At 39.7% G+C, this 41,646-nt stretch carries 39 protein-coding genes; 23 read left to right on the top strand and 16 right to left on the bottom strand.

Annotated features, from left to right (window positions below; translation table 11 throughout):
• Positions 1–232 precede the first annotated feature (232 nt).
• The 5 genes from I6F53_RS16020 (at position 233) to I6F53_RS16000 (ending at position 4,465) form a co-directional block, all read left to right on the top strand.
• The gene (locus I6F53_RS16020) at positions 233–856 is read left to right on the top strand and encodes a fused MFS/spermidine synthase (protein WP_197240261.1); all 624 of its coding nucleotides are present in this window, start codon (positions 233–235) and stop codon (positions 854–856) included.
• Positions 849–1,733, top strand: a complete 885-nt coding sequence (locus tag I6F53_RS16015) for a spermidine synthase (RefSeq protein ID WP_197240260.1) — start codon at positions 849–851, stop codon at positions 1,731–1,733. The genes I6F53_RS16020 and I6F53_RS16015 overlap by 8 nt, the downstream gene beginning before the upstream one ends.
• Before the next feature lie 132 nt (positions 1,734–1,865).
• The gene (locus I6F53_RS16010; RefSeq protein WP_197240258.1) at positions 1,866–2,333 is read left to right on the top strand and encodes a MarR family transcriptional regulator; all 468 of its coding nucleotides are present in this window, start codon (positions 1,866–1,868) and stop codon (positions 2,331–2,333) included.
• Positions 2,334–2,341: 8 nt separating this feature from the next.
• A complete protein-coding gene (locus I6F53_RS16005; protein WP_197240256.1) occupies positions 2,342–3,406 on the top strand; it encodes an HlyD family secretion protein in 1,065 nt (354 codons plus the stop codon).
• A 9-nt stretch (positions 3,407–3,415) separates the two neighbouring features.
• Positions 3,416–4,465 (top strand): DUF2955 domain-containing protein, encoded by a 1,050-nt coding sequence (locus tag I6F53_RS16000; protein WP_197240255.1) that lies wholly within the window; start codon positions 3,416–3,418, stop codon positions 4,463–4,465.
• A gap of 85 nt (positions 4,466–4,550) precedes the next feature.
• Here I6F53_RS16000 and I6F53_RS15995 read toward each other — a convergent pair whose 3' ends face one another.
• The gene (locus I6F53_RS15995; RefSeq protein WP_197240253.1) at positions 4,551–5,708 is read right to left on the bottom strand and encodes a benzoate/H(+) symporter BenE family transporter; all 1,158 of its coding nucleotides are present in this window, start codon (positions 5,706–5,708) and stop codon (positions 4,551–4,553) included.
• 379 nt (positions 5,709–6,087) lie between these two features.
• On the opposite strand from I6F53_RS15995, the gene I6F53_RS15990 reads away from it, so the two are divergent.
• Together I6F53_RS15990 and I6F53_RS15985 are read left to right on the top strand one after the other, a co-directional pair.
• Positions 6,088–6,792 carry a hypothetical protein gene (locus I6F53_RS15990; protein ID WP_197240248.1) on the top strand — a complete coding sequence of 235 codons (705 nt, stop codon included), beginning with the start codon at positions 6,088–6,090 and terminating at the stop codon, positions 6,790–6,792.
• A gap of 124 nt (positions 6,793–6,916) precedes the next feature.
• Positions 6,917–7,660 (top strand): zinc-dependent metalloprotease family protein, encoded by a 744-nt coding sequence (locus I6F53_RS15985; protein WP_197240247.1) that lies wholly within the window; start codon positions 6,917–6,919, stop codon positions 7,658–7,660.
• 91 nt (positions 7,661–7,751) lie between these two features.
• Here I6F53_RS15985 and I6F53_RS15980 read toward each other — a convergent pair whose 3' ends face one another.
• The gene (locus tag I6F53_RS15980; RefSeq protein ID WP_197240246.1) at positions 7,752–8,972 is read right to left on the bottom strand and encodes an alkaline phosphatase family protein; all 1,221 of its coding nucleotides are present in this window, start codon (positions 8,970–8,972) and stop codon (positions 7,752–7,754) included.
• A gap of 185 nt (positions 8,973–9,157) precedes the next feature.
• Between I6F53_RS15980 and dgt the strand changes: the two genes are divergently transcribed.
• Both dgt and I6F53_RS15970 read left to right on the top strand, forming a co-directional pair.
• Positions 9,158–10,624 (top strand): dGTPase, encoded by a 1,467-nt coding sequence (gene dgt, locus I6F53_RS15975; RefSeq protein WP_197240244.1) that lies wholly within the window; start codon positions 9,158–9,160, stop codon positions 10,622–10,624.
• A gap of 83 nt (positions 10,625–10,707) precedes the next feature.
• On the top strand, positions 10,708–12,417 hold the full coding sequence (locus tag I6F53_RS15970) for a cell surface protein (protein ID WP_197240242.1): 1,710 nt from the start codon (positions 10,708–10,710) through the stop codon (positions 12,415–12,417).
• A 303-nt stretch (positions 12,418–12,720) separates the two neighbouring features.
• Here I6F53_RS15970 and I6F53_RS15965 read toward each other — a convergent pair whose 3' ends face one another.
• From I6F53_RS15965 to I6F53_RS15955, 3 genes are all read right to left on the bottom strand, one after another.
• Positions 12,721–13,599 carry a bile acid:sodium symporter family protein gene (locus I6F53_RS15965; protein WP_197240241.1) on the bottom strand — a complete coding sequence of 293 codons (879 nt, stop codon included), beginning with the start codon at positions 13,597–13,599 and terminating at the stop codon, positions 12,721–12,723.
• 1 nt (position 13,600) lies between these two features.
• The gene (locus I6F53_RS15960) at positions 13,601–15,592 is read right to left on the bottom strand and encodes an AMP-binding protein (RefSeq protein ID WP_197240240.1); all 1,992 of its coding nucleotides are present in this window, start codon (positions 15,590–15,592) and stop codon (positions 13,601–13,603) included.
• 130 nt (positions 15,593–15,722) lie between these two features.
• Positions 15,723–16,529, bottom strand: a complete 807-nt coding sequence (locus I6F53_RS15955) for a class II aldolase/adducin family protein (protein WP_197240239.1) — start codon at positions 16,527–16,529, stop codon at positions 15,723–15,725.
• Between the two features lie 90 nt (positions 16,530–16,619).
• Here I6F53_RS15955 and I6F53_RS15950 point away from each other — a divergent pair, with 90 nt between their 5' ends.
• Positions 16,620–17,549, top strand: a complete 930-nt coding sequence (locus I6F53_RS15950) for a LysR family transcriptional regulator (RefSeq protein WP_197180708.1) — start codon at positions 16,620–16,622, stop codon at positions 17,547–17,549.
• On the opposite strand, the gene I6F53_RS15945 is transcribed toward I6F53_RS15950, so the two are convergent.
• From I6F53_RS15945 to I6F53_RS15930, 4 genes are all read right to left on the bottom strand, one after another.
• Positions 17,533–19,932: a TonB-dependent receptor gene (locus I6F53_RS15945; protein ID WP_197240237.1), complete on the bottom strand. Its 2,400-nt coding sequence runs from the start codon at positions 19,930–19,932 to the stop codon at positions 17,533–17,535. The genes I6F53_RS15950 and I6F53_RS15945 overlap by 17 nt on opposite strands.
• 153 nt (positions 19,933–20,085) lie before the next feature.
• On the bottom strand, positions 20,086–20,823 hold the full coding sequence (locus tag I6F53_RS15940) for a phytanoyl-CoA dioxygenase family protein (protein WP_197240231.1): 738 nt from the start codon (positions 20,821–20,823) through the stop codon (positions 20,086–20,088).
• Complete coding sequence (locus I6F53_RS15935; protein WP_197240228.1) at positions 20,820–21,410, bottom strand: uracil-DNA glycosylase family protein; 591 nt, start codon at positions 21,408–21,410, stop codon at positions 20,820–20,822. Before I6F53_RS15935 ends, I6F53_RS15940 begins: the two co-directional genes overlap by 4 nt.
• A 150-nt stretch (positions 21,411–21,560) precedes the next feature.
• The gene (locus I6F53_RS15930) at positions 21,561–21,917 is read right to left on the bottom strand and encodes a VOC family protein (RefSeq protein WP_197240227.1); all 357 of its coding nucleotides are present in this window, start codon (positions 21,915–21,917) and stop codon (positions 21,561–21,563) included.
• A gap of 343 nt (positions 21,918–22,260) precedes the next feature.
• Between I6F53_RS15930 and I6F53_RS15925 the strand changes: the two genes are divergently transcribed.
• From I6F53_RS15925 to I6F53_RS15915, 3 genes are read left to right on the top strand one after another with little or no spacing between them, the layout of a single operon-like run.
• On the top strand, positions 22,261–22,602 hold the full coding sequence (locus I6F53_RS15925; RefSeq protein WP_138490135.1) for a hypothetical protein: 342 nt from the start codon (positions 22,261–22,263) through the stop codon (positions 22,600–22,602).
• Complete coding sequence (locus I6F53_RS15920) at positions 22,599–24,200, top strand: PepSY-associated TM helix domain-containing protein (RefSeq protein WP_197240226.1); 1,602 nt, start codon at positions 22,599–22,601, stop codon at positions 24,198–24,200. The genes I6F53_RS15925 and I6F53_RS15920 overlap by 4 nt, the downstream gene beginning before the upstream one ends.
• On the top strand, positions 24,197–24,532 hold the full coding sequence (locus I6F53_RS15915; protein ID WP_197240225.1) for a DUF3325 domain-containing protein: 336 nt from the start codon (positions 24,197–24,199) through the stop codon (positions 24,530–24,532). The genes I6F53_RS15920 and I6F53_RS15915 overlap by 4 nt, the downstream gene beginning before the upstream one ends.
• Before the next feature lie 523 nt (positions 24,533–25,055).
• Here the strand turns inward: I6F53_RS15915 and I6F53_RS15910 are convergent.
• The gene (locus tag I6F53_RS15910; RefSeq protein ID WP_197240224.1) at positions 25,056–25,577 is read right to left on the bottom strand and encodes a lipocalin family protein; all 522 of its coding nucleotides are present in this window, start codon (positions 25,575–25,577) and stop codon (positions 25,056–25,058) included.
• Between the two features lie 97 nt (positions 25,578–25,674).
• On the opposite strand from I6F53_RS15910, the gene I6F53_RS15905 reads away from it, so the two are divergent.
• From I6F53_RS15905 to I6F53_RS15890, 4 genes are all read left to right on the top strand, one after another.
• Positions 25,675–26,130, top strand: coding sequence for a YaiI/YqxD family protein (locus I6F53_RS15905; RefSeq protein WP_165727905.1), 456 nt, complete (start codon positions 25,675–25,677; stop codon positions 26,128–26,130).
• Between the two features lies 1 nt (position 26,131).
• On the top strand, positions 26,132–26,692 hold the full coding sequence (locus tag I6F53_RS15900; protein WP_165727906.1) for a DUF6942 family protein: 561 nt from the start codon (positions 26,132–26,134) through the stop codon (positions 26,690–26,692).
• Between the two features lie 98 nt (positions 26,693–26,790).
• Positions 26,791–27,348 (top strand): sugar O-acetyltransferase, encoded by a 558-nt coding sequence (locus I6F53_RS15895; protein ID WP_231615183.1) that lies wholly within the window; start codon positions 26,791–26,793, stop codon positions 27,346–27,348.
• A 399-nt stretch (positions 27,349–27,747) separates the two neighbouring features.
• Positions 27,748–28,140 (top strand): ACT domain-containing protein, encoded by a 393-nt coding sequence (locus I6F53_RS15890; RefSeq protein ID WP_197119027.1) that lies wholly within the window; start codon positions 27,748–27,750, stop codon positions 28,138–28,140.
• A gap of 147 nt (positions 28,141–28,287) precedes the next feature.
• Here I6F53_RS15890 and I6F53_RS15885 read toward each other — a convergent pair whose 3' ends face one another.
• Entirely contained in the window at positions 28,288–29,169 is an 882-nt protein-coding gene (locus tag I6F53_RS15885) for a LysR family transcriptional regulator (protein WP_165741055.1), read from the bottom strand.
• A 151-nt stretch (positions 29,170–29,320) separates the two neighbouring features.
• Here I6F53_RS15885 and I6F53_RS15880 point away from each other — a divergent pair, with 151 nt between their 5' ends.
• A complete protein-coding gene (locus tag I6F53_RS15880) occupies positions 29,321–29,926 on the top strand; it encodes a short chain dehydrogenase (RefSeq protein ID WP_165727910.1) in 606 nt (201 codons plus the stop codon).
• Between the two features lie 99 nt (positions 29,927–30,025).
• Positions 30,026–30,196 carry a hypothetical protein gene (locus I6F53_RS15875; RefSeq protein WP_165727911.1) on the top strand — a complete coding sequence of 57 codons (171 nt, stop codon included), beginning with the start codon at positions 30,026–30,028 and terminating at the stop codon, positions 30,194–30,196.
• 9 nt (positions 30,197–30,205) lie between these two features.
• Here the strand turns inward: I6F53_RS15875 and I6F53_RS15870 are convergent, their stop codons facing one another.
• The 5 genes from I6F53_RS15870 to I6F53_RS15850 form a co-directional block, all read right to left on the bottom strand.
• Positions 30,206–30,862, bottom strand: coding sequence for a class I SAM-dependent methyltransferase (locus I6F53_RS15870; RefSeq protein WP_197240223.1), 657 nt, complete (start codon positions 30,860–30,862; stop codon positions 30,206–30,208).
• Between the two features lie 18 nt (positions 30,863–30,880).
• Positions 30,881–34,531, bottom strand: coding sequence for an AAA family ATPase (locus I6F53_RS15865; protein WP_197240222.1), 3,651 nt, complete (start codon positions 34,529–34,531; stop codon positions 30,881–30,883).
• The gene (locus tag I6F53_RS15860) at positions 34,528–35,775 is read right to left on the bottom strand and encodes an exonuclease SbcCD subunit D C-terminal domain-containing protein (RefSeq protein ID WP_197240221.1); all 1,248 of its coding nucleotides are present in this window, start codon (positions 35,773–35,775) and stop codon (positions 34,528–34,530) included. Before I6F53_RS15860 ends, I6F53_RS15865 begins: the two co-directional genes overlap by 4 nt.
• A 78-nt stretch (positions 35,776–35,853) precedes the next feature.
• Positions 35,854–36,090, bottom strand: coding sequence for a hypothetical protein (locus tag I6F53_RS15855; protein ID WP_002959190.1), 237 nt, complete (start codon positions 36,088–36,090; stop codon positions 35,854–35,856).
• A 134-nt stretch (positions 36,091–36,224) separates the two neighbouring features.
• Entirely contained in the window at positions 36,225–36,461 is a 237-nt protein-coding gene (locus I6F53_RS15850; RefSeq protein WP_166421454.1) for a hypothetical protein, read from the bottom strand.
• 294 nt (positions 36,462–36,755) lie between these two features.
• Between I6F53_RS15850 and I6F53_RS15845 the strand changes: the two genes are divergently transcribed.
• The 4 genes from I6F53_RS15845 (at position 36,756) to I6F53_RS15830 (ending at position 41,493) form a co-directional block, all read left to right on the top strand.
• Complete coding sequence (locus I6F53_RS15845; RefSeq protein ID WP_197240220.1) at positions 36,756–39,203, top strand: M1 family metallopeptidase; 2,448 nt, start codon at positions 36,756–36,758, stop codon at positions 39,201–39,203.
• Entirely contained in the window at positions 39,203–39,697 is a 495-nt protein-coding gene (locus I6F53_RS15840) for a DUF6702 family protein (protein WP_197240219.1), read from the top strand. The genes I6F53_RS15845 and I6F53_RS15840 overlap by 1 nt, the downstream gene beginning before the upstream one ends.
• Before the next feature lie 319 nt (positions 39,698–40,016).
• Positions 40,017–40,634 (top strand): HAD family hydrolase, encoded by a 618-nt coding sequence (locus tag I6F53_RS15835; protein ID WP_197240218.1) that lies wholly within the window; start codon positions 40,017–40,019, stop codon positions 40,632–40,634.
• Between the two features lie 133 nt (positions 40,635–40,767).
• Positions 40,768–41,493 (top strand): YebC/PmpR family DNA-binding transcriptional regulator, encoded by a 726-nt coding sequence (locus I6F53_RS15830; RefSeq protein WP_002959197.1) that lies wholly within the window; start codon positions 40,768–40,770, stop codon positions 41,491–41,493.
• The last annotated feature ends 153 nt before the right edge of the window (positions 41,494–41,646 follow it).

The raw sequence follows: 41,646 nt of genomic DNA, 5'->3' as shown, positions 1-41,646 counted from the left end.
CAACTCAATTTCTTAAGATCTTACCTATGACATGGATGTAGGTAAGGGGCGTGAGCAGGACGCGGAAGCTTTGCTCGGTTTTTACTTAGCCCACTAGGTTACAAACCTCGCGCCGCGATTTAATCGCCCCTAGATTGAACAAATTTTAATCCTGAAAGGTCAACAGGCCCTAGCAGCTTTGTATGCATCACGTTAGTATAGTGTTCTACTTAAGTTACATAACGATAATTACATGACTTTAAAAACAAACGCGTTGATTTACTTTTTAGCTTTTTGCAGCGGTTTTTGCATTATGGGTATTGAGCTTTTAGGAGGCCGAATTCTCGCTCCTTTTTTTGGCAGTAGCGTACATATTTGGGGCAGTATAATCACTGTGTTTATGCTTAGTTTATCTTTTGGGTATTTGCTTGGCGGTAAACTCAGCACAAAAAATGCTTCCCTTACCAAATATGGTTTAATATTTTTAATTGCCAGCATTATGGTTGTGCCTATTACATTATTTTCGCAACCAATAATGGAATTTATATTTACCCATATTGAAGATAGCCGTTACGGCTCGCTCTTAGCGTCAACCGCTTTATTTTTTATACCCACCGTTATTTTAGGCATGATTTCGCCTTACTCTGTACGATTACTGGTAACCGATAGCGACAAAAGCGGGCAAGTGGCTGGGCGTTTATACTTTGTAAGTACGCTAGGTAGCGCTTTAGGCACCATTATTACCTCTTTTTACTTTGTACTCGCGTTTGACGTAAACACAATTATTAGCGCCTTTGCTTTAACGCTTGGCTCACTCGGCTTAGTCGCTATATTTATTAATACCTTAGTTAATAATAAGGAGCTTGCCCATGCTTAAATATTTATTGTTAGCTGCAAGCGTCTTTTCGGGTGCAGCAATGAGCGAGGTTATTCATGAAGAACGCTCGCTTTATCGCAATATTATTGTTGAAGAAACGAGCGACTTACGTTGCCTTAAATTTAATACTAAAAGTAGCCAAACAAGCCAAAGCTGTATGTATAAAAACGATCCCGACAAGCTCGTTTTTAATTACACAAAATTGACGTTTGCTAGTCTTTTAGTAGCCGACAACCCTAAAAATGTACTTATTATAGGGTTAGGTGGCGGCACGCTTTCTAACGTTATTCATGAGTTATACCCCACTGCAAAAATTCATAATGTTGAAATAGATCCCGCAGTAACTAAAGTTGCACGCGATTACTTTAACTTTATAGAAAACGACTTAGTGACATCAAGCGTGCAAGATGGCCGCATTTTTATAAAGCGCGCCGCTATTAAAAAGCAAAAGTACGATTGGATTATTTTAGATGCATTTAACGGCGACTATATTCCAGAGCACTTACTTACCAAAGAGTTTTTTGAAGAAGTACAAAGCGTATTAGCCGAAGGCGGCGTTATAGCTGCAAATACCTTTTCGAGCAGTAAACTTTATGAGCATGAGTCGGCAACTTACCATGCTGTATTTGGCGACTTTATAAATGTAAGCCGCGAAAATCGTAGTAACCGTATTATTTTAGCGGGACTTAAAACTATGCCAACGCAGGCGCAAATTAACGAGCGCATTAGCGCCCTTGCACCACGTTTAAAAAAATACGATGTAGATATAAAAGCAATAAGTACCTATATGCAAAGCACCAAAAACAATCAAGATTGGCCTGCAGATACAAAAGTACTTACCGATCAATACTCCCCCGCTAATTTACTTAACTTTTAAAACCTCGCTAAACCTCACCACTTTTACAGGTGTGGTTTAGCAGAAAATCAGTTAACCCCCATCAGCATACATTTACTTAGCGAGCTAAGTAATGATAAAATAGTTAGCTTGCTAACTATGTTGAGATGGCTAATGCCTACACAAAAACCTTTTCACGAGATGCTCGATTTAACAGTTATCGGTAATATGGGCCGAGTTCATCGCTTATGTCGCGAGGCGGTAACCATTGCCGTTGAGCCTTTAGGGCTTACTCAATCGCGCTGGACTGCACTAGTGCATATAAATATGCGTGGTGAAGGGCTAACACAACTTGAACTTGCTAATAGCTTAGGGATAGAAATGCCTTCACTTACTCGTACGCTTAAGCAATTAGAGGAGCAATCGTTAATCGTTCGCCGTGTAGACAAACATGATAAGCGTAGTAAAAGACTCTATTTTACTGAGCAAAGTGATGCCATTTTACATTCATTGCAAGAAACCATTTCCGATATAAAAAATCAGTTATACAGCGGTTTATCTGTTGAACAGCTAGATGCCATTGCATTTGGTTTGATCAAAATAGAGCAAAACGCCCTTAAATGTATTCAAGTTAATAAGTAAGGCTAAAAATGACACCGGATCAAAAGTTTGCACGCTATGTAAGGTTTTCTCTCATAGGGTTTATCTTAGTATTTATTTACTATTTAGTGGCCGATATGGTTTTGCCTGTGACACCACAGGCACGCGTATACCACCCTGTTGTGCAAATATCTCCGCAAATTAGTGGCCGAGTCACTAGTGTGCAAGTTAATAATAACCAATCAGTTAAAGCGGGAGATATATTATTTAGTATTGACGAAGGCCCTTATAATTTAGCCAAAGAGCAAGCTCAACTAGCGCTTGATGATGCTAAATTGCAAAATAAGCGTCTTGATACCAATGTTAAAGCGCTTGAGGCACAAATAAGTGCTGCAAACGCTAAACAATACGAGCAAAAACTATTAAAAAGCAGAGGCGAAAAACTCTATAAACAAAAGTCTATATCGGAACAAGAACTTGAAAGCATTCGTGCAAACTTTGAGGCCAGTAAAGCAAATGTTGCATCGCTTGAGGCGCAATTAGCTGAGGCTATTCTTGCTCGCGGTGAAAGCGGTTCTCAAAACCTTGCTATGCGTCATGCTGCTAACCAGTTAGCGCAGGCTGAGTTAAATTTATCCTACACCCAAGTGCGTGCACTAAGTGACGGCGTAGTTGCTAACTTACAATTATTAGACGGCGCGTACGCTGTTGCAGGCAGCCCATTATTAGCTATTGTTGCTAAAAAAGCCGATTTAGTTGCCGACTTTAGAGAAAAGTCACTCTCAAATATGAAGCAAGGCACTCAAGCTCGCGTAGTCTTTGATAGCCGCCCAGGTGAAGTTTACGACGCAATACTTGAAACATTCGAAGCAGGTGTTAGCAACGGTCAACTTAGTGCAAATGGTTTACTAAGTACCACTGAGACCAGCAATCGTTGGGTACGCGATGCACAGCGCCAACGTATTCATTTAAAACTCGTAAATCATCAAGACTTAATAGCAAACATGCCAAGTGGTTCTCGTGCAACAGTACAATTATTGCCAGAATCGACTATTGGGCAATGGTTTGGCTCTGCACAAATTAGGTTTATTAGCTGGTTGCACTACATTTATTAGGGAAGCTTTATGACTCAAATTGTTAGCCAAGGCCCACAATTAGACTCTAATGGCCTTCGCCAAGCATTGCGCATTGCAGGTGGGTGCACCCTTGGCTTTACTATTAGTAAATTAATGAACTGGCCAAATGGTATATTTTTTACCGTTTATCCTATGCTGCTATTAGGTATGGTACCTACGTTAAGCCGAGGGGTTATAAATCAATTTATAGCATCAGCGGCGTTTAGTGCTTTTGTAGTTTTAATAATACAGGGGTTATTCTCCCATTTGCCAGTCGTTATGACACTGTTAGTGTTTGGTGTTTTTTGTATTTTATTTTATCAAATGAGTAGCGGTAGTGCCTTTTTATTTGGTGCTTTAGGTGTAGTTAGTCTTTCTATTCAACTGCACTTTTCGAGCTATATTAGCCAAGGAAGTAGTATTTATCCGCTAATTATAACTAATGGTTTGGCTATATTTTTAACCGTTATTATTGCAGCATTAATGCATGGCCTATTTCCTGATGTAACCGCAAGGCCCGGGCGAGTAATGCCAGCTAAAGCAAAAGAAAGTATTCGCCATGAGGTATTGTTATGCTCAACCGTGGCTACGCTCTCCTTTGTGGTTTTTCAGATACTTAATTTACAAGACTCAATATCGGCGCAAGCAGCCTCTGTACTTATTTTATTTTCACTGTGTTGGAAAGCCGCAGGTATGGCTGCTTGGCAACGAGCAATAGGCACGCTTATTGGCTGTAATGCAGCACTACTATCGCAATTATTTTTGTATAACCACTCAGACTTTTTACTTTTTCCGATGGCTATTTTATGGATACTTTCGTTTCTTTTTGCGCGTTTTCATATTTTAGGTGGAGGCATACCGGGCATTGGTTTTGGTGTGTTGACTACGTTTGGTATTTTATTTGGGAACTCACTAGCGCCAGGCCAAGACTTAACTTATAGTGCAATGTATCGGTTTAGTTCGGTATCTGTTGCTATAATATTAAGCCTGTGCGCCGTGTATGTTATGCACCATATACTTAATCGTTTTAGCGTTACTCGCCACCATACTTTTGATTAAATGAATCTTGCTTTATAAAACTAAAGGCTGCAATTGCAGCCTTTAATTTTATTTTTTAAACCTTATTTTTAAAGCAATAGTCACCTTAGTCTTTTCGGGTGATCATTACCGTAAATACACCTGCTATAATCCCCCAAAAAGCAGACCCTACTGAGAGCATGGTTAAGTCAGACGCAGTTACTAAAAACGTGACTATGGCAGCCTCGGTATATTCATTACTACCAAGGGCTTGCTGTAAACTATTAGCAATAGTGCCAAATAGCGCAATGCCCGCCAAAGCTAAAATAAGTGCCTGCGGTAAACTTGCTACCAACCCGACTAATGTAGCCGCGCACAGCGCCATTAAAATATAAAACACACCACCGGCAATGCTTGCCCAATAACGTTTGTCAGGATTTTTATCAGCCTCATCACTCATACATATTGCAGCGGTAATGGCTGCTAAATTAATAGAGTAGGCTCCAAATGGCGCTGTGAATATATTCACAAGACCAGTCACGTTTAAGGTAGCCGATATAGGCGCTTTATATTTATGTGCTTTTAAAACAGCAATGCCCGGTAAATTTTGCGAAGTCATGGTAACTATATAAAGAGGTAAACCTATGCTAATACATGCTTGCAAGTGAAATACAGGTTCAATATAAGCAAATTCGCTCATTTTCCAGTGCAGTTCGTTGGTATCAATATGGCCCATTTGCCAAGCAAGTAGTACACCTATAATAAGTACACTTAACATTGCAAAACGAGCAAAAAAACGTTTACCAATAAAGTACATAACAACCATTAAGCCAATCACTAACGGCATGTCGTTCATAAAATTAAACACGTCTATGCCAAAGGTAACAAGTACACCTGCCAACATGGCACACGCCAGTTCACTTGGGATACGGTTCATTATTTTTTCAAACCAGCCCGTAACCCCCGATAAAAACACCAGCAATGCACTAAGCATAAATGCGCCAATGGCCTCATTTAAGTTATAGCCCTGCGCACTTGAAATAAGTAATGCGGCTCCGGTGGTAGACCACGCAATTAAAACAGGTACTTTGTAATAGTACGATAAGCCAATTGACGTTATACCCATCACTAAACCGAGCATTAAAATCCAGCTAGCAACTAAATCTGGCGTACCGCCAAGAGTTATCACTACTTGATAAATCAGTGCAATAGAACTCGAAAAACCAATAATGACAGCCACAAGTCCTGCTGTAATTCGGTTGAGCAACTGATCAGACACTTTCATATATCCCTCTTAATTCCATTTATGCAGTACACAACATACGTGCCCGATAATGGCTTTGCAATTAGCGATTAGTTTACAAAGAGTGAAAAAAAGTCACCTTTTATTTTTCATTGTAATTAGGACCAAAAAGACACTTTTAATCATTGTATTTAACGAAACAAACAAGTACCCATAAAGAAGCCATAGCCCGCGTAGTCTCTACAAATAACCAATACCAAAAAGAGCAAAAAACACACCAATAATAAATATCCTCATATTTTATAGGGGATTATAAAATAGAGAATTAATTCTTTTCGGTTACATTTATTATCTTGATCTAATCTAATTAATAATATAAAAAGTAACAAATAGTTAACCAAAAACACTAAAAGAGAAACAAATGAAGAGATCTGTCATCTTATTAATTGCTATTCCATTATCGGCATTTGCCGTTTATGGGCTATTTTTTGATACAGATAAAGCGGTAGAGCCTATCGCGCCTGTTGCTATTGATTTTGTTCCTATTGATTTACAAAAAACACGCAATACACACGCCCCAGCACCTATTGATATGAGTAAAGATCCTATTACCGTTAAGCCGGTTGTAACACCTGACAACAGCGTTCCATTTGAAGAGTTTGATGCCATAAATCGCCTATCCGACAAAGCAAAGCAAGTGCTTATAAACGCAAAAGTTTTACCTACCGACTTACATAACGAAGCCTATGTTGAGTTTGATTTAAATTCTTTACAGGCGTTAGAAACTGGCGAAAACTTTGATTTAGCTATTCCGCAAACAGCCGAAACATTCACCGCAGAGGTGACTAATGTGGTTGAGTCTGAAAATGGCGATAAGAGCATATTTGGCAAAATAGTCGGTGTTGATGGACGTATGCACAATACTGTTTTAACGGTAGGTAAAGATGCCGTATATGGCCAATTTACTGCGCCCTCTGGCAACTATGTATTCGAAAGTAAAGGTAAGTACGGATGGATTGCAGCAAAACGCGATTTATATAAAAGCCATATAGAGCATGAAGTAACCGCACCAAAACCCAAATCAGATAAAAGCATCGATATATTTGCACCAAAAATTGATGGCTAACCAATAATCGAAATATAAAAACAACTAAAGCCGCACTATAAGGCAGCGTTAGTGTGTCTGCTTTTCAGACAATCAACCAAATTAAAACAAGTTCCAACCACAACAAGAGTAAGGAAATACAACAATGAAAAAAGTAATTACTACAACCGCACTGGCTGCGGCATTATGTGCAGCAAGTATTGCTCAAGCAGAAACCATCGATATCGGTATTTTATATACCGATCAATCAGCGGCTGCAACTAGCAATATTGATACTAAAATCAATCAACTAATTGCCTTTAGTAACCAGGTATACAGCCAAAATGGCGTTGATATAACACTACGCTTAGCTGGTAAGCAAAACCTAGGTGACTACGCAGTAACGCCGTCTGAAGATTGGTTAGATTCAATTACAAATAGTAGCTATGTAGATGGTTTGCGCAGCGATTGGAAAGCCGACATGGTAGCCGTATTAGGTACTGGTCAAAGTGCTGGTAATGGGCTTATTTCATGTGGTTTAGCATGGGTTGGTCAAGGTACTAATGGCAACCTATACAGCTCAATGAGCAGTCGTATGTACTCAATTACTGCTATTGATTGTGGTGCAACTACCTTCGTACACGAACTTGGCCATAATCAAGGTTTGGCGCATTCACGCAAACAAGGTGATACGTCTGGCGGTGTATATGTAGATGGCATGGGTCATGGCGTACAGAATGAGTTTGCAAGTATAATGGCTTACCCGCACGTTTACGGTAGCGCAACTCAGTACGATTACTTCTCTAACCCTGGCTGGAGCGTAAACGGTATTGCATTTGGTATTACAAACCAAGCGCATGCAATTCGCACAGTTACTGCTACAAAAACAAGTATTGCTAACTTTAAATAAGCTGCCCAATAAAAAAGTGGGCTAAATAGCCCACTTTAAAGTTTTAACATGTTCTTCCCTGCAGAGCGCTTACGCGCTCTTTTAGATTAAGCTAATGCACAACCATTTTTTGCTTAATTGCTGGCATTAATGTTTTACCATCGCCATCTACTTTGTTTAATAATTTTAATCCCATCACCTTTGCAAGTACTGGGTAAATATCAAGGTTATTTACTTCTTTAAGGCTTACACCTTGTTTAAACGCAGGGCCTACAGCAATAAATGATGCTGCCATATCCTCGGTATATGCATAACCGTGAGTCCCTAAATAGGTTGGTTTTTTACCATTGGTAAATACCGCTGGCGCTGTAGTTTGCACCACAATATCGCCTACGCGAGTGCCTTTATTGTAATGATACGCTGCTAATTGCTCGTCAGTTAATACTGTATAACGACCGTTTGACGCATCTCGTAAACGTGCTTTGTAACCTTCAATATCAGCGTTTTTAGCATCAGGCTGAGTATAAATAAGTAAACGTGGGCCAGTATTTTTAACTAAAAAGTTTTCATCTTGAGGCAGTGTGGTTGTATCAATACTTTTATCTGGATCTATACTCGTCATACCGTGATCCGACACAATAACTAAGTTTACCTCTTGCTCTAATTTACTTAAGCGAGCTTGTAATTGCCCCATTAATTCATCAAGCTGTTTAACAGCATCACGCGTTTGCGGTGCGTCTGGTCCAAACTCATGGCCCATGCTATCAACTAACGAAAAGTAACTCGCAATAAAACGTGGACGCTGTGCTTTTGGTAAACTTAACCACTGAATAATTTGATCAACACGGCTTTGGTAATCGCTGTATTTAGAATAGTGATAAAAATAATCTGGTGTCATGCCGTTAAATAATGCATCTGACTCAGGCCAAAAATAAGTAGCTGATTTAAGCCCCTGCATTTTTGCTAAATTCCAAAGCGGAATACCCTTTACCCATGTGCTATCGCCCAATGCTTTGCCCATGCTGTAACAGTCGTTTTTACGCGCTTTATCACAAAAGTTATTATCTACAATGCCATGATTTACCGGCAATAAGCCTGTAATAATAGAAATATGATTTGGAAACGTTTTAGTAGGATAAACGGGTATTAGCTTTTGCGCGCGAACACCGCGCTCCGCCATTGCTTTTAAATTTGGCGCGCCGTGTTTTTCAATATAATCCCAACGTAGGCCATCAATCGATACAAGCACCACAGTTTGCTCTTTTGCGGCAAACGCACTGTTCATCCCTAATAATAGGCAAATTGATACTGCCTTTAAAATCCACTGCTTCATTATAAACACCTATAAATACACAACAATTACTCAAAAAATTATTTTAAAGCAAGTTGTTACTTTATGATACAAACTGATAGATTAAACCCTGTATATTAAAGACGAATGACAACCGGTTACAAAAACGAATGACGATGTGCTAAAAATTATGCCCGTCATCAATGTAAACAAGGATAAAAACAAAGATGACCATAGATTTTAGTAAAAAAATAACGCCAGCACGTATGTATCGCACCACAGCAAACTTACAAATGGCGCTAGAAAGTGACCGTGGCCGTATTATTAACAGTGCCGCTATTCGCAGGCTGCAGCAAAAAACTCAAGTGTTTCCACTTGAACGTAATGCAGCCGTGCGCTCGCGCCTTACTCATTCGCTTGAAGTACAACAAGTTGGCCGATTTATAGTGCAACGTATTTTTGCCAACTTAAATTATCAGCAACAAAAAGATTACGGCTTAACCGACCTAGAACGCCCGCTAGAAAGCCTGGTAGAAATGGCCTGCCTAATGCACGACATAGGCAACCCACCGTTTGGACATTTTGGCGAAGCAGCAATAAACCACTGGTTTAATAGCAACCTAGCAAGCGTTACACCCGAGCGCTGTAAAGAGAAAAATACCGGCATAGGCGTTATTTTTAAACACCTTGCGCTTGATATTTGTAACTTTGAAGGCAACGCCCAAGGCATACGTATAATTCATTCTTTGCAAACGCTTAATTTAACGTATAGCCAAAGTGCCGGTATTTTAAAATACACGCGCCCAGCAGGGCTTGATACAAAAGATATTCCGCAAAATAAAAATTACTTAATGAAAAAAGTAGGTTATTACTACAGCGAAAAAGCCTTTGTTGAAGCACTCCAAAATGAGCTAACTATAGAGCCTTACTGCCGCCACCCGGCGAGTTATATAATGGAAGCCGCCGACGACATATCTTACTGCTTAGCAGATATAGAAGACGCTGTTGAAAAAGACATAATAAGCACCGAACAACTATGCCAAGCTCTTAAAAGCCATTATAAGAAAGCATTAACAAACTTGCTGATTGACGATCCACAACATCTAAACTTTGTAAACAAAGCAGTAGACTACGCTCTTGAGCGTGCACAAGCACAGCCATATAATTTTAATAGCGAGTTTTTTATATATTTGCGTGTTGCGTTGCTACACCCACTGGTTAATCATGCTGCAAAACGCTTTATCGAAAATATAGAGCCTATTTATCATGGCGATTTTAACCACGCACTTTTAGAAGACAGAAGCCACTTACACGCTGTAACCAAAACGCTAAAACAGGTGGCGCTTGAGCATGTTTTTTCAAATAAAGAAGTCGAAAAACTAGAGCTACAAGGCTATCGAATAATTAACGGCTTACTCGATTGCTACAAACCGCTACTGCAATTAAACAGCGATGACTTTAGGCGTGCTCTAAAAGGCGATTCACGTTTATTAATAGAGTCGCGACTCGTTAAAAAGCTCTCTAAAAAGCACTTAAATAGTTACCAACACGCAATAGATGCGATGCAAGAAGAGCCCGACCACTTTGCAGCATACGAGTTTTATTATCGCTGTAGATTAATTCAAGATTATATAAGCGGTATGACCGACCAATTTGCTTACGACGAATATCGAAGCTTAATGGTCATCGATTAGCGGAACTTAAGTTAACTTGCTCTAGATAATTTTCAATTTTGCGCTTAAAATCAAAATATTAATATTTAAGCGCACATAACTTTATGATATCAAAATTAATACGATTTACTCTTTGCTTTACCTTATTTTACAGTGCGCAAAGCGCCGCCTACAACGAAGCTATGTGCATTTTAATCAAACAAGAAATGCAGCAAAATAGTAATAATAAAGCGAGTCAAAAATATCGTAAAGCAGCGCGTGATTACAAAAATAACTGTAATAAACCAAAAGAAATTCAAGTCCAACCTAAACCACAAGTAATAGAGCCTGAGCCCACTATTGTTATTCAGCCACAACCTAAAATTGTTGAACCTGCCCCCGTTATTGAACCTACTGAAGAAGCTGTTAAAGAAAGCATCAACGAGCAAACGCTTAATTTAACTAATGATCAAAAACAACAAATAAACGATCAGCTAAATACCAACAGCAACGAAATAGTAATTGATGCTGAGCCAACAAAAGTAGCAACCGAGCAAGTAATAACAGAGCAAAAAAATGAAGATGTAATAGAACAAATAAAACCGGCGACACCAGAGCAAAGTGCTACACCTGCGCCTATAAAGGCTACGTCTGAAAAGCCTATGCCTGTAAAACCAGCACCTGTGGTAACTAAACCAGCACCCGTTACTGCACCGCAGCCTCTATCGCAAAGCCCTAGTTCGTTACTTTTACCTACTTTAATACTTGTTATAGTGGTACTTATTGGCGCTATGATAGTCGTGCGCCTGCGCCGTGCAAAACAAAGTAAAGCAATGGCAGCACCCGTTATCGTGGCTCAACCTGAAGTTAAATCAGAAAAAATTACTACGCCAGCTAAAGCGGAAATTAAAACAACTGCATCTGTAAAAACAACAGAAGAGATTGATGCTGAGCCTGCTGAAATTAATAAAGTAACCCAAGTAGATAAGATAGTTGAGAGCAACATAGCAGCAAACAAAGAGTCAGAGCCTACGGATATGGCGCAAAATGTTGATGTTGATGTTGATGTTGAAAGTACAGCTACACCAAGTACAAATGAGCCTCACACCGTAACAACTCAAGCGCAAGTAAGCGAAAGTGAGCCTACACCGCTTGACTCAACACCTCTTAACCCAACTGATATCTCAGAGCAGGCAAGCTCCGCTACATTTAACAAAGTAAAACAAAAACCTGAGCCTAACACTGCCGAGTTTGAAGCCGCCGCTAAAACAACCTTAGAGCGTATTAAAAATGCCAGCAGCTTTAATGAGCCAGAGGTACGCGACTTTGATCCCGATGCAAAGCCAGTAAAAAAACAACGTAAACACCATGCAGCTCAAATAACGGAGCATGAGCCAATAGAGGCCGAACATAACACTGTGGAGCCAGTTATTAGCACTCCTGAGCCAGTAACAGCGAGTGAACCGGTTGTAGTTCTACATACGCCAGAGCAAATATCTGACGCTCAATCGACTTTGTATACAACTGAGCAAGACTTTAAAGAACCAGAAGTGCGTACATTTAATCCAAACGCACCATTAGCTGGTGAAAAGCCAATGCCTAAAAAAGAAAATGCGGAGCCTGAGCAAACACAAACAGCACAGCAAATTGATGAGCCACAAAATGAGCCTAAAAAAGCAGACAGTAGCAACCCATTTGCTAACTTATCGCTAGATTCAAGTTGGGATCCTGACTCGACTGAAAAGCCAAAAATAGAAGAGAAAAAACGCGCCCCTAAATCGCAAGCATTGATAGATGCAGAAGAGCGCGCTAAAAATATGCAAACCAAAGAGTAAATTTACTGTAGCGCCTTACAAAGTGAGGCGCTGTTTTAGTAACTAAATAATTAACTGCTTTTTCATCCCGTACTACTTACACTCTTGTGCCATCCTTAAATACGCTTTAGCAATTAGAAGCTTCGCTTCTCGCGCGAGCAAGCTGGGCGCCTAGTGCAATATTCAAGCTTGCGAGTCTTTTGTAAGCGTATAACTTGTTGACGCGGGGGCGCAGTGCATACATTTAACTGGTGGTATTTTTAGGCTGGAGTTTACGGCTACGTTATCCGTAGCCTTGAATTAAAATAACTTGGTCAAGAGGTCTTAGTTAACAGCATGTGCGGTACGTTTATTTTTAAGCTTTAACCCGCCAATTAATAGCAGTGGCCCTATAAACATAGCAAGGCCATACACGCCGCCGGTAACTGCATATTCGGGTTTATTCAAAAAGCTAATAGCAATTAATATGGCAAGCGATGCATTTTGAATCCCGACCTCAATAGAAAGCGTCAGCGAGTCGGTTATATCAAACCTAGAAAGCTTAGCGATAAACCACCCTACCACCATAGAACCTATATTTAACGCTAGGCATGCCCAAAATACATCATCGAATGAGCTAATTAATAAAGCTCGCTCTTTTATTACCAATGCGGCAATCATCATGAGCATAAAAAACAACGAAAAGCGCCTAAAAAACGGCTCTGTTTTAATGGCAAAATCACTCTTAAAATGACGTAGCCAAATCCCAATAGCCACTGGCACTAAAGTAATAAAAAACAGCCCGAGTGAAGTGGTTAAAATTGAAAAACTAGCATCGTCTGCTGGTGCAAACTGGTTTATAGCAAAGCCAATAATAAACGGCGTGGTTATTATGCTAATAGCTGTAGAAGCCGCGGTAAGGCTTACCGAAAGGGCTAAATTAGCTTTAGCGAGCTGACTCACTACATTTGACATAGTGCCGCCAGGGCACGCTGCTAATATCATTAATCCTATTGCTATTGGCGTGGGTAAATTAAGTAAATAGCATAAGCCTAAAGCAAGCAGCGGCATGGCAATAATTTGGCCAACCAAACCCATTACAATCGCAAGAGGCTTTTTAAAAAGCCGAGTAAAGTCATTTACAGTAAGCCCAAGCCCCATGCCAAACATAATAAGTGCTAGGGCGAGTGGAAGTACAACCTCTGTTAAAATTGATGCATTCAAATTAGGCAACCTCGTTTATTTTTGTTTTTATAACGAGTACTTCGTAATTAAATGAATAAGGCGTTAGTAGCGTTTTTATTTGCTCTTGTAGTGCACTTAACTCATCTTCATTTACTAAAATATTCGCTTTGATGCCTAACTTTTTATCAGCAAATACGTTTACCTGCACGGTTTTATTTTTTAAATTTGTGCTAATTATCTCTGTTATCGTTTGTTTAATTTCAAGACAAACTAGCTCCGGTTTATAAATTTTACCTACAGCCGTCAACGGTATTTCATCAATAATATAAATAGCTTTTGGTACTGCTGCACGTTCAGGTACGTTAGCACTAACGTACTTGGTAAGTTCTTCCAGAGTGAGTACACTTTGTGGTCTTAATGTCACGTAAAGTACCGGCACTTCGCCTGCGTAGCTGTCAGGGCGAGGAACTGCTGCTGCAAGTGTTACATCACTATGGCTTGTTGCGGCGTCTTCAATCATTTTAGGGTCAATATTATGCCCGCCACGAATAATCAGCTCTTTTTGCCTGCCACATAATGATACATAGCCGTTGTCATCAATTTTTCCTAAATCACCGGTTCTAAAATAATTTTGGCCATTTTCGTCAACAACCCATGCATCTTGATTATGTACGTCTTCAACGTATCCCGGAAATACGTTATTTCCGGTAATAATTATTTCGCCAACATCGAGCGTGTCGCATACTTTTATAAGTTTGCCTTGCTCGTTTATTTCGGCAATTTTAAGCGTAATGCCAGGTATTGGTAGCCCTACTGATGCCTCGGTATTTATTGGATTTACTGGCATTAAGGTACTTACCGAGCTGCCCTCGGTTGAGCCATAACCTTCAACGAGTGGTGTATTAGTGAGTTTAGTAAATAACGCTTGTAGGTCTGATGAAAGCGGCGCTGCACCACAAATAGCAAACTTCATTTTAAGAGGCGGTACAGTAATTTTTTGCGAAGTAATTTGCTCAACCATGGCTGCGTATACCGTAGGTACTGCCGTCATTACGGCTACATCGTAATTATTAATTATAGTGAGCAAGTTTTGTATTATGTTTTTACCCCTAAAGCCTGAAGGGCTTGCTAGTAAAATTTTACAGCCTTTCATTACCGAGGCTATGCCCGTTGCCACTGCCGCATTTACATGAAAAATAGGCAAGCCAACCAGCATAGTATCACCCGCGTTTACCGGCGAAAGTAAATTAACTTGGCCTGCGTTTGTGAGCTGGTTTAAGTGTAAGTGCTTGGCAAGTTTTGGTAAGCCAGTTGTACCACCTGTATGAAAATACGCACACACGTCGCTTTGCTCAGGCAAAATAAAACTAGCCGTTTGAGTATTTTGCGCCGCTAATAACTTTTTAAAACCATACACCGGTACTTTATTATTTTGCGAGCAAGCAATGTCCTCACCAAATAAACTAATAACCGCTTTTAAACCGGGTATATGCTCTTTAATCGCCATTACTTTTTGCCAAATATCGCTACCTGGCACAGGCCCTAGAGCAATAATTACTTTGGTATTAGCAGAGATCATAATTTCTTTCATTATGCTTTCATCTAATAATGGATTGATTGGATTAGCAATACCAGCAGCTTCGGCTGCCCACAACGATACATACGTTTCAGGAAAGTTAGGTAGCACAAGTGAGGTAACATCTTTTTTAGTAATACCTAACGAATACAGACCATTGGCAAGCCCCGTTACGTTATTAGCAAGCTCTTTGTAGCTCATTTTACGATGCGGGTTTGCAAAACTCTTACCTTTAAAGGTCATTAAAATACGATGAATAAGCTTTTTAGAAAATGGAATTTGCGCTTCGCTGATACAATCGCCATCTAAAATATATTCAATTGCAGTGGCTTCACCAAAGCTTTTTGATGATTGTAAAATGGCATGATAAGTGGAGCGAGGAAGTTGCTCTGGGGATATTTCAGCAAGATTTAAATTGCCAACATCGGCGTGGTTTTTAATTGTTGTTATATTCATAAAACCCTCAACGTATTTTTATAATGTGTGTGTTTGTATGTGAGTGCATAGTTGTATAAACGCGACTGTGCTGTGTGGGCAACAACCGCGTGAAATTTAGTCTATCAAAAAATAGCTTACTGCCTATGGATTAATCTAAAAAGCTGTTGTCTTTTGCAGCAACCACCTGATACATAGGCTGAAAATTCCCCCACGTTACAAGTTCTGAACCATTGGCTTGTTTTGTATGTAGCGCTACGTCGTGTGAAATTAGTTTTGGCTCGCCTGCAGCTTGCGCTAATAACTGGCTTTGGCAACAGCTATCTAGCAATACAAAATTGGCGACTGCGGCATCAACCGACGAACCCGCAGTTAGCAAACCATGGTTTTGTAAAATAACAGCGCAGTTATCAGCAAGTGATTTTGCAATCATATCGCCCTCTTCGCTGTCGGCTACTACGCCGCTAAATACATCAAACACACTATGGTTTTCGTAAAATACGCAGGCATCTTGCGAAATAGGTTTAAGTAGCTCACCTAATGCTGAAAATGCACGGCCATAGCGAGTATGTGCATGGGCAACTGCATTTACACTTGGATGCGCCATGTGAATACGCGAATGAATTGCAAACGCAGCATTATTAATGGGCGTACTGCCTTCAATAATATTACCTTTATGATCGACCCTAATTAGGTCAGACGCTTTAATATGCGCAAAGTGCATACCAACAGGGTTTACCCAAAAAGTGTCAGGCTCGATGCAATCACGAAGTGTAATATGCCCGGCAAGGCCTTCATCAAAGCCATACATAGCAAAAACCCTAAACCCAGCAGCTAGTCGCTGTTTCTCGTAAGTGCGTTGTTGCTCAAGGTCCTCGAATTTAGGCGGCATAATAAGTTTAAATTTATCGCTGCCTATGGTCATTTTTGCGGCTTGTTGCTCAAGTGTACTGCTCATAATAATCCTAAATTAAACTCTGTTGACTTTAGTTTAGTCTCGCTTATGATAAATAGAAGTGATGTTAATTAATGGTTAAACATAAATACTATGCATGGAAAGATAGATTTAAACCTGTTTGTAATTTTAAAAACAGTATACCAAGAAGGCAATATTACCAGTGCGGCCGACAAACTACATTTAACACAACCTGCTGTTAGTCATGCACTTTCTCGCCTTAGGGATAAGTTTGACGATCCTTTATTCATTCGCCACGGCAGGCGTATGGTGCCCTCTCCTTTTTGCCAAAAAATAATACTGCAAGTTATTGAGTCGGTACAGGTGTTGGAGGCCACCATGAATAGCGAAAGGCTATTTGATATTGCCGCTTTTAAGCGTGAAATTAAATTTGGCTTTAGAGATATTTTAGAGTCGATATTTTTTCCACCACTCATGAATGACTTACTTACTAATACCCCTAATATCACTATTAATAGCCGTCAGGTTTCTCACGTTGATATGGAAAAGTCACTCGAAAACCAAGATCTCGATATAGTCATAGATGTACTTACGCCAACCAGCAACCACATAAAAAACACTTTTATTTGTAACGAACACTTTTCACTTATTTGCAGACGCGATCACCCAATATTAAATGATTTAACCATAGAGAATTACGCAAAAGCGTCGCATGCGGTTGTATCGTTAAAGGGTGCACAGGTAGATTTAATTGATATGGCGCTTGCTAAACATGCATTAGCGCGCAACGTAGTACTGAGGTGTGAGCATTATTTTGCGGCAACTAAAGTAATAAGCCAAAGCGACATGATAATGACCATGCCAAACTCGTACGCGCAGGTATTAAAACAACAATTGCCGGTGCATGTAACCAGCTTACCGTTTGATGTGCCGCTAATGCCCGTACACATGTACTGGCACGAACAAGCACAAAACGACTTAGTAAACAGTTGGATGCGAGATAAACTACTCGCTTTGGCGCAGCAGCTTATCCCAAAAGAAAAACTTAAAAACGGTAATTAAATTGAGCGTGATAGCTACGCCCGCGTTCAGACAAAAAACGATGTGCGTAGCTAATTACAGGCACGTCGTTCGCTTGCGAAAACGTTTGTTTATCGGTTAGGTTTTTAGCTAATAACGATACCGACCAATTCCCTTCACTGCTACCAAGCTCTACGCGTAAATTAAGTTTTTCGTAGGCGCTTTGCTGCGCTATTGGGTCAAGATCTTGTTCTAAAAAGTAATCATCACTAAAGTTAAGCGCCAAATTACTGCTTAGAGTAAGGTTTGAAAATACCTCTGTATTGTAATCAATCGCTATATTGCCTGAATAATCGGGAGCAAATGCGCCGGTTTTTCCTGTTAAATCTTGAAATTCCTGTCCAAGTAACTCACCTTGCATAACCGTTGGTGAAGCACTGGCGTATTGCTCGTATTCAAAATCAAGTAACGCAAGATTTGCCGATACCTGCCAGCTTTCATTTATTGCCCAGCGCGAGTCTACTTCAATCCCTTTTACTTTAGTTTCGGCAGCATTTTTAACCACAAACGCATTACCATTAAATTCAGATACTTGTAGATCGTCGTACAGGGTGTAAAACACTGTCGCGTTTACTTCTAATACATTTTTAATTGGCTCGGCTTTTATGCCAAATTCAAAGTTTGTGGCTTTTTCATCATCAAACTCAAAACCTGAATTTTCATCAACCGTATTACCTTGTGAGGCATTTAGTCCTGAGCCATCAAAGCCACCGGCTTTGTAACCTATGCCTGCGCTTGCAAATAGCATGGTGTCGTCAAACCCTAAATACTGCACACTAATATTAGGTGATAAGTGCGACTCATCACGCTTAGCAGCAAGGTTATGTACACCCGCTCCCGAAAGCTGCCCTGCAATAGTGGGCGCGGCCACATTAGCAAATTGCTGTACGGCTTGCGGTGTATTGGGCTCAAATACGCTATATACACTTTGCACACTACTCACTTCTTTTTCTTCTTTTTGATAACGCAGGCCAAAATTAGCGCGCCATTGCTCGCTTACATTCCACGTAAGGGCTGTAAATGCTGAGTAGCTTTTTTGGTCTTGATCAAATAGTGCATTTACGCCCAGTGATGTGCCAGGCAACTGTGGAATAAGTAACGATGCGCCAAATAAAATATCGTTTGGGTGCTCAAGCTCGCTGCTCATATAAAAAATACCCGCAACGTATTCAAGCGTGCGTCCTGTTGGCGAACTGACTCTAAACTCTTGAGTAAACTGGTTATAGTTTTCTAAGTAGTCTTGTTTTATAAGCGGGACTTCTGAAAAGTCGGCATCAAAAGTTGAGTCCCAATCATACTCGCTATAAGTGGTAACTGAGGTAAATTCGTATTCGCCATGATTATAGGTTAACTGTAATGAGGCATTATCAAGCGTGGTTTTACTTTGTTCATTAAGACCACCTGGGTGGCCATCTCCCGATACCGAACTTGTGTAATCAAGGCCCGTATCGTCACTAAGTAAAAATGAGCGGTACCCCACATTCCCTGGATTTGTAGGATCGCTTGCTATTTGTAAATCGCGGTTGGGTGTATCAATAATATATTGATAGCGCGAGCCATGCGATTCAAACTCACCGTGTTCCCACTTAAACAATGCGTTTATATCATCGTTTATTTGCCAATCTACAGACAAACGCGCCCCCGATGAATCGTTAGATTGCTCATCACTTTGGCGCGCTTGGTTATATAAAAAGCCATCTACCGAGTGATCAAATGCGGCAATGCGTATGGCTAAATCATCATTTATAGGAATATTTATAACGCCGGTAAAACGCTTTTCGTTATCTGATCCAAACTCTGCCGACACATTGCCCTCAAACACATCGGTTGGCGAATTTGAAATCATACTAAATGCGCCTGCAGTGGCATTTTTACCAAACATAACCGACTGCGGGCCTTTAACAAGCTCCAAACGCTGCATATCTAAAAATGGAAATTTAGCCTGATGTCCGCGCCCTAAATAAACGCCATCTTTGTACATAGCAACTGATTGTTCAAAACCCGAATTAGTGCCTGAGCCAATACCGCGTACAAAAATACGCTTACTGCTTGAGGTTTCGGTTATATGTACGTTGGGTAGGCTTTCGCTTAGGTCGAGTAAATCGTCAACGCTGTTTTTATCGAGGTAATCGCCAGAAAGTGCTTGAATAGAAGTAGGGATGTCTTGCAGTGATTGCACCCGTTTTTGAGATGTAACGGTGATGGTTTCTAGCTCGTTTTTATTTACTTTATTCTCGGCGGCTTGTGCCATGCCCACGCTTAATGCGCTGAGCGTAAATAAAGTAAGTGCTTTGTGCTTTAAAAAAGAGTGTTTTAAAAAAGAGTGTTTTAAAATTGTGTGTGACTGTGTGTGTTCAGTAATCATAGCTGCAACTCCATTATAGAGGTTATTTTTATTGGATAATTTTGCGTCTATTTCATACTGACGAGTCTTAAAATAAATAACAGTGATGTTTATTTATTCAGCACTATTAGTAATATTTATAGTTGAGCTAAAAAAGTTTAGTTTTAAAGGGGGTTAGAGCGGGTTAAAAAATACCTGTGGATTAGCAGTTTTATTTGCTATTGCTGAGCTTGGGGTGTTTGCTGCATTTATAAAGGCAGTAAGCTGTGGTGCATTTTCGCAAAAAATAATGTCGAGTGCTAAGCGGTTTTTACCGTATAAACCTCGGTGAATCATATTGGCTGAAAACAATAATAAGTCACCCGCATTTAGCTTAATTGTTTTACCTGTAGTTAAGTTATCGCTTGGCAGTTTATTATTTTTTGCAAGACGTACATTGAGCTCCTCTAGGGTATCCCAACTTTTATGTGACTGGGGCACAAGCTCAATACCTGGCTCGTCTTGTAGGGCTAGCCGGCAATGTAATACATCGGGGCCGTTTAACGCGGCTTGTTGCTGAGCTAGATTTAAATGGTATTGCATATCGCGATGCCAATAATTTTTTTGCCTTACATTAACGGGATCAAAAAATAACTGAGTATTTAAAAACAGCGGCTCACTAATCGCATCTTTTACACGCTTAATTAATTTACCATTGGCGATTAAATTAAATAAAATTTTGTTTTGCTGCGCTGTTAAATACTCACTATTTGTTATGCCTGAGCTATTAATTGCGCGAGATTTATAAAACTCACGGTTGTTAGTTTTCCACTTTGCATGAAAGCTATTAATTATTGGCTTAATTTTATTTAGCTCTTTGGCGCTGTAAAGCCCCTTTACAAGTATGTAACCATTTGTTTTATAACTGTTCATTGTGGCTCTTTGTTTAATATTTTAGCCACACGAACGCTTAGCTCTGGCAATACTGTTTGCTCAAACCATGGGTTCTTTTTAAGCCAAATATTATTACGAGGGCTTGGATGTGGAAGCACTAAATAGTTTGGCCAATACTCACGCCACGATTTTACCAACTCAGTAAGTGGCAACTTTTTAGTGCTCGGTAAGTGATACACCTGCGCGTATTTACCAAGCACTATTGTCAGCTCAATATTTGGTAGTGCAGCTAATAATTGCTCACGCCATGCCGGTGCGCATTCTTTTCGAGGTGGTAAATCACCCGACTTACCCCTACCCGGATAGCAAAAGCCCATTGGCAAAATGGCTATATTATTGGCGTTATAAAACTCATCACGTGTTAGCCCAAGCCATTCTCGTAGCCGGTTGCCGCTTGCATCATTAAATGGCACTCCGGTTTCGTGAACTTTTATACCAGGTGCTTGGCCCGCAATTAAAATACGTGCGTTTGGGCTAAATTGTATTACTGGGCGAGCACCCAAAGGTAAATGAGGTTCACAGATCACGCATTTACTAACTTGATCCATTAATTGGTGACTATTCATGTTTATTTGGCCTTAAATGCTTAATATTTATCCTAAATGGCCATTTAGGATAAATGAGTTGGTAAAAAATCGGTTTATTTTATCTAAAACGAGTGTTAGTTAGTAAAATCGTGATCTTTAAGCTAAATCGAGCTACAGCCCTTATAAAACCTAATGCTTGTCTGCCCATACAGCAAACTCGTTCCCGCTTGGCTCTGCAAAATGAAACCGACAACCACCCGGAAATTCAAAAATGGGCTTTAATATTGTGCCGCCATGCAGTCCTATTTTTTTGTAGGTATCGTGAATATCATTGCTATAAAAAACCAAAAGCGCAGCCCCGTTTTGAGTAAGCGATTTAAGCGGTGCGTTAAAAAATCCACCATCGAGCCCTTGGCCGCTAAACGCCGTGTATTCTGGGCCGTAGTCAGTAAACTGCCAATTAAATACATGACTAAAAAAAGCTTTAGTAGCAGGTAAGTCACATGCAGGAAACTCAACGTAATTTAGTTTTTCGTGATCACTCATCGTTATTTCACTCTTTATTTTTACTCAGTTTATTAACCTTAAGTTTTACATACAGTCTGTGCAATATCATTAAACAATAACAGATCAGTATTTTACTAAGTAACTTGAACTCTGGATAATAAATCTATCTCGAGCAGCTATTTTCAGCGCTAGAGAAAATAAATTTAAATATCATCATAATTCAATACGTATAAAACCTGTTAACCAAGGTTCAGGTTAAGTAAGAAGGATAATTTACTAAAAGTTAGTCGCCGTAAATGAGAATAGCTATCTTTTGTATTTGTAACATATATAATAGCGCCTTTGTTTTATCCTCAGCTTTAAATAAAGGGATTAATTAACTATGCAGGCACCTTTGCACAGTGCGCCATTCGATAAGGTTAACGTAATTGCGCTTATAGTAAAAAGCGTAAGCAGTTATCGAGTTTTGGTATTTTTACGTTTTTTTATTGCCATAATTGGTGGCTATGCCTTTACCTCTGCAAGTACTGCGTTATTAAGTTTTGTATTGCCAATAGCTAAGCAAGACGCTGTACTGTTTAGTGTTTCAATCAGCATTTTAATTTATGCCGTCGTATTTATTTATGCCTTTAGCGTTAAATCATTAAAAACAGTGTGGATCAGTATTTTACTAAGTACAGGTGCGTTTATCGGATTGCTTGTATTACTAAAGGGTTGGGTATGAAAGACAGCTTTTTCAGATCAATGACTTGGTTACACACTTGGGTTGGATTACTTGTTTGTTGGTTATTATATTTAATATTTTTTGCCGGAACACTTAGCTTTTTTAGAGACGAAATAACGTTATGGAATCAACCTGCCATACATAATGTGCAAGCCCAAACACAGCGTATAGAAGCACAAAAACAACAAATAATTACCGGATTTGATTACCTAGCAAACCATGGAGCTAACTCACCAAGCTGGCGTATTACGTTGCCCGAGCCGCGTATTCCTTACCTAGTTTATGGCTATGCAAAACCAAAAGAACCAGGCCAGCGCCGCAGTCAATTTAAAAACACCCAGCTAAACCCTAATACTATGCAAGAGCTTGAGCCCTTTGTAGATACTAAAGGCGGTAACTTTTTTTACCGATTGCATTTTGACCTACATTATATGGATGCAATAACAGCGCGTTGGGTTATATGCTTTGCTAGCTTTTTTATGTTGATTGCCATTATATCGGGCGTGGTTATTCATAAACGTATTTTTAAAGATATGTTTAGCTTTAGGCGTAACAAAGGTAGCCGCAAGTGGTTAGATGCCCACAATTTAAGCTCTGTGCTTGCCCTTCCTTTTCATTTAATGATTACTTACACGGGCATGATTACGCTCATATTTATGTTGTTCCCCTACCCTGCGCAAACAGCTTACGATAACGCTATGCGTGGCTTTTTTAACGATGTAACCCCTCGTAATACCATGACCGATAAAGCCAAAGGCGAATCATCAATGGTGCCGATTCAAAGTATTTTAGATCAGGTTTATACTAAGTGGCCTCATGCAGATATTACCCGTGTACAAGTTAACCAACCCAATATGGCAGCTTCAACAATTACCGTATTAGTAAGCGCAGGTAAAACACTACGAGACCAAGCACCACGCTTAATATTTAGTGGTGCTACAGGGCAAATGGTCGCTAAAACTGATGACGAACTAACTAATAGCAAAGCGCTTTACGAGTCACTAAATTCAATGCATACAGGCCGATTAGCTACGTGTTTGTTGCGCTGGTTATACGTATTAGGCGGTATTGCAGGCTGTGTAATGATTGGCTCTGGTTGCATAATGTGGGCTAAACGAATTCGCGAGCGAACTAAAAATAACGCTAAACCTTCGTTTGGTTTAAAGCTAGTTGAAGGGTTAAACCTAGCCACGATTATGGGTTTACCTCTGGCAACGTGTGCATTTTTTATTGCTAACAGACTACTTAACCCAACTACTGCAGAGCGCGCCGATAAAGAAATACTCGCGTTCTTTTTAACATGGCTAGCGGTGGCTGTTATTGCCCTTTTAAAGCGCGATACACTGCAATGGCGAGTTATGGCTGCTATAAATACTGTTGCATGCTTAAGTGTACCGGTTATTAATGCCCTTACAACCAACGGTAATATAGTTAGCTATTTGATGCACAAACAGTGGGCTTTATTTACTTTTGATGCACTGTTTTTATTGTTTAGTATATTGTTTTTTATACAAACCGAAAAATTACGTACTGCTAAAAACACCTCAAAAATAATTAGCCCTAACCAATCTAATAATCTTAAAAGGCAAAAATCATGATTGATTTACTTGGTTTTAGTCTGTGTTTGTTTGGTTTTAATGGTTTTGCACTGGCTAAGTTTAATCATTTTAAAGATGTATTTAAAAAACGCCCTACAGAATTACAAAGTAAAAGCCTGCTATTTATTGCTTGGATCAGTATTTTACTAAGCTTAGTACTTTGCGTAGCAACTCAAAGTGGTTATGGCGCGTTACTTTTTTGTGGGTTTATGTCGCTAAGTGTACTGTTTTTAATGGTTTTTTATAATTTTTTAGTAGGCTACGTAAAGTGGTTTAGTGTTTTAAATAGCGTGTTAGTTGTACTAAGTGGGTTGTTTTTAACGTTAAACTAGCCTTAATTAGTAAAAACGTGATCCGTTACTTTCCCATAGATTAGGGCGTGTTGATCTTTGGTGGGTGAATTTGCAGCAGACTGTTTGGTATTTAGGCAAGGCAGAGCCTATGTAGTGTGGTTATTCCCCATAAATAGGCGATAACGCAGCATAAATACCAAACATGCGATGCCCTTTGGGTTCTTTCTAGGGACGATTAACTCTTTGTTGCCTACATGGACGTCGGTAAGGGGCGTGAGCAGGACGCGGAAGCTTTGCTCGGTTTTACTTAGCCCACTAGGTTACAAACCTCGCGCCGCGATTTGATCGCCCCTAGATTGAACAGATTTCAATCCGCAAAGTTCAACACGCCCTAGGCAAAAAAAATGGCAAGCTATATAGCTTGCCAACAATAGGGGGGATATTCAGTGTTTCCAATACTTGCTGTCTCACGGCAAGTACACACAATATAACCATAATATATTTAAGTTACTTTACAGTTAGGTGACGTTTTTATTACTACTGTAAAGGGGCTTTACATTGTTTATTGCTCAACCCAAATTATTTCATCGGTAGCAAAGCCCAACTCTTTCGCTTTAGTTAAAAAGTGCTCTTTAAGCTCTTTGCTAACCGTTGGTGTACGCGATAAAAACCATAAGTAATCTTTGTTGTAACTGGTTATAAATGCATATTGGTAATCGCCTTGGTCAAGCTCAAAAATAACGTAAGCGCCGTAAAATGGACCAAAAAACGAGACTTTAAAATGCCCTGTGTCGGTGTTTTCAACAAACTTAGCTAAGCCCTCAGCTTCATCCCACTTTTTATCATCCGTTAAATAGCCTTTGTTAAGGACCTTTACTGTGCCGTCGTCGTTAATAGAATACGTAGCGGTAACTTGCTCCATACCTTCTTCAAATGAGTGATTGAGCCGCGCTATTTCAAACCATTTGCCTTTATACTTTTGTATATCAAAGTTTTTAACGGGTGTTATTCCCTCAGGGGGGCTGGTGCAGGCACTAAGAAAAAATAGACCAGTAATAAGTAAACCGTATTTTATAGCCTTCATGTAAGCTCCTTTTCGATTATGTAATTTATGCTATTTCACAAGAATAAAATTTGCTATAGGATCGTCTTAATTCTAAAGCAATAAAAATGACCATAGCATGAAAATTTGGGTAGATGCAGACGCGTGTCCTGTCGTTATAAAAGAAATACTTTTTAGAGCGGCAGAGCGTATGAAAATCGACACTATTTTAGTGGCTAATCACGCAATGCGTATTCCGCCGTCAAAATACATAAGCCGCGTTCAAGTATCGTCAGGCTTTGATGTAGCCGACGACGAAATAGTGAAACGTATTGAAAAAGGCGATTTAGTTATTACTGGCGATATACCGCTGGCGAGTGAAGTAATTGATAACGGTGGGCAGGCGCTCAACCCGCGTGGCGAGCTTTACACCACGGAGAATATTCGCTCAATACTTAACGTACGCGACTTTATGGATACTATGCGCTCAAGTGGTGTAGAAATGAGTGGCGGGCCGCCTCCACTTAGTCAAACCGACCGTCAAAATTTTGCTAATAATCTCGATCGTATTTTAGCGCAAAACAAGGCTAACTAACTTGAATACCCAATTAGTTGGCTTAGGCGATACGCAATTTAGCGTGGCAGTGTATGTAGCAAAAGCGCCGCCAATGCCGTTTTTTGAAACACTTCAATGCCTTGAACCGGTTATAAACGAGCAAATAAATACCATAAACCAGCACTGTGGTAATGGTTGGCGAAAAGTATTTAACGTATACGCCAAAGTATTGTTTGCCCTACCAAGCGAGCACTATTCATTTGCTAAACAAGCGCCTACTTGGCAGCAATATCGCGATGAGTTTTTGCTTCAAAAGAATAGTAAAACGGCCCTGTTATTTAGCGCGCCTAATATTACTATTACGTGTGCCCATAAATCTTCTAGCAATAAAAACCAGCTACACATAATTGCTGGGCGTACGCACGCTAAAAGCTTACTCCAACAAGGTAAGCTTAATGCGCAATTTAATTGGCTCGACGACGAGTTTGCAATAGATACAGCCAACAACATTATCGTATGCCCGTATTTTGATTACAGGCAGCTAAGTAATATAAAAATAGCTAGGCTTAGCGAGCTAGTTGCAAAACTAAAAAATAGTTAAAAGTAACTAAATGTACACGTACTAAACAAAGGTAGTGGTGCTTAGCTTAAAAGCTGAATCTGCCACTTATAAAAAATATATTATTTGGATTTTAAATTATGACAGAAAAAGAAAAAATGCTATCTGGTCAGTATTATGACCCAAGTGACCCTGAGCTTATTGAATTACGATTAAAAGCTAGCTTAAAAACGGAAACGCTAAACCAAACAAGTGTTATTCATTTGGATGAAAGAGCTCAAATTATACATGCGTTATTTGGCTCAACAGGAAAACAAGTTCATGTAGAGTCATCATTTAATTGTGATTATGGGTCAAATATTCATGTAGGTGAAAATTTTTATGCTAATTTTGGCTGCGTTATTTTAGACGCTGCGGAAGTTAATATTGGTAACAATTGTTTTATTGCGCCACAGGTTGGAATTTATACCGCTACACACCCTATAAACCCAGTTGATAGAAGAAGTGGGCTCGAATATGCAAAAACAATAACAATAGGAAATGATTGTTGGATTGGTGGTCATGCAGTCATAAATCCAGGCGTTACTTTAGGTAACAATGTAGTTGTTGCGTCGGGTGCTGTTGTTACAAAATCGTTTGGCGATAACGTTGTTATAGGTGGGAATCCTGCAAAAATAATAAAAATGATTGAAAGTTAATTTGCTCAACTTAAAAACTAAGCGACTCTTTAAACTTACTCCTTTTATAGTATTTAATACCAATTCCGTTAAGTATGTGATCTAAATTTTACGCCGAAAAAATAATTCAGTTCTAGGCGTAAATTGATGTAAATGGTTGTTCCCTTTGCGAAATTTACAACAAAGAAATGGGTTGTTTTAGCAAGTAAAATAGATCAGCTATTTATTGGAATGGTATAAGCTTAAACCAATCGCCAATAGAGCCTTAAAATTTGATCGGTGTTTGGGATATTGTCGAAAAAATAATAGTTAAACGAGATAGTAATTTAATTAAAAAACAGTTTGAAAATAGACTTACTTATTTGAATTGAATTGAATTGAATCTGCCAATTGAATTGAATTAGGTTAATAGGAGCGACCATGGCTGGAATTTTAGAGTTAAACCAATTATTAAAATCAATGCAGCCAGAGCTTAAGCAAGGCGAGTATATTTTTTGTTGCTTGGCAGGAAAGCTCGCTGATTATATTCATTTAGAGCCACTTGCTACTTATGTAGAAGAAGAAGGGCTAACTCTTATATTAAAAGCTGAAACCGCCGATAAAGCCGGTATTACCTTTGAGAGTAAATATAATTTAATTACTCTTAACGTGCATTCAAGCCTTGAAGCAGTAGGGTTAACCGCTGCGGTATCTGCAAAGCTCACTGAGCATGGTATTAGTGCTAATGTGGTAGCTGCGTTTTATCACGACCACATTTTCGTACAAACAGATAAAGCACAAGCCGCTATGAAAGCACTTGGCGAGATTGGTTAGGATTGCTGGCATAGCAACATGCTGAGTGATGTTGATATTAGAGCGACGGGTGGCGCTTCACTTAATCGATCTACGTTTCATAATGCTCTTGTCTTAAAAGCTTTATTAAAACCGCTTTATTTTTTATTACAAATAATAACTCTCAAATCACTCAACCACCAACTTTGATACTACCCATTTATGAAGCGGGTTTTTATTGTAGCGCGGATGCCATGCGGCTATTACGTCAAACGGCGCGGGTAACTGTAGCAGCTCTATTTTTACTAGCTCTGAGCTTACTGCGCGTGAGGGTAAAAATGCGATAGAGTCGGTTGTTTCTAGGTACATCGGCACAATAGAAAAACACGGTGCCGACACCACTACGTTACGCGTTAAATCAAAGCTTTTAAACCAATCGTCAATAGACCCTTTAAAATTTGGACGCGAAGGCGAGGCAATAATACTTGGATAACTGGCGATTTCAGCAAGGCTTGGCTTAGTTCCTGCTATTGATGAATTCGGCGAGGTAACACAAATATGTTGCTCCTCAAACAATTTAATAATGGGATAAGTACTTGGGATATAGTCAGGAAATGCAATAGCAAGGTTTACTTTGCCGCTTTCCATTAAATCGTGCAGGCTGTCTATCTCGAAGTCTCTTATTATAAGCTTTAAATTTGGCGCTTGTGCCCGGAGTACTTTAACTAATGCTGGTAAAACGACTTGCTGTGCGTAGTCGGTAGCGGCTATTACAAACTCATCATTAACTGTTTTTGGGTCAAATATTTTAGGTGCTAATAATGCCTGAAAGTCGTTTAGGAGTTTGTCTATGTCTACCGACAACTCCTCTGCATAAGGTGTAGGCACAAAGCCAGTGGTTTTTCTCAAAAACAGCTGGTCGTCAAACACATCGCGTAACTTTTTTAGTTGCTCACTCACTGCTTGTTGGGTTAAGCCCAATTTACTCGCTGCTTTTGAGGCGTTCTTCTCGCGAATGAGCGCTTGGAAAATACGCAATTGTTTTATATCTAATCGGTCTAACTTGCTCATGCCGCTGCCAGTGTTATTTAGTAATAATATTTAACTTATCACATAACCAAATTATCTTGTATCTCTTACATAAAAGGGTTGTTTCTAATTGTTAAAATACTCCCTTACTATGCTCCTACACACTAAAGTGAACAAATGATTGGAGCAAACAATGAAAACAGTAATTTTAATAGGCGCACTAGGTAAAATGGGTCAAGCGGCATTAACCGGTTTATCTAAGCATAAAGTAATTACAGCGGGTCGTTCGGGCGATGTGGATCATATTGTTGATATTACCAGCGAGCAATCAATTACTGAACTGTACGAAAAAGTAGGCCATTTTGATGCAGTAGTTAATACCGTAGGTTTATGTGAGTACGAAACGTTTGCAGATATGAGCGAAGCCCAGTGGATGAGCACTATTATGAGCAAAATGATGGGGCAAATTAACCTTGTACGCATTGGTCAAAAGTACATTGCCGATAGCGGTTCATTTACGCTAATTAGCGGTATTTTAAACGTTAAACCTATTCCGTTTGCGATTGCTGATGCAACAACTAGCGGCGCAATAGATACGTTTGCAAAATGCGTATCACTAGAAATGCCACGTGGCACACGTATTAATGTGGTTAACCCTACCGTACTTGAAGAAGCATGGGACGTATACGGCGAGATGATGCCAGGTTTTCAACCAGTGCCAGGCAAGCTTGTAGGTAAAGCGTTTGAGCGTTCGGTTGATGGCTTTATTACTGGCGAAGTTATTTTTGTAGATGCATAACTACCCGCCATATTGGTGAGAGATGCTAGCAAACTAATAAGCGCTTTGTATTTACAGTAGCTGCAAAGCGCTTTAAAACATATTTTAATAGGTGATGAGATGAAAAAATTAATACCCGTATTTGCTATATTATTGGCTGCAGGTTGTGCCAACGTAGCCCCAAGCTCGCAATATGCTAGCGAGCCAGGTGCCGACTCTAATAAAGAATGTAAAACAATACCGCGCCATAAGCACACAGTTCAGTGGTGTAAGCCACATTCTTCTAAATAGATCGATAAATTAAACTACATACCCACTAAAACCTAGCGCTTTAAAATATAGCTTTGGAATACCAAATTTGCACTCATTTAGCAGCTCGCTAAAGCGCATTCTATCGAGTGGGTAAAACTCATTTTCTAAATCGTGTCCCATTTGTGTTTTACCGGTTTCGGTTAAACCTAATTGCGCACACGTGGTAAGTTGAGCTTCGCGCTCAAACGTCGTTTCGGGGCGCATTAAATCAGCAATATAAAGGAGTGCATCTTTTTTAAGATTGCCCTTCATTGCTTTTAATAGCTGCTTTTTATCGCCATTGTCTTGTACAAAATGCATGACTAATAAACATAAAATGGCATCAGCTTTAACTGATAATTTATCAACAGGACCATTGTGAATCGTTACGCGACTAGTTATGCCCTGCTCGTCAAATTGCTGCTTTGCAATTGCTAGCATATCGGCTGATGTATCTTGCGCGGTAAATTGCCATGTTGGGTTTAATGCAGCCAGTGCGAGCACTTCTTTACCTGTGCCTGCCCCTACTACTAAAACATGTGCATTGTCGCTTAGCGTTGCTTGTAGCTGTGCGCTAGTTAGTTGGTGTAATAACTCATAACCTGGGACTAAACGAGTAATGCGGCTATCGTATTGTGTTGCTTGTTCGCCTGTAAATGTTGGCATTTTTAAACTCCCTAATAGCTATATAACTTCAACTGTGGAATATCCACCTGGCTTTTTGGCTACATGCACTTGAGTGGCTACGCGCTCGCTCATTTGTGTTACGTGCGATATAACGCCTACTTTTCTACCTTGTGCTTGTAATGAATCAAGAGCGTCCATTGCAATGCTGAGGGTTTCGCTATCTAACGTACCAAACCCTTCGTCAATAAACAAAGAATTGATTTGTACTTTGTTTGACGAAAGCGATGCTAAGCCAAGTGCAAGCGCTAGTGATACTAAAAATGACTCACCGCCCGAGAGCGTATTAACAGAGCGTTGCTCGTCGGCCATGTCGCGGTCAATAATCGCAATGTCGAGCGTTTGTGCTATTGCCGTTAATTCGTAGCGCTTGTTGAGTGTTTTTAAATGGCTGTTAGCGTAGTGCAGTAATATTCTTAGCGTTTGTGTTTGCGCTAAGTTACGCATTTTTTTACCTTCTTTATCTCCAATTACCTTATTAAGTAAGTGCCACTGCTCAACCTGCGTTTTAAGCGTTGTAAGTTCAGCTTGTTTGCCTTCAAGCGCCTTTGCGTTTTGGTTATGTTGCTCAATGGCAGTATTGGTTGCCAGTAATGAACTTTGCAGCTGTGCTTGTTGCTCGTTTAAGCTGCTTAGTTGCGTACTTAAAGCCTCCGCGCTTTGCGTTGGTTTATCGCTACTGTTGTGTTTTTCAAGCGTAAGTTGCTGCTGTTTTAATGCGGCATTTTCATCGGTTAGCGCTTGAGTTAACTGCTCGTGCTGATTTAAATGCGCTTTAATAACATCGCTACTAAGTGTAAGTAAAATTTTGACCTGTTCGTGCGTCGCATTGCTATATTGCGCTTTAAAGTCAGTAAACCACTGGTTATAACGTGCCTCAAGCGTTGCTAGCTCTTGGCTGTTTTCAAGCAAGCGTTGCTCAACATTTTTAAGCGTTATGGCGTGCTCATCTCGTTGTTTTATAGCGTCGTCATATGCTTTTTGACTCGCTTGAACCTGCGATTGCAGTTGCTCTTGCGCACTTGTAAGTTTTGCTTGGTAGTCGTCTGCACTTATTTGCTCATTATTAAATAAAGCTGAGCGCTCACTTTGCACAGTGCTTAATAGCGCTTTAGCTTTTATGAGCTCTTCATTAAGTGTTTTTAACGACAGCTCGTTGTTACTTATAAGCGGGGTAAGCTGTTTTATTTGCTCATTAGCTGTGTGTTGCTGTTTTTGGCTTTGCTCAAGTTGCGTTTGAGTGTGCTGGTACTGCGTAACCTGCTCATGCAACTGGGTAAGCTCAAGCGTATTGGCTTGTAGTTGCTGCCAAAAATCACTGTTTTCAAATTGACTATTAAGCGTTGTACCGAGCTCACTAATTTGCGCACTTAGTTCGCTATGCTTGCTCGTTATTTGGTTTTGCTGATGTGTAAGCTCAAGCTGTTTATTGCTAAGCTGCTGCTGTACTTGCTGCTCTGCTTTAAGTGCTGCTTGTAGCTCATTTACTTTGGTTTGCAGTGTACGCTGGCGTTTTTGTTGCTCAAAATACTGCGCTTTTTGCTCCGTTAACTGCTTATAAGTGACTTCAAGCTGATCAGGTGTTAAGTCGTTAAGCTCGTTACGTGCGCCTTGCATGGTATTTTTAATGTCGAGCTGTTTAGCTTTTGCTGTTTGTATTATTTGCTCAAGTTGTTTTTGCTCTGCGGTTAATACGGCATCTTGAGTTTGATGTTTATGCAGCTCGTTTTGTGCATGCTCAAATTGCTTTTTGGCGGTATTAAAAGCATTTTCAAAATCAGTAATTAAGTTATTTAATTGCTGATTTTGATTTACCGCGTACGGGTGCTCAGTGGCGCCGCATACTAAGCAAGGCTCATTAGGGCGAAGCTCAGTGCGTAAATGCTCTACGTTTTCGCTGGCTCTTAAACGCGCTTGATTAAGTGCGTACTCGGTGCTTTTAAGCGCTTGCTCACTGGTTATTAAATTTTGGTTAAGTAAAGCGTGAGCTTGCTGGCTTTCATTTAATTGCTGATTAAGTACTTGTTGGCGTTGCGTGCTTTGTTTTAGCTCTGCATTAAATTGCCCGTAACGCTCGCGCTGCTCTTTTAAGTAATCAATACTTTTTAGCTGTACATCACAATGCTCTGCATTAAATTCAGTCAGCTGGTTATTTAATACCTGTAATGCCGATTGATCATTATTAAGTAACGCCTCGCACTGCTGCACTTTATTATTTTGTGTATTTAAAAGATCGCTCTGACTTGCAAGCTCGCTATTAAGAGTTTGGCTTTGCGTAACGTTTGCGGCTAATTGCTGCTGTGCACTTAAGTAGGTAGTAAAGCTTTGCTTATAATAGCTCCAATCTTTTGCTAAAACGTGCAGCTGTGCATGCTCATTAAGCCATTGCTGGCTTTTTGTAGAGTCGGTATTAGCAAGCTCTAACTCGTTACTGCTTTGTTTAAACTGTTGTTTGAGCTCATCAAGTTGCGTTTGCTCTTTAGCTATTTGTGACTCAGTACCTTTTATACTTTGGCTTTGCAAAGCAATGTTGCTGTCGAGCTCGCGCGCTTTAGCGATAACGGGCGCTGCATTTTGTTTTTGCTCATTGGCGTTATTAAGCTGCTCGGTGTGTTTAGTAAGCGCGGTATTACACTCATTAATTACCGCTAAATGGTCAACACTTTTAAGCGTTGTAATTTGCTCATTTTGCGCCGTATTTTGATCTGTTAAAACAGTAAAGCGGCTGCGGTTGTCTTTTATTTCAAGCGCCTGTTTGGCTTGTTTAGCTTGCTCGCTTTGCTCAACGATACTTTCAAGCGCTGAACTTGCTTGTTGCTGCGTTTGCTGTGCTTGGAGTAAGTTTTGCTCAAGCACTGTTGCTTGCTGATACCAGCTAAGTGCTTTTTCGGTTTTGGTCAGCTCTTGTTTAGCGTGTTCGGTTTGCGTTTTTAAATCCGCTAGCTTAGTTTGTTGTAACTCAAGTTCTTCGCTCGTTAATAAAGTATAGCTTTCAAGGCCTGCTTTAAGCGCTTCAAGCTTTGCTACTTGCTCTTTATGGCGTTCAAAAATACGCACGCCAATACGGCTAAACTTATCGGTGCCTGTTAAGCACTCCAAAAGTTGCGCTCGCTCATCGCCCGTGGCTTTTAAAAATGCAGCAAACTCGTGTTGCGCTAATAATACCGCACGGGAGAATTGCTCAAAGTTAAGCCCTATTTTGCTTTCTACTTCTTTTATTGTGTGGCTTTTGTCTGCTATTAGGGTTTCGTCTGGCAGGGTTACTAATGTGTGCTCTGCTACTTTAAGTTTGCCTGTTACTTTTTTATGGGTGCGTGAAATTGTATAGCGTGCACGATAAAGCTGTTTATCTTGCCCTAAAAAGTCGACCTCAGCGTAGCCTTCCCATGTGCCTCTGCGTAGTAAGTTTCGCGCATCATTTAGCTTAATGCTGTCGCCGTTAAACTCAATTAAATTACCTTTATCGCCACGTAGCCGTGCTGTTTTTGTATAAAGCGCTAAGCATATCGCATCTAAAAAGGTACTTTTACCTGCGCCGGTATCGCCTGTAATGGCAAATAAACCCGCGTCTTTTAATGGGGCTTGAGTAAAGTCTATTTCAGCGTCAACAATTGAGGCTAAGTTATGAATACGAACTGCGGTTATTTTCATAGTTGTTCTTGCTCCGTTAGCTCGTTTATCACGTCACTTAAAAGTACTTTTAGCTCATCGGGTACGCTTTGCCCTGCCATGTCTTTATCGTTTGCGAATGCTTGTTCTAATAAATTAAGTGGGTTAAGCATTTCAACCTCGCTTAAATCTTCAAATACGGTGTTATCGTCATTTTGCGCTGATTGCTCACGTACACGTTCAATACCACAAAATTTAATATGCTTGCCTTCAAGTGCTTGTTCTATTTGTTCTCTGAAGGTGGTGTCGGTATCGCTTGATTTAAGCTTTACACGTAAATAAGGCGCTACTGTATTTTGTGATGTGTCGAGTGCTTTTATTTGTTCGCACAGTTCACTTAATGGAACGCACTCCCCTTTTGGTAAAACAATTACATCGGCAGAGCGCGGAATGTAAAGGGGGTTTACAGTTGTACTAATCTGTTGTTTTTCATCAGAAATAAATTCAATAACATTTACTTGGTGGGTGTAGTTACGCTCTGAAAACGACATTGGAATAGGCGTACCGCTGTAGCGAATAACATCGCTTTTAGCAACTTGTTGCGCTTTGTGTAAATGTCCAAGGGCAACATAGTTAGCTTGTTTACCAAATACATTAGCTGAAATAGACTCTTCGCCGCCTATTACTAAGTTACGCTCAGAATCACTTGATATATCTCCGCCTTTAGCGTGTAAGTGCCCCATAACTATTAATGGTGAGTTTTGCTCATTTATATTAACAGCTTGCTCTAGTGCAAGTTCGTAAGCTTTTGCAACGCCTTGTGCATAGCTAGAGCCGTTTTCAGTTTGGCTAAGTGAACTTACATCGCTTGCGCGTAAAAATGGCATAGCGACGATTACAGCGCGTTTACTATTAGTATTTATGGTAATAACAGTTTCATCGGGTGTTGCGACATCAAAGCGCCCTACTACGTGAGTATCAAACTGGGCTAGTAATGGCTGAGCTGCCAAAATACGATTTGCAGAGTCGTGGTTACCCGCAATAATCACTACGTGTAATAGTGGGCATGCTTTTTTGGCATCTTTAATAAATTGATAAAGCTGATTTTCGGCGCTAGCGCTTGGTGTCGCTGTATGATAAATGTCGCCAGCAACTAAAAGTAAATCTATTTGTTGTTCAACAAGAGTGGCTAATAACCAGGTAAAAAAAGCTTGGTGTTCAACACGGCGATCGTGTTCGTAAAATTGTTGGCCAAGGTGCCAATCTGAGGTGTGGAGGACTTTCATGTCGCGCTCTTAATAAAACCATAAGAGCGCCAATATACCCAAGGCAGTTAAAGATGCAAGCCTAAGACCCGCATTACTTTAGGTTAAACTGTACCACGCTGAAAAAACAACCGGCAATGCTAAAAGTGCCATTAATAATGGGATTTTTAACGTTTTAGTTTGTTTTGCGTGTAGCGCCTTTAGTGCATTAGTTTCGTTGCACGCTGCTACTTTATCGATATAAAAATAACCCGAATCGAGATACTGCTTACAGTTATTCTCACTTGCTGGAATCGCAATTAGTTCTTGTTGTTTTTTTAGGATATAAAAATCCATAAGCCCACCGCATTTCTTGCTAGTAATCGATATTAATTTGAGGATAAATGTGACGAATTTATTTGCCTCAAATAAAAAGGTTGGCGATTTTAAATATAAACGGCACTAAAGATCAACCTAAAAATGCACTATTTTTAATTTATCGTACAAATAGTTAATATTACTGAAAACACAGCAATATTTGCGCCAATTAATAGCCACTTTTTACTGTGTTTTTGCTCAGTAGATAGGCGTTTAAGCGCATCTTGCTTATTACAACCCGATACCACATTTACATAGGAGTAATGGTTTGCTTGATAGCGCTCAAGTAATGCTTTTTTAGCAGGAATTGCTTCGAGCTGATGATCTTTTTTTACAATGTAAAATTTCATATCGTGCCCCTACAAATTGCGACTTACTTTTAATTTAAGCTATTACTATGAATTAGGCCTGAAAACCCTAAATTCAAGGGCTTGTTCCTGTTTTGACACTTTAAATCGAATTGCTGTTTGTAAACCCCCTTTACAGTTTTTATCCATTCGTATTTTGTTACAAATTAATTGTACTTTTTAACCTAAAAAACGAAGTGAACATCACCCTAAAAATACGGTATTTGGTCGCTAATTTATTGAAGCTTGCCGATATTTTTGTCAAAGTACGCTCACAAAATTATATTAGGACTAACAATGAAAAAAATAGGTCTTACGCTAAGTGCTTTAGTGTTGCCATTGGCAATATCGAGTGCAGCTATGGCGTCTTCGGTTGAGCAAACAAAAGGTTCTTTTGTTGATAAATTTCGTCAATTAGACGAAGCACTGCCAACTCCAAACGTTTATCGTAGTGCCGCTGGCGAACCAGGTGAAAAATACTGGCAGCAACAAGTTAATTACGATATTGATGTAAAGCTAGATGAAAAAAAGCACCGTATTACGGGTAGCCAAAACATCGAATACAAAAATAACTCTCCACATACGCTTAAATATTTATGGTTGCAGTTAGATCAAAATATTTTTAAAAGTGACTCAATTGCCGAAACAACTAAAACGTTTAAAAGCACTTTAGAAAGCTTACCAGCTCAAAAGCCCGCTAAATTAAGTTTAGGCGAATTACGTCGTCAGCAATTTATGAGCGACAACGAACTGGGTTATACAATTAGTGGCGTAAAAGATGACGATGGTAAAGAGCTACGTGTAACTGTAGTTGATACCCTAATGCGCATTGATTTAAACGAGCCATTAAAACCAGGTAAAGAAGTCGAATTTAGCATGAACTTTGCCTTCAACATTGTTGAAGAAGATGCAGTGGGTGCACGTTCTGGTTATGAGCACTTTGAAGAAGATGGCAATGACATATTCTTAATTGCTCAGTGGTTTCCTCGTTTAGCGGCTTATACCGATTACGAAGCATGGACAAACAAGCCGTTTTTAGGTTCTGGTGAATTTACACTTGAATTTGGCGATTACGATGTAGAAATTACTGTTCCTGCTGATCACATTGTATCGGCTACTGGTAAGCTTGATAACCCAAGCAAAGTACTTACTAGTACTCAGCGTAAACGTTTAAAGCAAGCTGAAACATCTAAACGCCCTGTGTTTATTGTTAACGCAGAAGAAGCGCTAGAAAACGAAAAAGAAAGCACTGACAAAACTAAAACGTGGCACTTTAAAGCAGAAAACGTACGCGACTTTGCGTGGGCGTCGTCTCGTAAGTTTATGTGGGATGCAAAAGGTTATCAGCAAGGTGGTGATGTTCGTCCATTAGTAATGGCAATGTCGTTCTTCCCTAAAGAAGGGGGCGATTTATGGGAGAAGTACTCAACTGAAGCGGTAGTACATACAATGGAAGTGTACTCTAAGTACTCTTTTGACTACCCATACCCTACTGCGCAATCGGTAAATGGCCCTGTTGGCGGTATGGAATACCCAATGATTACCTTTAACGGCCCACGTACTAAGTTACAAGACGATGGTACTCGTACTTATTCTCAAGCTGAAAAACGCTTTTTACTTGGCGTAGTTATTCATGAAGTGGGACATTTTTACTTCCCAATGATTGTTAACTCAGATGAACGCCAATGGACGTGGATGGATGAAGGCTTAAATAGCTTTTTAGATGGCGTTGCTGGTCGTGAATGGGATCCAACTATTCCTTGGGGTGTTGAACCTCGCGATATCGTAAGCTACATGAAGTCTGAAAACCAAGTACCTGTTATGACTCAGTCAGACAGCGTATTACGTTTAGGGCCTAATGCTTATACTAAACCTGCAGCCGCACTTAATATTTTACGTGAAGTAATTTTAGGTCGTGACTTATTCGACTTTGCATTTAAAGAGTATGCTCAGCGCTGGAAATACAAGCGCCCTACCCCAGCTGATTTTTTCCGTACCATGGAAGAAGCCTCTGGTGTTGATTTAGATTGGTTTTGGCGTGGCTGGTTTTACACCACAGACCATGTAGATATCTCGTTAGATAAAGTATATCAACTACGTTTAGACACTAAAAACCCTGATATTGACTACAACCGTTTACGCGACATTGAAGCAGACAAGCCTACGTCATTATTTGTTGAGCGTAACCGTGCAGAAGGTAAAAAAACATGGGTTGAGCAAAATACTGATGTTACCGACTTTTATGACGAAAACGACCGCTTTACTGTAACCAATAAAGAACGTAACTCGTACAATAAGTTTTTAAAAGGCTTAGAGCCGTGGGAGCGTAAAACGCTTGACCGTGCAGTAAGTGAAGATAAAAACTACTACGTTATGGAATTTTCAAACCTAGGTGGTTTGGTAATGCCTATTTTATTAGAACTAACGTATGAAGATGGTACTAAAGAAGAGCGTTATATTCCTGCTGAAATTTGGCGTCGTAATTATAAAAATGTTCAAAAGCTAATTGTTACCGATAAAAACAAGCCGCTTGTATCAGTAACTGTTGATCCAGGCTGGGAAACAGCTGACGTAGATGTAGAGAATAATAACTACCCTCGTCGTATTATTCCTTCACGTATAGAAGTGTACAAAAAGGAAAAGAGTAAAGCTAAAGTAAGTCGCGATATCATGCAAGATATTAAAACTGAACTTAAAACTGATGATAAAAAAGACGAAAAGGATGACGGTGAGGAGCAGCAATAATGCGCTTTTTGCTTATTATTGTTTGCCTTTTAGTTGCTGCGCCAAGTATGGCGCATCAACTAAAGTCGTCAGTTACAACCGTGCTTTTTAATAAACGTACGCATAATGTTGAATTAATGCATCGCTTTTATTTACACGATACCGAACATGCCGTAGGTACACTATTTAAAGGCAAAATCGATATTATTAATAATAAAGCCGATCAGCTTCGTTTTGCTAAGTATGTTGAATCGCATGTTGCTCTACAAACACTAAGTGGTGAGCCTTTAGCGCTTAGCTTTGTAGGGGCACAAGTTGATGGTAAGTTTTTTTGGGTTTACCAAGAAGCACCAATTCCTGAAAACATTGAAGGAATTAAAATGAGTAATGGCGCACTTCGTGATTTATGGCCATCTCAGGTAAATATGGTAAACGTTGAGGGCAAAGGTAAGATTAAAACCCTAAACTTTACCCAAGGTGATACTTGGCTCGAAGCCCGCTTTGAGCAAAATTAATAGTTAAAACTTCCCCAACCGACGCGCACAGCAGTTTATGTGCGCGTTTTCTTCATACGTTTAAACTGCGTTCATATTTGATCTGTTATTTGTAAATTTACGTAAAAATTGGTAGTTCAATTTGTATATTTACCTTTTTTTGCGCATGATATATCAGGCACTTAAATTACTTTTTTATCAATAGATTGATAATGGTGCGTATTAATATTTAAATATAGTTAGTTTCATTTATCCCTTTGTATTTACCGGCCTAGGGCATAAGCAGTAGAGAATTTTATGTTTAAATTTCATTTAGTAATAACTAAATTCAGGGAATGATATGACTGCTCAGGTTGAGGCTATTTTTGGAGTGATTTTTGATTTAGATGGGACATTGGTTTCATCAGAATTAGATTTTGCATTAATTAAGGCCCAAATAGGTTGCCCTTGCGAGCAAGATTTACTTGATTATATTGCTCAGTTGCCCTCACCGTATATGCGTGAAGAGGCAATGAATATAGTTCACCAACACGAATTAATAGACGCTCAACATGCCACTATTTTACCCGGCGTGAGTGAAGCTATTCATGCTTTAAAAGCCAAAAATATCCCCATGGCAATTGTTACTCGAAATTTTGATAAAGCAGCGGCAATTAAATTACAAAATAATCCACTCCCTATCAGCACAGTTTTAACGCGAAGCGATGCACCTGCAAAACCCGATCCCAGCGCTTTAAATGCCATTGCTACACTTTGGAACATTAACGCCAGAAATTTACTTTATGTAGGCGATTACCTTTACGACATTCAAGCTGCGCACAATGCAAATATGCGCGCGTGTTTATATGCTCCTGAGTCAACACCAGCCTACGCCGATCAGGCAGATTACGTTTTACATAACTTTGTTGAATTAGTGACATTGGTTGAGAGTTACTCTAAAAAAATAGAGTTATGTTAAATAGCGCGCTATTAAATTTATTTAAGAATAAGTGCTACGTTATTTAAATTACAAAATAACGTTTGTTCCTAGCCCAATACGTTTTGAATTGGTAAAATACCGAAAAACGTAACGTATTCATTAGGGGCACAAAATGGGCAGAGCATTTGTAGTTCGTCAAAGTTCTATGATCAAAACAGCCAATGCAAAAACAAAAGTAAACTCAAAGTATGGTAAAGAGATTTACGTTGCAGCAAAAAGTGGCGATCCCGATCCCGAAGTAAATCAAACACTACGCCGTCTAATCGAAAAAGCTAAAAAAGACCAAGTTCCGGCGCATGTTATCGAAAAAGCAATTGAAAAAGCAGCCGGTGGCGCAGGGGAAGATTACTCTGTTGCCCGTTATGAAGGCTATGGCCCTGGTAACTGTATGGTTATTGTTGATTGTTTAACTGACAATCCAAACCGTACTATCAAAGATGTACGCTTACCCTTTACTAAAACAGACTCTAAAATTGGTACACCTGGCTGCGTAGCACATATGTTTGATCATTATGCAGTACTTGGCTTTGCAGGCGATGACGACGAAGTTGTGCTAGAAGCATTAATGATGGCTGATGTTGATGTTAGCGATGTTGAAGCCGAGGACGGTAAAATATCGGTATTTGCACCGCCAACAGAATACTTTAAAGCTAAAACTGCCCTTGAAGACGCATTTGAAGGCATTAACTTTGAAGTTGACGAAATTACGTTTATTCCTCAAGTTAATATTGAAATTGAAGACGAAGAAGTTATTGCTAACTTTGATAAGTTTATAAATATGCTTGAAGATTGTGACGATGTACAAAACATTTATCACAATGCTATTGTAAAAAATTAGATTTAATTAGGGCGTGTTGATCTTTGCGGTATAAAAAACAAACAGCATGAGAATAAGGTATAATTGAATTCGCTAAAAAACGTTACACCGAACCCTCATGCCAAGATTAATGTTAACAGACGCGACATGGAATGTCTTATCAAAAGTAATGCA

Source organism: Pseudoalteromonas sp. SWN29 (assembly GCF_015864465.1).
In the GTDB taxonomy this organism is placed as follows: domain Bacteria; phylum Pseudomonadota; class Gammaproteobacteria; order Enterobacterales; family Alteromonadaceae; genus Pseudoalteromonas.
This window is presented reverse-complemented; position numbering and strand designations above follow the sequence as displayed.

Coding starts and splice junctions, on each gene's coding strand:
- I6F53_RS15840 (WP_197240219.1), top strand. CDS start 39,203: ATGCGCTTTTTGCTTATTATTGTTTGCCTTTTAGTTGCTGCGCCAAGT.
- I6F53_RS15890 (WP_197119027.1), top strand. CDS start 27,748: ATGGCTGGAATTTTAGAGTTAAACCAATTATTAAAATCAATGCAGCCA.
- I6F53_RS16010 (WP_197240258.1), top strand. CDS start 1,866: ATGCCTACACAAAAACCTTTTCACGAGATGCTCGATTTAACAGTTATC.
- I6F53_RS15895 (WP_231615183.1), top strand. CDS start 26,791: ATGACAGAAAAAGAAAAAATGCTATCTGGTCAGTATTATGACCCAAGT.
- I6F53_RS15960 (WP_197240240.1), bottom strand. CDS start 15,592: ATGAATATAACAACAATTAAAAACCACGCCGATGTTGGCAATTTAAAT.
- I6F53_RS15985 (WP_197240247.1), top strand. CDS start 6,917: ATGAAAAAAGTAATTACTACAACCGCACTGGCTGCGGCATTATGTGCA.
- I6F53_RS15870 (WP_197240223.1), bottom strand. CDS start 30,862: ATGCCAACATTTACAGGCGAACAAGCAACACAATACGATAGCCGCATT.
- I6F53_RS15845 (WP_197240220.1), top strand. CDS start 36,756: ATGAAAAAAATAGGTCTTACGCTAAGTGCTTTAGTGTTGCCATTGGCA.
- I6F53_RS16015 (WP_197240260.1), top strand. CDS start 849: ATGCTTAAATATTTATTGTTAGCTGCAAGCGTCTTTTCGGGTGCAGCA.
- I6F53_RS15995 (WP_197240253.1), bottom strand. CDS start 5,708: ATGAAAGTGTCTGATCAGTTGCTCAACCGAATTACAGCAGGACTTGTG.
- I6F53_RS15980 (WP_197240246.1), bottom strand. CDS start 8,972: ATGAAGCAGTGGATTTTAAAGGCAGTATCAATTTGCCTATTATTAGGG.
- I6F53_RS15955 (WP_197240239.1), bottom strand. CDS start 16,529: ATGAGCAGTACACTTGAGCAACAAGCCGCAAAAATGACCATAGGCAGC.
- I6F53_RS15860 (WP_197240221.1), bottom strand. CDS start 35,775: ATGAAAGTCCTCCACACCTCAGATTGGCACCTTGGCCAACAATTTTAC.
- I6F53_RS15865 (WP_197240222.1), bottom strand. CDS start 34,531: ATGAAAATAACCGCAGTTCGTATTCATAACTTAGCCTCAATTGTTGAC.
- I6F53_RS15915 (WP_197240225.1), top strand. CDS start 24,197: ATGATTGATTTACTTGGTTTTAGTCTGTGTTTGTTTGGTTTTAATGGT.
- I6F53_RS15830 (WP_002959197.1), top strand. CDS start 40,768: ATGGGCAGAGCATTTGTAGTTCGTCAAAGTTCTATGATCAAAACAGCC.
- I6F53_RS15905 (WP_165727905.1), top strand. CDS start 25,675: ATGAAAATTTGGGTAGATGCAGACGCGTGTCCTGTCGTTATAAAAGAA.
- I6F53_RS16020 (WP_197240261.1), top strand. CDS start 233: ATGACTTTAAAAACAAACGCGTTGATTTACTTTTTAGCTTTTTGCAGC.
- I6F53_RS15850 (WP_166421454.1), bottom strand. CDS start 36,461: ATGAAATTTTACATTGTAAAAAAAGATCATCAGCTCGAAGCAATTCCT.
- I6F53_RS16005 (WP_197240256.1), top strand. CDS start 2,342: ATGACACCGGATCAAAAGTTTGCACGCTATGTAAGGTTTTCTCTCATA.
- I6F53_RS15950 (WP_197180708.1), top strand. CDS start 16,620: ATGCATGGAAAGATAGATTTAAACCTGTTTGTAATTTTAAAAACAGTA.
- I6F53_RS15945 (WP_197240237.1), bottom strand. CDS start 19,932: ATGATTACTGAACACACACAGTCACACACAATTTTAAAACACTCTTTT.
- I6F53_RS15875 (WP_165727911.1), top strand. CDS start 30,026: ATGAAAAAATTAATACCCGTATTTGCTATATTATTGGCTGCAGGTTGT.
- I6F53_RS15990 (WP_197240248.1), top strand. CDS start 6,088: ATGAAGAGATCTGTCATCTTATTAATTGCTATTCCATTATCGGCATTT.
- I6F53_RS15935 (WP_197240228.1), bottom strand. CDS start 21,410: ATGAATAGTCACCAATTAATGGATCAAGTTAGTAAATGCGTGATCTGT.
- I6F53_RS15835 (WP_197240218.1), top strand. CDS start 40,017: ATGACTGCTCAGGTTGAGGCTATTTTTGGAGTGATTTTTGATTTAGAT.
- I6F53_RS15930 (WP_197240227.1), bottom strand. CDS start 21,917: ATGAGTGATCACGAAAAACTAAATTACGTTGAGTTTCCTGCATGTGAC.
- dgt (WP_197240244.1), top strand. CDS start 9,158: ATGACCATAGATTTTAGTAAAAAAATAACGCCAGCACGTATGTATCGC.
- I6F53_RS15970 (WP_197240242.1), top strand. CDS start 10,708: ATGATATCAAAATTAATACGATTTACTCTTTGCTTTACCTTATTTTAC.
- I6F53_RS15920 (WP_197240226.1), top strand. CDS start 22,599: ATGAAAGACAGCTTTTTCAGATCAATGACTTGGTTACACACTTGGGTT.
- I6F53_RS15910 (WP_197240224.1), bottom strand. CDS start 25,577: ATGAAGGCTATAAAATACGGTTTACTTATTACTGGTCTATTTTTTCTT.
- I6F53_RS15940 (WP_197240231.1), bottom strand. CDS start 20,823: ATGAACAGTTATAAAACAAATGGTTACATACTTGTAAAGGGGCTTTAC.
- I6F53_RS16000 (WP_197240255.1), top strand. CDS start 3,416: ATGACTCAAATTGTTAGCCAAGGCCCACAATTAGACTCTAATGGCCTT.
- I6F53_RS15925 (WP_138490135.1), top strand. CDS start 22,261: ATGCAGGCACCTTTGCACAGTGCGCCATTCGATAAGGTTAACGTAATT.
- I6F53_RS15855 (WP_002959190.1), bottom strand. CDS start 36,090: ATGGATTTTTATATCCTAAAAAAACAACAAGAACTAATTGCGATTCCA.
- I6F53_RS15885 (WP_165741055.1), bottom strand. CDS start 29,169: ATGAGCAAGTTAGACCGATTAGATATAAAACAATTGCGTATTTTCCAA.
- I6F53_RS15880 (WP_165727910.1), top strand. CDS start 29,321: ATGAAAACAGTAATTTTAATAGGCGCACTAGGTAAAATGGGTCAAGCG.